This is a genomic window from Shewanella sp. Scap07 (assembly GCF_013394145.1).
Classification (GTDB): Bacteria; Pseudomonadota; Gammaproteobacteria; order Enterobacterales; family Shewanellaceae; genus Shewanella; species Shewanella waksmanii.
In genome coordinates this window covers 5,051,371-5,109,041 of record NZ_CP041329.1, presented here as the reverse complement: position 1 = coordinate 5,109,041, position 57,671 = coordinate 5,051,371, and the positions used below count along the sequence as shown (strand labels likewise).

The 57,671-nt window shown below is 42.5% G+C and carries 45 protein-coding genes and 1 pseudogene (2 of these 46 only partly in view); 40 read left to right on the top strand and 6 right to left on the bottom strand.

The window, feature by feature from the left end:
- From mnmG to FLM48_RS22375, 34 genes and pseudogenes are all read left to right on the top strand, one after another.
- A protein-coding gene (gene mnmG, locus FLM48_RS22540) for a tRNA uridine-5-carboxymethylaminomethyl(34) synthesis enzyme MnmG (RefSeq protein ID WP_179026218.1) crosses the window boundary here: on the top strand, positions 1-1,319 show its 3' portion. The gene continues 571 nt to the left of window position 1, outside the view; 1,319 of the gene's 1,890 nt are visible here — the last part of the coding sequence; its start codon lies beyond the left edge, outside the window; its stop codon occupies positions 1,317-1,319.
- A gap of 104 nt (positions 1,320-1,423) precedes the next feature.
- The gene (rsmG, locus tag FLM48_RS22535; protein WP_179026217.1) at positions 1,424-2,047 is read left to right on the top strand and encodes a 16S rRNA (guanine(527)-N(7))-methyltransferase RsmG; all 624 of its coding nucleotides are present in this window, start codon (positions 1,424-1,426) and stop codon (positions 2,045-2,047) included.
- A gap of 97 nt (positions 2,048-2,144) precedes the next feature.
- Complete coding sequence (locus FLM48_RS22530) at positions 2,145-2,933, top strand: ParA family protein (protein WP_179026216.1); 789 nt, start codon at positions 2,145-2,147, stop codon at positions 2,931-2,933.
- Positions 2,934-2,947: 14 nt separating this feature from the next.
- Positions 2,948-3,835, top strand: coding sequence for a ParB/RepB/Spo0J family partition protein (locus tag FLM48_RS22525; protein WP_028773419.1), 888 nt, complete (start codon positions 2,948-2,950; stop codon positions 3,833-3,835).
- A 224-nt stretch (positions 3,836-4,059) separates the two neighbouring features.
- Positions 4,060-4,443, top strand: a complete 384-nt coding sequence (locus tag FLM48_RS22520) for an ATP synthase subunit I (protein ID WP_028773420.1) — start codon at positions 4,060-4,062, stop codon at positions 4,441-4,443.
- A 12-nt stretch (positions 4,444-4,455) separates the two neighbouring features.
- Positions 4,456-5,250: a F0F1 ATP synthase subunit A gene (atpB, locus tag FLM48_RS22515; RefSeq protein WP_028773421.1), complete on the top strand. Its 795-nt coding sequence runs from the start codon at positions 4,456-4,458 to the stop codon at positions 5,248-5,250.
- Positions 5,251-5,319: 69 nt separating this feature from the next.
- Positions 5,320-5,571 carry a F0F1 ATP synthase subunit C gene (gene atpE / locus FLM48_RS22510; protein WP_028773422.1) on the top strand — a complete coding sequence of 84 codons (252 nt, stop codon included), beginning with the start codon at positions 5,320-5,322 and terminating at the stop codon, positions 5,569-5,571.
- Between the two features lie 37 nt (positions 5,572-5,608).
- On the top strand, positions 5,609-6,079 hold the full coding sequence (gene atpF, locus FLM48_RS22505; protein ID WP_028773423.1) for a F0F1 ATP synthase subunit B: 471 nt from the start codon (positions 5,609-5,611) through the stop codon (positions 6,077-6,079).
- A 15-nt stretch (positions 6,080-6,094) separates the two neighbouring features.
- A complete protein-coding gene (gene atpH / locus FLM48_RS22500; RefSeq protein ID WP_028773424.1) occupies positions 6,095-6,628 on the top strand; it encodes a F0F1 ATP synthase subunit delta in 534 nt (177 codons plus the stop codon).
- A 14-nt stretch (positions 6,629-6,642) separates the two neighbouring features.
- Positions 6,643-8,184, top strand: a complete 1,542-nt coding sequence (gene atpA / locus FLM48_RS22495; protein ID WP_179026215.1) for a F0F1 ATP synthase subunit alpha — start codon at positions 6,643-6,645, stop codon at positions 8,182-8,184.
- A 49-nt stretch (positions 8,185-8,233) separates the two neighbouring features.
- Complete coding sequence (atpG, locus tag FLM48_RS22490) at positions 8,234-9,094, top strand: F0F1 ATP synthase subunit gamma (protein ID WP_028773426.1); 861 nt, start codon at positions 8,234-8,236, stop codon at positions 9,092-9,094.
- 35 nt (positions 9,095-9,129) lie between these two features.
- Positions 9,130-10,506: a F0F1 ATP synthase subunit beta gene (gene atpD / locus FLM48_RS22485; protein ID WP_028773427.1), complete on the top strand. Its 1,377-nt coding sequence runs from the start codon at positions 9,130-9,132 to the stop codon at positions 10,504-10,506.
- A 33-nt stretch (positions 10,507-10,539) separates the two neighbouring features.
- A complete protein-coding gene (locus FLM48_RS22480) occupies positions 10,540-10,968 on the top strand; it encodes a F0F1 ATP synthase subunit epsilon (protein WP_028773428.1) in 429 nt (142 codons plus the stop codon).
- A 327-nt stretch (positions 10,969-11,295) separates the two neighbouring features.
- On the top strand, positions 11,296-12,660 hold the full coding sequence (gene glmU, locus FLM48_RS22475) for a bifunctional UDP-N-acetylglucosamine diphosphorylase/glucosamine-1-phosphate N-acetyltransferase GlmU (RefSeq protein WP_179026214.1): 1,365 nt from the start codon (positions 11,296-11,298) through the stop codon (positions 12,658-12,660).
- 242 nt (positions 12,661-12,902) lie between these two features.
- Positions 12,903-15,011 carry a TonB-dependent siderophore receptor gene (locus FLM48_RS22470; RefSeq protein ID WP_179026213.1) on the top strand — a complete coding sequence of 703 codons (2,109 nt, stop codon included), beginning with the start codon at positions 12,903-12,905 and terminating at the stop codon, positions 15,009-15,011.
- 144 nt (positions 15,012-15,155) lie between these two features.
- Positions 15,156-15,926: a DeoR/GlpR family DNA-binding transcription regulator gene (locus FLM48_RS22465; RefSeq protein ID WP_179026212.1), complete on the top strand. Its 771-nt coding sequence runs from the start codon at positions 15,156-15,158 to the stop codon at positions 15,924-15,926.
- A gap of 27 nt (positions 15,927-15,953) precedes the next feature.
- Positions 15,954-17,783 carry a glutamine--fructose-6-phosphate transaminase (isomerizing) gene (gene glmS / locus FLM48_RS22460; RefSeq protein WP_179026211.1) on the top strand — a complete coding sequence of 610 codons (1,830 nt, stop codon included), beginning with the start codon at positions 15,954-15,956 and terminating at the stop codon, positions 17,781-17,783.
- A 139-nt stretch (positions 17,784-17,922) separates the two neighbouring features.
- Complete coding sequence (locus FLM48_RS22455) at positions 17,923-18,753, top strand: TnsA endonuclease N-terminal domain-containing protein (protein WP_179026210.1); 831 nt, start codon at positions 17,923-17,925, stop codon at positions 18,751-18,753.
- Positions 18,740-20,824 carry a DDE-type integrase/transposase/recombinase gene (locus tag FLM48_RS22450; RefSeq protein WP_218645320.1) on the top strand — a complete coding sequence of 695 codons (2,085 nt, stop codon included), beginning with the start codon at positions 18,740-18,742 and terminating at the stop codon, positions 20,822-20,824. The genes FLM48_RS22455 and FLM48_RS22450 overlap by 14 nt, the downstream gene beginning before the upstream one ends.
- On the top strand, positions 20,824-22,482 hold the full coding sequence (locus FLM48_RS22445) for an AAA family ATPase (protein ID WP_179026208.1): 1,659 nt from the start codon (positions 20,824-20,826) through the stop codon (positions 22,480-22,482). The genes FLM48_RS22450 and FLM48_RS22445 overlap by 1 nt, the downstream gene beginning before the upstream one ends.
- 2 nt (positions 22,483-22,484) lie before the next feature.
- Positions 22,485-24,011 (top strand): TnsD family Tn7-like transposition protein, encoded by a 1,527-nt coding sequence (locus FLM48_RS22440; RefSeq protein ID WP_179026207.1) that lies wholly within the window; start codon positions 22,485-22,487, stop codon positions 24,009-24,011.
- A 9-nt stretch (positions 24,012-24,020) separates the two neighbouring features.
- The gene (locus FLM48_RS22435) at positions 24,021-25,649 is read left to right on the top strand and encodes a Tn7-like element transposition protein TnsE (RefSeq protein ID WP_179026206.1); all 1,629 of its coding nucleotides are present in this window, start codon (positions 24,021-24,023) and stop codon (positions 25,647-25,649) included.
- 117 nt (positions 25,650-25,766) lie between these two features.
- The gene (locus tag FLM48_RS22430) at positions 25,767-26,006 is read left to right on the top strand and encodes a transcription factor (protein WP_179026205.1); all 240 of its coding nucleotides are present in this window, start codon (positions 25,767-25,769) and stop codon (positions 26,004-26,006) included.
- Between the two features lie 80 nt (positions 26,007-26,086).
- Positions 26,087-28,576, top strand: a pseudogene (locus tag FLM48_RS22425) (N-6 DNA methylase).
- 2 nt (positions 28,577-28,578) lie between these two features.
- Positions 28,579-29,889 (top strand): restriction endonuclease subunit S, encoded by a 1,311-nt coding sequence (locus FLM48_RS22420; RefSeq protein WP_218645319.1) that lies wholly within the window; start codon positions 28,579-28,581, stop codon positions 29,887-29,889.
- Positions 29,890-30,054: 165 nt separating this feature from the next.
- A complete protein-coding gene (locus tag FLM48_RS22415; RefSeq protein WP_179026204.1) occupies positions 30,055-31,857 on the top strand; it encodes a DUF262 domain-containing protein in 1,803 nt (600 codons plus the stop codon).
- On the top strand, positions 31,854-33,962 hold the full coding sequence (locus FLM48_RS22410; RefSeq protein ID WP_179026203.1) for a DUF262 domain-containing protein: 2,109 nt from the start codon (positions 31,854-31,856) through the stop codon (positions 33,960-33,962). The genes FLM48_RS22415 and FLM48_RS22410 overlap by 4 nt, the downstream gene beginning before the upstream one ends.
- Positions 33,962-36,997: a type I restriction endonuclease subunit R gene (locus FLM48_RS22405; RefSeq protein WP_179026202.1), complete on the top strand. Its 3,036-nt coding sequence runs from the start codon at positions 33,962-33,964 to the stop codon at positions 36,995-36,997. The genes FLM48_RS22410 and FLM48_RS22405 overlap by 1 nt, the downstream gene beginning before the upstream one ends.
- A 141-nt stretch (positions 36,998-37,138) precedes the next feature.
- On the top strand, positions 37,139-37,423 hold the full coding sequence (locus FLM48_RS22400) for a type II toxin-antitoxin system HigB family toxin (RefSeq protein WP_179026201.1): 285 nt from the start codon (positions 37,139-37,141) through the stop codon (positions 37,421-37,423).
- 10 nt (positions 37,424-37,433) lie between these two features.
- Positions 37,434-38,630 (top strand): ImmA/IrrE family metallo-endopeptidase, encoded by a 1,197-nt coding sequence (locus FLM48_RS22395; RefSeq protein WP_179026200.1) that lies wholly within the window; start codon positions 37,434-37,436, stop codon positions 38,628-38,630.
- 102 nt (positions 38,631-38,732) lie between these two features.
- The gene (locus tag FLM48_RS22390; protein ID WP_179026199.1) at positions 38,733-39,110 is read left to right on the top strand and encodes a hypothetical protein; all 378 of its coding nucleotides are present in this window, start codon (positions 38,733-38,735) and stop codon (positions 39,108-39,110) included.
- A 769-nt stretch (positions 39,111-39,879) separates the two neighbouring features.
- Complete coding sequence (locus FLM48_RS22385) at positions 39,880-42,591, top strand: Ig-like domain-containing protein (RefSeq protein ID WP_179026198.1); 2,712 nt, start codon at positions 39,880-39,882, stop codon at positions 42,589-42,591.
- A 311-nt stretch (positions 42,592-42,902) separates the two neighbouring features.
- Positions 42,903-44,405 carry a DUF1254 domain-containing protein gene (locus FLM48_RS22380; protein WP_051484659.1) on the top strand — a complete coding sequence of 501 codons (1,503 nt, stop codon included), beginning with the start codon at positions 42,903-42,905 and terminating at the stop codon, positions 44,403-44,405.
- Positions 44,406-44,497: 92 nt separating this feature from the next.
- Positions 44,498-45,322, top strand: coding sequence for an alpha/beta hydrolase (locus FLM48_RS22375; RefSeq protein WP_179026197.1), 825 nt, complete (start codon positions 44,498-44,500; stop codon positions 45,320-45,322).
- Positions 45,323-45,367: 45 nt separating this feature from the next.
- Here the strand turns inward: FLM48_RS22375 and FLM48_RS22370 are convergent, their stop codons facing one another.
- The 3 genes from FLM48_RS22370 to FLM48_RS22360 are packed head-to-tail and all read right to left on the bottom strand — an operon-like array spanning position 45,368 to position 47,577.
- Positions 45,368-46,078, bottom strand: coding sequence for a pirin-like bicupin family protein (locus FLM48_RS22370; RefSeq protein ID WP_179026469.1), 711 nt, complete (start codon positions 46,076-46,078; stop codon positions 45,368-45,370).
- 29 nt (positions 46,079-46,107) lie between these two features.
- Positions 46,108-47,073, bottom strand: coding sequence for a glutathione S-transferase family protein (locus FLM48_RS22365; RefSeq protein ID WP_179026196.1), 966 nt, complete (start codon positions 47,071-47,073; stop codon positions 46,108-46,110).
- A gap of 57 nt (positions 47,074-47,130) precedes the next feature.
- A complete protein-coding gene (locus FLM48_RS22360) occupies positions 47,131-47,577 on the bottom strand; it encodes a DoxX family protein (RefSeq protein ID WP_179026195.1) in 447 nt (148 codons plus the stop codon).
- Between the two features lie 140 nt (positions 47,578-47,717).
- Here FLM48_RS22360 and FLM48_RS22355 point away from each other — a divergent pair, with 140 nt between their 5' ends.
- Complete coding sequence (locus tag FLM48_RS22355; RefSeq protein WP_179026194.1) at positions 47,718-48,614, top strand: LysR substrate-binding domain-containing protein; 897 nt, start codon at positions 47,718-47,720, stop codon at positions 48,612-48,614.
- Positions 48,615-48,669: 55 nt separating this feature from the next.
- Here the strand turns inward: FLM48_RS22355 and FLM48_RS22350 are convergent, their stop codons facing one another.
- Positions 48,670-49,650 carry a helix-turn-helix domain-containing protein gene (locus FLM48_RS22350; protein ID WP_179026193.1) on the bottom strand — a complete coding sequence of 327 codons (981 nt, stop codon included), beginning with the start codon at positions 49,648-49,650 and terminating at the stop codon, positions 48,670-48,672.
- A gap of 267 nt (positions 49,651-49,917) precedes the next feature.
- Here FLM48_RS22350 and FLM48_RS22345 point away from each other — a divergent pair, with 267 nt between their 5' ends.
- Both FLM48_RS22345 and FLM48_RS22340 read left to right on the top strand, forming a co-directional pair.
- The gene (locus FLM48_RS22345) at positions 49,918-50,616 is read left to right on the top strand and encodes a helix-turn-helix domain-containing protein (protein WP_179026192.1); all 699 of its coding nucleotides are present in this window, start codon (positions 49,918-49,920) and stop codon (positions 50,614-50,616) included.
- A 69-nt stretch (positions 50,617-50,685) separates the two neighbouring features.
- Entirely contained in the window at positions 50,686-51,222 is a 537-nt protein-coding gene (locus FLM48_RS22340) for a GNAT family N-acetyltransferase (protein WP_179026191.1), read from the top strand.
- Between the two features lie 52 nt (positions 51,223-51,274).
- On the opposite strand, the gene FLM48_RS22335 is transcribed toward FLM48_RS22340, so the two are convergent.
- Positions 51,275-52,345: a linear amide C-N hydrolase gene (locus FLM48_RS22335; RefSeq protein ID WP_179026190.1), complete on the bottom strand. Its 1,071-nt coding sequence runs from the start codon at positions 52,343-52,345 to the stop codon at positions 51,275-51,277.
- Between the two features lie 157 nt (positions 52,346-52,502).
- Here FLM48_RS22335 and FLM48_RS22330 point away from each other — a divergent pair, with 157 nt between their 5' ends.
- Complete coding sequence (locus FLM48_RS22330; RefSeq protein ID WP_179026189.1) at positions 52,503-53,390, top strand: LysR family transcriptional regulator; 888 nt, start codon at positions 52,503-52,505, stop codon at positions 53,388-53,390.
- Between the two features lie 15 nt (positions 53,391-53,405).
- Here the strand turns inward: FLM48_RS22330 and FLM48_RS22325 are convergent, their stop codons facing one another.
- Complete coding sequence (locus FLM48_RS22325; RefSeq protein WP_179026188.1) at positions 53,406-54,035, bottom strand: response regulator transcription factor; 630 nt, start codon at positions 54,033-54,035, stop codon at positions 53,406-53,408.
- Between the two features lie 149 nt (positions 54,036-54,184).
- On the opposite strand from FLM48_RS22325, the gene FLM48_RS22320 reads away from it, so the two are divergent.
- A complete protein-coding gene (locus FLM48_RS22320) occupies positions 54,185-55,972 on the top strand; it encodes a sensor histidine kinase (protein ID WP_179026187.1) in 1,788 nt (595 codons plus the stop codon).
- 296 nt (positions 55,973-56,268) lie between these two features.
- A protein-coding gene (gene phsA / locus FLM48_RS22315) for a thiosulfate reductase PhsA (protein WP_179026186.1) crosses the window boundary here: on the top strand, positions 56,269-57,671 show its 5' portion. Its footprint extends 874 nt past the window's final position; the window shows 1,403 of its 2,277 coding nt (coding positions 1-1,403); its start codon is at positions 56,269-56,271; its stop codon lies off the right edge, out of view.

Below are 57,671 nucleotides of genomic sequence, written 5' to 3'. Positions count from 1 at the left end.
CTATTCGAGTGGGTCGATTAAAAACCGGTACTCCACCACGTATTGACGCTAACAGTATCGACTTTGATCAAATGGTCGAGCAAAAAGGCGATGATCCATTACCTGTAATGTCGTTTATTGGCGATGTGAGTGAGCATCCGCGCCAGATTTCTTGTTTTGTTACCCACACCAACGAGCGTACTCACGATATTATTCGTGGTGGTTTAGATCGCAGCCCTATGTATTCAGGCGTGATTGAAGGAATTGGGCCACGTTATTGCCCTTCTATCGAAGATAAGATCAATCGCTTTGCTGACAAAACATCTCACCAAATTTTTATTGAGCCTGAAGGGTTAAATACTAACGAAATTTACCCTAATGGTATTTCGACTAGCTTGCCCTTTGATGTGCAGTTAGATTTAGTACGTTCGATTCAAGGTATGGAAAATGCGCAGATCATTCGCCCTGGTTATGCCATTGAATATGATTATTTCGATCCTAGAGATCTGAAAAACTCTTTAGAAACAAAGTCAATTAACGGACTTTTCTTTGCTGGGCAAATCAACGGTACAACAGGCTATGAAGAAGCGGGAGCTCAAGGGTTACTCGCAGGTATGAATGCTTCATTGCAAGTGCAAGGCAAAGATACTTGGTGCCCACGCCGAGATGAAGCTTATTTAGGCGTACTGGTTGATGACTTATCGACTTTGGGCACTAAAGAACCTTATCGCATGTTTACCAGCCGAGCGGAATATCGTTTACTGTTGCGTGAAGACAATGCGGATCTTCGTTTAACTGAAAAAGGCCGTGAGTTAGGCTTAGTGGATGATGATCGCTGGGCTAAATTTAATCAAAAACGCGAATCAATAGAGTTAGAATTACAGCGACTTCGAAGCCAATGGGTACACCCAAATTCGCCTTTACTGGGTGTCTTAAACCCTGAGCTTAACACGCCAATTTCACGCGAGGCTTCGTTTGAAGAGCTGTTAAGACGGCCTGAAATGGATTATCCAAAGTTGATGGCATTAGAGGGCTTTGGTCCAGGGCTTGAAGATCAACGTGCTGCAGAGCAGGTACAGATCCAGGTGAAATATTCGGGTTATATTCAACGCCAACAAGACGAGATCGAAAAAGCGATTCGCCATGAGAAAACCTTGTTACCATTAACGCTTGATTATCAAGAAGTTCCAGGTTTATCAAATGAAGTGATTGCCAAGCTGAACGAGCATAAGCCTGAAACCATAGGTCAGGCGTCACGTATTTCCGGTGTGACACCAGCGGCTATTTCTATTTTGTTGGTCCATCTTAAAAAACGTGGTTTGTTGCGTAAAAGCGCGTAACTGATCGAAATAAACGTTGTATTCATGCTGATGTGCGAGCTTACGGCTTTCCATCAGCATGGCTCCACTTCATAATATCTAGCTGTTTTATCGAGGATGACGCTGTGCTTGCTGCTCAACTTGACCAATATTTAACTGACATCAACTTAGATGCAACACCCCAACAAAAACAACAACTTTTGGACTTTGTTGGTATGTTGAATAAGTGGAACAAAGCTTACAACCTCACCTCAGTGCGCGATCCTGAGCAGATGTTGATCCGTCATATTATGGATAGTTTAACGGTAAGCCCCTATTTGCAAGGACAACGTTTTATCGATGTCGGTACTGGCCCAGGCTTACCAGGAATTCCGCTAGCTATTATGAATCCTGATAAAACTTTTGTGTTACTCGATAGTTTAGGCAAAAGAATTCGTTTTCAAAAACAAGTTCAATTTGAACTGGGTATTGGTAATATTACCTCGGTTGAAAGTCGTGTAGAGGCATATCAACCTGAAGAACTGTTCGATGGCGTATTAAGCCGTGCTTTTGCTTCAATTGAGGATATGCTGCACTGGTGTCAGCATTTACCAAAATCAGACGGCTGTTTTTATGCGCTTAAAGGTCAATTAAGTGATGAAGAAATGGCAAAATTACCGGCTAATTTTTCGGTATCTGAAGTCATTGAGCTAAATGTACCTAAGTTGGATGAGCAACGTCATCTTCTCAAAGTCGTTAAAACCTCGTAATTGATATGGTTTAACGGTTGCAATCTTTTAGTGATTCAAGCAATTTGGTTGATAGATCTTTCTCGTACTCAAGTGAACCAAATAACAGGATATTATTGTGGGTAAAGTGATCGCCGTAGCCAACCAGAAAGGTGGTGTCGGGAAAACAACAACATGCGTCAATTTAGCCGCCTCTTTGGCAGCCACAAAGCGTAAAGTCTTGCTAATCGATCTCGATCCTCAAGGTAATGCGACCATGGGCAGTGGTGTTGACAAATATAGCGTTGAAAACACCGCCTATGAGTTACTTGTCGATGAAAAGAATTTCGATGATGTCGTTTATCGTGAGACCAGCGGCAAGTATGATCTGATTGCTGGTAACGGTGATGTGACTGCAGCAGAAATTAAACTGATGGAGTTTTTTGCCCGCGAGATTCGTTTGCGCAATGCCCTGGCACCGATTAAAGACGATTATGATTTTATTTTTATCGACTGCCCACCTTCGCTCAACATGCTTACTGTTAATGCTATGTCTGCCGCCGACTCTGTTTTGGTGCCAATGCAATGCGAGTATTATGCACTTGAGGGACTGACGGCGTTAATGGATACCATCAGTAAACTGGCGGCAATGGTCAACCCTGGCTTGTCGATCGAAGGGATCTTACGCACAATGTACGATCCACGTAATCGTTTGGCCAATGATGTATCAGATCAGCTTAAACAGCATTTTGGTGAAAAAGTTTATCGCACTGTTATCCCGCGTAATGTGCGCTTAGCTGAGGCGCCAAGTTTTGGCGCACCTGCAATGTATTATGATAAATCCAGTGCGGGCGCAAAAGCTTACCTTGCTTTGGCTGGGGAAATCATTCGACGAGCTGAACAAACGACTCAGCTAGAGCAAGCTTAAAGGAAATTTTTTAGATGACACCGAAGAAACGAGGATTAGGTAAAGGCTTGGATGCGCTGCTAAGTACCAGCCATGCTGCAGCGAAGAAAAGTGAGCCACAGGGAGCAGCTGATCAGACGACTGGCGATACTGATGATTTAATGAACATTGATATCGAGCAGTTGCAACCTGGTAAATACCAACCTCGTAAAGATATGTCACCTGAAGCGCTCGAAGAGCTTGCTGAATCGATTCGTGCGCAAGGAATTATTCAACCGATTGTCGTGCGTAAAGTCGATAATGGTGGCTATGAAATCATTGCTGGTGAGCGTCGCTGGCGTGCATCACAAATAGCCAAACTCTCGCAAGTACCTTGCATCATTAAACAAGTTCCTGATGAATCAGCTGTCGCTATCGCTCTGATTGAAAACATTCAGCGTGAAGACCTAAATGCCATGGAAGAAGCCATTGCATTAGAGCGTTTGATGAAAGAGTTTGAACTGACTCATCAGCAGATTGCTGATGCCGTGGGTAAGTCACGTACTACCGTGTCAAACCTGTTGCGCTTAAACGGTTTAAATGAGCCTGTTAAGCGCATGCTAGAGTATGGCGATATTGATATGGGCCATGCTAGAGCACTGCTTGCCATTGAAGGTGATGAGCAAACTAATGTCGCTAGATTAGTCAGTGCTAAAGAATTAACCGTTCGCGAAACTGAACGATTAGTTAATAAAACCTTAAATCCTCCCCAAATTGCCGATAAGCCGGCAAAAGATCAGGACGTAGCCCGTCTTGAGAGTCAATTAGTCGAACGTCTAGGTGCAAAAGTATCTATTAGCCATAACCGCAAAGGTAAGGGAAAAGTTGTAATTAACTACCAAGATCTAGCTGAATTAGACGGTATTATTGCTAAAATACGCTAAATGTACTGAGTTAATGCAATATTATGTAATTTTGTGACAACTGTTAATTTTGCACTTTTACACTTTTGGCCATAGATCACGTTAAAAGAGTCGATTTTCCTCACCTTAAACTTGCTTTGAAGGCCCGAAAAGGTATACTTTCGCAAGCTTTTTGTAGCTCGGCAAATTTCGGATATTTGTAATCCGGTCACCGAAACAGAAAGTATGAATGCGGAGAAGATGAATTGAGCAAGGTTTTAGCACGTCGTGGCCGGTGGTCTGCCTATAAGTTGGTTATGATGCAGGCGGTGATGGCTGGGGGTGTTTCGATTGTCTTTTTCGCCGTGTGGGGAGCTCAGTATGGACTATCTGCTTTAGCAGGTGGTGCAATTGCTGTACTCCCTAATTTTGTATTCGCAACCCTCGCTTTTTCCTACACAGGAGCAAGTTCAGCAGGAAAAGTTATGAAAACTTTTTACTGGGGGGAAGCGGTAAAGTTGCTGTTAACCATTGTGATGTTTTCGCTGGTGTTTATAAATATGCAGGTGGTATTCATGCCCTTGTTTGTTTGCTATACCCTAGCGCTGATAGTGCACTGGACAGCTCCTTTATACTTCAAGCAAAGTTAAGTGGGATGAATCATGGCTGCAACTGGTGAAGAGTTAACACCGCAGGGCTATATCCAGCATCACCTTACCAACTTAAGTGTTGGTGAAGGCTTCTGGACGTGGCACATTGATTCATTGTTCTTTTCGGTTGGGCTTGGTGTTCTATTCTTGTGGCTATTCCGCAGCGTTGGCAAAAAAGCAACGACAGGTGTTCCCGGCAAGCTTCAGTGCTTTGTCGAGATGATCGTTGAGTTTGTCGATTCAAGCGTTAAGGAAACCTTCCATGGCCGCAATCCTGTTATAGCACCGTTGGCACTTACTATTTTTGTTTGGGTATTCATGATGAACTTCATGGATATGGTTCCAGTTGACTGGATTCCGGAACTAGCAATGGCTGCTGGTATCCCCTACATGAAAGTGGTACCAACAACTGACTTAAACATTACCTTTAGTTTAGCTTTAGGTGTGTTTGTGATGATTATTTATTACAGCATCAAGGTCAAAGGTGTATCAGGTTTTGTTAAAGAATTGACATTACAGCCTTTTAACCATAAGGCAATGATACCAGTCAACCTCCTATTAGAATCAGTTACTTTGATTGCAAAGCCTATTTCACTAGGTTTGCGTCTGTTCGGTAACTTATACGCAGGTGAGTTGATCTTCATCCTTATTGCGTTGATGTACGGTGCTAACATGGCGTTATCTGCCCTAGGTGTAACATTACAACTAGGTTGGTTAATCTTCCATATTATGGTTATCACTTTACAAGCGTTTATCTTCATGATGCTGACGATCGTATATCTCAGCATGGCACATGAAGATCATTAAGGATTGCTGAAGAATTTTTTTTTAAGCTAAATCACTAACTAACTAAGATTTAGAATACTGGAGATAGAGATGGAAACTGTATTAGGCATGACAGCTATTGCTGTTGCTCTACTGATTGGTATGGGTGCTCTAGGTACCGCTATCGGTTTCGGCCTACTAGGTGGCAAGTTCTTGGAAGGCGCTGCGCGTCAACCAGAAATGGCTCCTATGCTACAAGTTAAAATGTTCATTGTTGCAGGTCTATTGGATGCTGTAACCATGATCGGTGTAGGTATTGCACTATACATGCTGTTTACTAACCCACTGGGTGCAATGCTGTAATAAACGCTTCTGTCTTTAATCTAAATAGGAGGCTGTTGTGAATATCAACGCTACCCTAATCGGTCAGACGGTTGCCTTTATTATCTTCGTGTGGTTCTGCATGAAGTATGTTTGGCCCCCTTTGATGAATGCCATCGAAGAGCGCCAAAAAAGGATTGCCGACGGTTTAGCTGATGCTGACCGTGCCGTGAAAGACCTTGAGTTGGCACAGGCGAAAGCCACTGACCAGCTAAAAGAAGCTAAGGCAACTGCTAACGAAATCATTGAGCAAGCTAATAAGCGTAAAGCTCAGATTGTCGATGAGGCCAAAGCCGAAGCAGACGCTGAGCGCGCTAAAATTATCGCTCAGGGTAAAGCAGAAATTGAAGCTGAACGTAATCGCGTGAAAGAAGACTTGCGTAAGCAAGTTGCTACTCTAGCCATCGCTGGCGCAGAGAAGATCCTTGAGCGTTCGATTGATGAAGCCGCCCACAGTGACATAGTTAATAAACTAGTTGCTGAAATTTGATAAGGGAGTTGAGTTATGGCTGAAATAACCACCATCGCTCGTCCTTACGCAAAGGCAGCGTTTGACTTTGCTATAGAAAACAAAGCAGTAGAAAGTTGGGCAGAAATGCTTAGCTTTGCAGCTCAAGTCAGTGAAAACGAGACGATGAAGCCGCTACTGTCTGGCTCTTTAGCCAGTAACCAGCTCGCAGAACTTTTTATTAATGTTTGTGGTGAGCAGGTCAATGAGCAAGGTCAAAATCTGTTAAAGGTAATGGCTGAAAACGGTCGTTTGGAAGTACTACCTGCTGTTTATGAACTGTTTCATGAGTTCAGCAATGAGTGGGCTAAAGAGGTTGAAGCAACTGTTGTTTCTGCCACTGAGCTTAGCGCAGAGCAACAGCAACAAATTAGTGCTTCTCTAGAGAAACGTCTCACACGCAAAGTTAAGCTGAATTGCAGCGTAGATGCCAGCCTTGTAGCTGGTGTAATTATCACGGCAGGCGACCTAGTCATTGATGGCTCGGTCAGCGGTAAACTAAACCGTCTGTCTGATACGCTGCAGTCGTAATTGGGAGTTTGAGCATGCAACTGAATTCCACTGAAATCAGCGATCTGATTAAACAGCGGATCGAGCAGTTCGAAGTCGTTAGTGAAGCTCGCAACGAAGGTACTATCGTTGCAGTAAGTGACGGCATCATTCGCGTACACGGCCTAGCCGATGTTATGCAAGGTGAGATGATCGAACTGCCTGGTAACCGTTATGCAATCGCGTTGAACTTAGAACGTGATTCTGTAGGTGCCGTAGTTATGGGCCCTTATGCCGACTTGGCAGAAGGTCAAAAAGTAAAAACAACTGGTCGTATTTTGGAAGTTCCAGTTGGCCGTGGTCTATTAGGCCGCGTAGTCAACACTCTGGGTCAACCAATCGACGGAAAAGGACCTATCGACAACGATGGTTTCTCTCCTGTTGAAGTTATCGCACCAGGCGTTATTGAACGTAAGTCAGTAGATGAGCCAGTGCAAACTGGTTATAAAGCCGTTGACTCTATGATCCCAATCGGTCGTGGACAACGTGAATTGGTAATTGGTGACCGCCAGACTGGTAAAACAGCACTAGCGATCGATGCCATTATCAATCAAAAAGACTCTGGCATTAAGTGTGTATACGTAGCGGTAGGCCAAAAAGCTTCTACCATTGCTAACGTAGTACGCAAACTTGAAGAACACGGCGCACTAGCAAACACCGTTGTTGTTGTTGCTACAGCTTCTGAAGCTGCTGCACTACAATACTTGGCACCATACTCTGGTTGTTCAATGGGTGAATACTTCCGTGACCGCGGTGAAGACTCACTGATCGTATATGATGATCTTTCTAAGCAAGCAGTTGCTTACCGTCAGATCTCATTGCTACTTAAGCGTCCACCAGGACGTGAAGCATACCCAGGTGATGTTTTCTATCTTCACTCTCGTCTACTAGAACGTGCTTCACGCGTAAATGCTGAGTACGTTGAGAAGTTCACTAACGGCGAAGTTAAAGGCCAAACTGGTTCTTTGACTGCACTACCGATTATTGAAACTCAAGCGGGTGACGTATCTGCATTCGTACCGACTAACGTAATTTCGATTACCGATGGTCAGATCTTCCTTGAAACTGACCTATTTAACTCAGGCCTACGTCCTGCTGTTAACCCAGGTATCTCGGTTTCTCGTGTTGGTGGTGCGGCTCAGACTAAGATCATCAAGAAACTGTCAGGCGGTATCCGTACTGCACTTGCACAGTATCGAGAGCTTGCAGCGTTCTCACAGTTTGCATCTGACTTAGATGATGCAACACGTGCTCAGCTTGAGCATGGTGAGCGTGTTACCGAACTAATGAAGCAAAAGCAATATGCGCCAATGAGCGTAGCTGATCAGTCTGTGTCTATTTTCGCAGCTGAAAAAGGTTACCTAAAGAGCGTTGAGCTAAACAAGATCGGTGATTTCGAAGCATCTTTGCTCTCTTACATGAACAGCGAGCACGCTGACCTTATGAAGACTATCAACGATAGCGGCGATTATAATGCTGATATCCAAGACGGTCTGAAGGCTGGCCTCGACAAGTTCGTAGAAACCCAAACCTGGTAAAGACACAGAGGTGTCTTAAGGCACCTCAGGTCCAGATTGGAGAGTAAAGATGGCCGGCGCTAAAGAGATTAAAACCAAGATCGCGAGTGTTCAGAACACTCAGAAGATCACATCTGCAATGGAGATGGTTGCCGCGAGTAAAATGCGTAAAGCACAAGATCGCATGGCAGCTAGTCGTCCGTATGCAGAAAATATGCGTAAGGTGATCGGTCACGTAGCGCAAGGTTCTCTCGAATATAAGCATCCTTATTTGGAAGTGCGAGAGGCTAAGCGAGTTGGTTACATTGTAGTGTCAACCGACCGTGGTCTTTGTGGTGGTCTTAACGTCAACCTATTTAAAAAGGTTGTCGCGGACGTGAAGAAGCAACGTGAAGCTGGTGCAGAAGTCGAATTCTGCCCGATTGGCGCACGAAGCGTACAATTCTTCAATAGCTTTGGCGGTAACGTATCTGCTCATGCTTCAGGTCTAGGTGATGCTCCGGCATTATCAGATTTGATCGGAACAGTGCGTGTCATGCTAGAAGCATACAACGAAGGCAAGCTAGACCGTCTGTACGTAGTATTCAACAAGTTTGTGAATACTATGAGCCAGACGCCTGTGATCGAACAGCTGCTACCTTTGCCTAAGTCAGAAGAAGATGAGATTGCTCATCACTGGGATTACCTATACGAGCCAGATCCAAAAGAACTTTTGGACACATTGTTGGTACGTTATGTGGAATCTCAAGTTTACCAAGGTGTTGTTGAAAACATCGCATCTGAGCAAGCAGCCCGTATGGTTGCTATGAAAGCTGCGACAGACAATGCTGGCGAACTTATCGATGACTTGCAGTTGGTCTACAACAAAGCCCGTCAGGCTGCGATTACGCAAGAACTGTCGGAAATTGTTTCAGGGGCCGCAGCAGTTTAGGCTAGGTAACGAATACAAGTTTTAGAGGATTAATCATGAGCACAGGTACTGTTGTCCAAGTAATTGGCGCGGTTGTGGACGTTGAGTTTCCACATGATGCCGTACCTCAGGTTTATGACGCTCTAGAGATCAAAAGTGAAGGCTTGGTGCTGGAAGTTCAGCAGCAACTTGGTGGTGGTGTAGTTCGTACCATCGCTATGGGTTCTTCAGATGGTCTGCGTCGTGGTCTTGAGGTAGAAAACACAGGTTCACCTATTACTGTTCCGGTTGGGGATAAAACCCTTGGCCGTATCATGAACGTACTAGGTCAACCGATTGATGAAGCGGGTGAAATTGGTGAAGAAGATCGTTATGAGATTCACCGTGAAGCGCCTTCATATGAAGATCAATCAAACACAACTGAACTTCTAGAAACTGGTATCAAGGTAATCGACCTTGTATGTCCGTTCGCTAAGGGTGGTAAAGTTGGTCTGTTTGGTGGTGCGGGTGTTGGTAAGACCGTTAACATGATGGAACTTATTAACAACATCGCAAAAGCACACTCTGGTTTGTCAGTATTCGCCGGTGTAGGTGAGCGTACTCGTGAGGGTAACGACTTCTACTACGAGATGGAAGAATCTGGCGTACTCGACAAAGTGGCCATGGTATATGGTCAGATGAACGAGCCTCCAGGAAACCGTCTTCGCGTGGCACTAACCGGTCTAACTATGGCTGAGAAGTTCCGTGACGAAGGTAAAGACGTACTATTGTTCGTCGATAACATCTATCGTTACACCTTGGCAGGTACCGAAGTATCTGCACTGCTAGGCCGTATGCCATCAGCAGTAGGTTACCAGCCAACATTGGCTGAAGAGATGGGTGTACTTCAGGAGCGTATTACATCGACTAAGACAGGGTCTATTACCTCTGTTCAAGCGGTATACGTACCTGCGGATGACTTGACGGATCCGTCACCAGCAACAACCTTCGCTCACTTAGATGCGACAGTTGTATTGTCACGTAACATTGCTTCGCTAGGTATTTACCCAGCGGTTGACCCATTGGATTCGACTTCACGTCAGCTAGATCCACAGGTTGTTGGCCAAGAGCATTATGACGTAGCAAGTGGTGTGCAGACTGTACTTCAACGCTATAAAGAGCTAAAAGATATCATCGCGATTCTAGGTATGGACGAATTATCTGATGAAGATAAGACTACTGTATCTCGTGCTCGTAAGATTGAAAAATATCTTTCACAGCCTTTCTTCGTAGCAGAAGTATTCACCGGCTCTCCAGGTAAGTACGTTGCACTTAAAGACACGATTCGTGGCTTTAAAGGCCTATTGGAAGGTGAGTTTGACCACATTCCAGAGCAAGCGTTCTACATGGCTGGTTCAATCGACGAAGTTGTTGAACGAGCTAACAAAAAATAAGCAAGCGTCAGCTTGATATTTTAAGGAGAACCGATGGCAGCCATGACAGTACATCTTGATATTGTAAGTGCAGAAAGCAGCATCTATTCAGGTCTTGTAGCACACCTACAAGTAACTGGTTCAGAAGGTGACTTAGGTATTATGCCTGGTCACGCGCCACTGCTAACACATATCAAACCTGGCATGGCGCGCATCGTCAAGCAAGATGGGAAAGAAGAAGTGTTTTACCTTTCAGGTGGTATCCTGGAAGTGCAACCTTCATCTGTATCCGTATTGGCTGACGTAGTAATGCGTGCCGATGATATTGACGAAAAAGCGGCTGAAGAAGCTAAGCGTCGTGCGGAGGCCGCTATGGCTGACGCAGGTGCTGACTTTAACTATGCCGCAGCAGCGATTGAGCTAGCTCAAGCTGTTGCTCAGCTTCGCGTTGTCGAGACCATCAGAAAGAACATTGCCAGATAAGGTTATTGTTTGAGAAAAAAGGCGGTCACTTAGGTGAGCGCCTTTTTTGTATCTGCCACATCTTTATTAAAAGTCATGGGGTCAGTTTTAGTATTTGTATATGTTGAGTGATCAATACATATAACAGCTAACTAATTATAAATTCTAGCAGCTTGTGTATGAGTACTCTCCCTCAAGCAGCGTGTGAATACTAATTCGCTAAGTCGCCTTTGACCGCTATCTGCTTCGCTTTTCCAGACTAATTCCGTTAAAATCAGCCGATAAAATAATCCCTATATTATTGGGGTTCTCGTATATGTTAATTAGCACCAGCTCAAGGATATCTCCATGGCATTGAATGTAGTGATTTTGGCCGCAGGTAAAGGAACCCGCATGCGTTCAGATCTTCCCAAAGTATTGCACCCTATTGCCCACAAGAGCATGGTGCAACATGTTATCGATACTGCGCATCAAGTCGGAAGCGATGCCATTCAATTGGTTTACGGATATGGTGCCGAGCAGTTAAAGGCAAGATTAGGCGAACAGCAACTCAATTGGGTACTACAAGCCGAACAATTAGGTACAGGACATGCTGTTGCGCAAGCTAATGACAATATTCATGACGATGATACAGTATTAATTCTCTACGGTGATGTACCGCTTATTCAAGCTGCTACGCTTGAATCTTTGCTGGCAGCTCGCGAAGCCAATGGCTTGGCAATTCTTACGGTAAACTTACCTAATCCGACAGGTTACGGCCGTATAGTACGTGAGCAAGGTAGTGTAGTGGGTATTATTGAGCAAAAAGATGCCACCACTGAACAGCTCGCGATTAGCGAGATCAATACCGGTATTATGGCGGCGCCGGGTAAGCAACTTAAAAACTGGCTAGGACAACTATCATCTGATAATGCTCAAGGCGAATACTATTTAACAGACATCGTAGCCATGGCTCACAAAGATGGAGTTGCAATTACCACTGCTCAGCCGCAGTCAGCGGTTGAAGTTGAAGGAGCCAATAACCGGGTACAATTGGCACAACTTGAGCGAGCTTATCAAGCACGGGCAGCAGAGCAGCTTATGCTAGATGGCGCTAATCTAAGGGACCCTGCTCGTATTGATATTCGCGGCGATGTCAGTGTCGGTATGGACGTTATGATTGATGTAAACGTGGTTATCGAAGGCACTGTGACTATCGGTAATAACGTAGCTATTGGTGCAGGCGCGATTTTGATTGATTGCGATATTGCAGACAATGCAGTTATTAAGCCCTATTCGATCATCGAAAGCGCAAAAGTGGGCGTTGATGCCAGTGCAGGCCCGTTTGCGCGTTTACGTCCTGGTGCTGAGCTAAAACAAGATGCGCATATTGGTAATTTTGTTGAGATGAAAAAGGCAGTGTTGGGAGAAGGTTCTAAAGCGGGCCATTTAGCTTATATTGGTGATGCCCAAGTGGGTGCCGGTGTGAACATTGGTGCAGGAACCATTACTTGTAACTATGATGGCGCGAATAAACACCTTACGGTCATTGAAGATAATGTATTTGTAGGCAGTGATACTCAACTTGTCGCGCCTGTGACTATTGGTAAAGGCGCGACTTTAGGCGCTGGCTCAACCATCACTAAAGATGTTGGCCAAGATGAATTAGTGATCACCCGCACTAAACAGCGTCATATTAGCGGCTGGCCTCGTCCTGTAAAAAACAAGAAATAAAGTTTATTTTATCGACAAAACTCAACAAAGCGATGTGGTAACACATCGCTTTTTTCGTTTGTTGTGTATCCGTTGCAAACTGTTAGTTCGATGCGGTTTTATTCATACAATATAGTTTTTATTTAGTAAATTAGTAGTAGATCACACCAGTTTGTAAATTTCCGTAAAGAAACTTAAATAAAAACAATTCTCATTTATATTGCTGCCAACTTAGATTGTTTCAGGTCATTTTGGGGTTGTATATGTCATTTAAATATTCGGCAATTGGTCTTGCCGTTGTTTCTGCAATTGCAAGTTTTTCAGCTGTCGCAGAAGATCAACAAAGTTCTATTAAAGAAACCAATATTGAGCGTATTACCGTTACTGGACGTACCTTTAACGATTATAAAGTGGGTAGTTCATCGGGCGCGATGCGTGGCGATATTGATTTAATGGATACACCTCAATCTGTCGCAGTCATTCCAGATTTTGTTACCGACGAGCAGTTAGCCACTAACCTTTCTGAAGTACTAGTTAATGACTCTAGTGTGACCAGTGGTAGTGAAAAGTGGAACCGTCAAGTATTTAACATTCGTGGTTTTGAGCTTTCATCTGGTTCAGGCTATTTAATTAATGGTCAGCAGCAGTGGTCTCACTATGTACAGCCGATTGAAACTCTACAGCAAGTAGAAGTGCTAAAAGGCCCATCAAGTATGCTTTATGGTCAATCAGGTCCAGGTGGCTTGATCAACATGGTGACCAAAAAGCCAACTTACGAAAATATGTTTGAGTTAGGCTTTGATACAGATGAATACGGCTCAACACGTTTCCAACTTGATGCGGGTGGCGCATTAAATGAATCGGAAACGATTCGTTATCGTACCGTATTAGTTAAACAAGATGATCAATATTGGCGTGAATATCAAGATGGTAGCAACCAAGAGCGTGACCGTTGGTTAGGCTATTTAAATCTTGAGTTTGATATTACTGATGATTTGATGTTGTCACTTAAGTATGACCACACCCAAGATAAAACCGGTATCGACCGCGGTGGATGGTTAGACAGCGATGGTGAGCTTATTGGTGGTAAAGATATCATTTGGGATCAGCCATGGGCCTTCACTGATAACACTATTTCTAATTTGGGCGCAGAGCTAACTTATCACTTATCGGATGATTGGAAAGTAAAAGCGGGCTATAACGATCAGCAGTTTAATCGTCAGCGTCTAGATTCATCGCCATCTTACACTGAAGATGCAATGGAGAACGGGTATACCATCAACCCATTTGACCGTTACGATGATTGGCAACATAAAACCGGCTATGTCGATTTCACCGGTACTGTTAGTACAGGCAATATTGAGCATCAATTGTTAATTGGTGCCAATATGCTTGACTATTACTATGGCCAGTTAAGAGACATGGGTGATTCTGTCACTGTTATGCCAGGTCAGCCAGTGCCAAGACCTGATGTTGATTACCGCAATGACGACACTAAATCTGAAAGTGATTACAAACATTACGGTTTCTACGTTCAAGATTTAATTACCATTAATGATAACTGGCAGGTACTTGCTGGTGTGCGTTATGACGAGCAAAAGAAAGACGGTGCGGGCAATAATAGCTATGCAGTGTCGCCAAAATTTGGTGTGATCTATTCTCCAGCATCAAACGGTAGCATTTACGTCAACTATTCAAAGAGTTTTACCCCGCAGGGTACGGTCAATGATGAGCAAGACGTGAATGATGGTTTGAACTTAGACCCAGAATATGGCGAACAGTATGAAATAGGTACCAAGTGGGAACTGCTCGATGGTAGCTTATTATTAACTGGTGCAGTGTTTGATATCACGGTTTCAAACGTCACTGTTACTGAGCAGCTGGAAACACCTATCGGTGATAAAGATTCTATTACCACACAATCTGGTGAACAGCGTCATAAAGGTTTCGAAATGGGCGCTCAAGGTCAGTTAAGTGAAAAGTGGTTCATGACTGGTTCGATGATGTTCCTTGATGCTGAATATGTGCGTCCAGAACAAGACAGTTTAAATGGTAAAACACCTGTCGATGCGCCTGAGTGGTCAGCTAATATCTGGACACGTTATGAAATGACCGACAATCTCGCATTCAACTTTGGTGCGGTTTATGTTGGAGAGCGCTTTGCAAATACTAGCAATACTATCGTAAAAGACGATTATGTACGTTTCGACTTAGGTGCGGCATATACCATGGATATCATGGGTAGCGATGTCAGTGTTCGTATGAACGTCAAAAACCTGTTTGATACCGATTATTTAGCTGGCGGTACTAACAATGATGTTACTGTTGGTGAAGGTCGTCACGTTAGCTTAGCACTACAAGCTAAATTCTAAACTAACGAAATAATTTACTAAAAAGCGTCTATCTTTTGATAGGCGCTTTTTTTGTTTGAAACTTAAAATTATAGCTGTTTTATTTGCTATTAAGTTTCGAGTGAATATAATTATCTTTCGAAACGAAACTTAAGTAAGTAACTTATGGCAAAACGTAACACTCAGCAACGTCGACATACTATTGTCAGCTTAGTTAACGAGCACGGTGAAGTGCATGTTGATGAGCTAGCCAGTCGCTTTGATACTTCAGAGGTTACCATTCGTAAAGACCTTGCCGCGTTAGAAGCCAATGGCCTACTACTGCGACGTTATGGCGGCGCGGTGCTAGTGCCGCAAGAGATGACTCAGCATAGTAGCGATAATCTCAATAGTAACAAGTTAGCGATAGCCAACAGCGCGGCCGAACTTATTCGCGACCACAATCGCATTATCATTGATAGTGGCAGCACGACTTCTGGGCTTATTCAATTATTAAATAATAAGCGTGGGTTGGTAGTGATGACCAATTCCCTACAGCTAGCCAGTGCAGTTCATGAACTTGAGCATGAACCCACATTGCTTATGACCGGCGGCACCTGGGACCCACGCTCAGAGTCGTTCCAAGGCCAAGTGGCTGAGCAAGTATTACGGTCTTACGATTTTGATCAGTTGTTTATTGGGGCGGATGGTATTGACTTAAACCGTGGCACGACGACCTTTAATGAGCTGACCGCATTGAGCCGCGTTATGGCGGAAGTATCACGTGAAGTGATTGTGATGGTTGAGTCCGACAAAATAGGTAAGCGTATTCCTAATCTAGAACTCGATTGGAAACAAATCAATACCTTAGTTACCGATGATCGTATTAGTCAGGCAGTGATTAACCAAATTATATCGCAAGGGGTGCACGTCATTACCGCACCCTATGCTAGTTAAGCTTTTATTTTATATAGGTAGATAGATATGTGTGGAATAGTAGGCGCTGTTGCGCAGCGTGATGTCGCTGAGATATTAATTGAAGGTTTGCGCCGTTTAGAATATCGCGGTTATGATTCTGCCGGGGTGGCCGTGATTAACGGAGGCGAGCTACTGCGAACTCGACGTGTTGGTAAAGTGCAAGAGTTGTCTGCAGCAATTGAGAGTGAGCCTTTAGCTGGCGGTACCGGTATCGCTCATACCCGCTGGGCAACCCACGGTGAGCCTAATCAGTCAAATGCACACCCACATATCTCAGCTGATACGATCGCCGTTGTTCATAATGGTATTATTGAAAACCATGTGAAATTACGGGAAATGCTCAAAGGGTTAGGTTATTGCTTTAGCTCAGATACCGATACTGAAGTGATTTGCCATTTAGTGCATCACGAGCTTAAAAGTCATAGCAGTTTACTTGCTGCGGTGCAGGCCACAGTTAAGCAGCTTGAAGGCGCTTACGGCACCGTCGTTATCGATAAGACTGACAATGAGCGAATGATCGTAGCGCGTAGTGGTAGTCCGTTAGTTATTGGCTATGGTCTTGGTGAACACTTTGTTGCTTCTGATCAGTTAGCTTTGCTGCCTGTTACTCGCTCATTTGCCTTTTTAGAAGAAGGAGATGTGGCGGAAGTCACCCGTCGTGAGGTCAATATTTTTGATGTCGATGGTAATGCGGTCACTCGTGAAATTAAAGAATCAGAAGTGACTCATGATGCTGGTGATAAAGGTGAATATCGTCACTACATGCTAAAAGAAATTTACGAGCAACCACGTGCATTAGCCAATACTTTAGAGGGAAGAATTGCTGCTGGCCAAGTATTGGATAGCGCCTTTGGTGACAATGCTGAGAAGTTGCTTAAAGATATCAAACATGTGCAAATTATTGCCTGTGGTACCAGCTATCATGCTGGCATGGCAGCACGTTATTGGTTAGAAGACTGGGCAGGTGTGTCTTGTAATGTCGAGATTGCGTCAGAATTTCGCTATCGTAAATCACACCTGTTTCCAAACAGCTTGCTGGTGACTATCTCTCAGTCAGGCGAGACCGCTGACACGTTAGCAGCCCTGCGCCTTGCCAAAGAGATGGGCTATAAAGCTACCATGACGATTTGTAATGCACCTGGTTCATCCTTAGTGCGTGAGTCAGATATGGCTTACATGATGAAGGCAGGGGCTGAAATTGGTGTTGCTTCAACTAAAGCCTTTACTGTACAGCTAGCGGGTCTGTTAATGCTTACCGCAGTTGTTGGACGTAACAATGGTATGGATGAAGGACTGCAAGCTCAGATCACTCAAAGTTTACAGTCTATGCCAGCAAAAGTTGAGCAAGCCTTGGGTTTAGATGATGCTATTGCTGAACTTGCAGAAGATTTTGCTGATAAACATCATGCGCTATTCTTAGGCCGCGGGGATCAATACCCGATTGCAATGGAAGGTGCATTAAAGCTAAAAGAAATTTCATACATCCATGCCGAAGCTTATGCTTCTGGTGAGCTTAAACATGGTCCGTTAGCCCTGATTGATGCTGATATGCCAGTGATCGTGGTTGCGCCAAACAATGAGTTGCTTGAGAAGCTTAAATCGAACGTCGAAGAAGTACGTGCTCGTGGTGGTTTGATGTATGTATTTGCTGATCGAGATGCCCAATTTGAATCCGATGACACCATGAAGGTTATTCCGGTGCCCCATTGTGATGAGTTTATGGCGGCCTTGATTTACACCATCCCCATGCAGCTATTGTCTTATCACGTGGCTTTGATAAAAGGCACGGATGTGGATCAGCCGCGTAATTTAGCTAAGTCGGTGACGGTTGAATAATAGATAAATACTAAAATAACAAATATTGTCGTCGGACAATAAAGATTGAAACTAAACAATAAAGTTTGAAACTGAGACATTAAAGTTGAAAACTTTTAAGGCCCGGTTAAACTGATTAAAAGTTAACCGGGTTTTTGTTATGGCAAAATCAAAGTACGTTTTAACTGAAAAGCAAATCATCAAGCGGGTTAAAGAAGGTCGAGGTGCAGGAAGGCTCTCTAGTTATAAACCGTGGTTGTATGTTCATGAGGTACCTTCGGAAGGTCGATCTCAGCGAGTCTACTCTCATCTAACTAGCCGGATTCATCATGTACTATCGGATCTTGAGTTCGCAGTATTTCTCCTTCTAGACCATAACCCTGCCGTAACAGATATTCGTGAGCAGTTTCCACTAAACAGAGATGACACCCTTAATATTTCCAAGGAAGGTCAGCTTTGGCACCCTTCGCAAGGAAGGGTAAACCTTGTCATGTCCTCAGATTTTTTGGTTAACACTACTTCTAAAACTCAGCCTAAATTTGCTATTCAAGCAAAGTACTCCAAAGATTTAAATGACCCAAGAACCATTGAAAAGCTTGAAATAGAACGCCGTTATTGGCAGCTAAAAAAAATTCCCTGGTTCCTCGTAACAGATAAAGAGATAGACAAAATAGTCGTATCGAATATTGAGTGGCTATACGGGGTTAAGGGGTACTTTGATGAATTAATTACCGATGAGCTTTTGCTGACCTTTAAACACATGAAAGCGTATTTTTCTCAGACTCCTGACCGGAAAGTAGTTGAAATTGCGAAAGAATATGAGTTGACCTTTGGACAAAAGCTAGGCGACTCTATGTTCGATCTTCGATTGATGTGTGCTGCTAGGCTTATCACGTTTGATATTCGTTATCCTTTTCATAGCTTGCGAGCAGGAGACCTTGTATTTAGAGGTGTAGCTTTTGATGAGGGGCACAGCTATGTGGCGAATTAATGAAACCCTATCATTTGATGGCAAGCCTTATCGCATTCTTTTTACTGAGACAAGCTACTTCTATTGGATTGCTATTGATGAGAATAAAGGTTTACCTGAAAGAGTCTATTTCGATGAATGCTGTAACTGGACTGATGAGGGGCGTTTAGAAAAGATCCCTGACCCCTATTCATACCTCCAAGGTGAATCTTGGGACCAAACATCTAGTAATTACTTGGAAAGCCAACGCAACTATGAACTGATAAAGCCTATCGTTGAAGGCGAAGGGGCATTTGACAAGCGAGTTCGAGCGAGCAGGCTTAATCAGGTTATTGCTAAATCGGGTAAAGGCAAACCTACGCTCTATAGACTCTTGAGGCGCTATTGGCAAAGAGGACAGATGAAGAATGCTCTTTTGCCTGATTACAAAAATTCTGGCGCAGGTGGAAAAAGAAGAAACTTCACGACTAGCAAAGCTGGTAGACCGAGGATATATGGTATTGGTCGCGGAGAGCCAGTAACCGACAGTGTCAGAAAGCAATTTCGAATCATTTGTGATAAGTATTTGATGAACGATAAAGGCTTTTCAGTTCGATACTCTTATATCAAGTTTACTAAGGCTTACAAGCTCAAACATCCTGATGCTGAAGAGTATGAAATTCCGACGCTTCGCCAGTTTCAATACTTTTACAAAACCGAATATACAAAGGCCACTCAGCTCACGGTTCAGACGCCTCAAGGAAATTACAAAAAAGATGTTAGGCCACTTCATGGTACTGCTACCGAACAAGCGTTAGGCCCAGGCAGTCGATATGAAATTGATGCCACCATCGCCGATATTTATCTAGTAGATGGCGATGACCCAGATAAGGTTATCGGTCGACCGACTATTTATATGGTAATTGATGTTTTTAGCCGCATGGTTGCTGGCTTTTATATCGGTTTTGATAACCCTTCTTTTCCCGTTGCAATGAAGGCTCTGATATGCAGCTTTGATAGCAAAGTAAAAGCCTGCGCAGAATATGGAATAGATATTTCTGAAGAGCAGTGGCCATGTGTAGGTATTCCCGATGTTCTGCTAGCCGATCGCGGTGAATTGATGAGCCATCAAGCAAATTATTTGGTTGATGCTATAGGAGTCCGTCTTGAAAGTGCTCCCCCTCGACGGGGTGATGCTAAAGGCATTGTCGAGAGATCATTTGGGACGCTACAGGCTAAGTTTAAGCCCTATATGCCAGGTGTCGTAACTGGTAACAAGGTTAAGAAGCACGGTGAAAAAGATTATAGGGTTGAGGCTGCTGTGGCGAGATCTGACTTTGTTGAGATATTGCTCTATTCAATACTTGCTCACAACTTAAATAAACCTATAGAAAAGTATGATCGTTCTCCTGATATGCCAGAAAGCCTTCCCTCTATTCCAATTGAGCTTTGGAAGTGGGGGCTTCAGCATCGTACTGGTCGTTTACGATCCATTGATACGGATATTGCAAAAATACTGTTGTTACCTCGTCAAAAAGTCACTGTATCTGAATTGGGCATAAAGTTATGGGGGTTAACCTACACAGGAAAAGAAATAATTCAGACAGGTTGGATGCACCGCTCTTCGGAAGTCACTAGACCTAAAAAACTATTTGCAGCTTATGAGCTTGGGTCTGCCAATCACATATATCTGTTTGCTGAAGAAGGAAAAAACACATTTTGGGTTTGTGATCTTTCTAGTCGAAGTAGAGAGTTCCGAGATCTAACTTGGTATCAAGTATGGGAACGTCAAGCGGCTCAAAAACAGACTTTGGCTGAAGCTAACTATCAATTTGTACCAGTAGAACGGGATTTTGATGACCTTCTTGAAAAGAAACTGAAAAAGGCTAAAAAGAATCGTAAAACTAGTACATTGAGCAACGTGCAAAAGATAAATGAGATTAAAGACAATAAACGGAATGCGCGAGAGCAAGAGAGAAAGGAATTAGCAATACAGCCCGCGAGGGCAAAACAAGAAGAAGTCGCGCCGATTATACCTATACATGGAGAGGAGGAAAGCTATCAACTGCCTGACTTCATACCGGAGCTTTTTGATGATGGGGATGATAACTGATGAAGAAAAAACAAGATCATCATGTAGTTGCCGTCTATCAAAGTGCAACACTCTCAGCTTATCGAGATAACCCGCTGATAGAAGCATTACCACCGATAAATAGCTTCTTGGACGACTCGAGTGCTCTAAAGGGTTCGTTAAAGTGTACAGTGGAAGATATTCATCGAAATAGTATTGAGAGAGCGCATAGTATCTGTTGTGTTATCGATGATTTTTTCCAGCCCCTCAGTCAGCACATTCAGTTGCATGAACGATTGTCATTGATGATACGGCGTGGCTATGTTGGAAGAAACCCCGAAACAGGTGACTGGGCAAGACATATACAAAATGGTTACGAGCGTGTTTTATCTGGTGATTTGAAAGCGATAAAGTTCACGGAAGTTAGTTCTACAGCCCAAAGCATGACATTGATTGGATGTAGCGGAAATGGCAAAACAACAGCGATCAAGCAGCTTTTGTCGTTATACCCTCAAGTTATTTACCACCCTGACAGAAATCTTGAGCAAGTCGTTTATCTAAAAATTGACTGTTCCCATGATGGATCTCTTAAAGAGCTATGTTTGAACTTTTTTCGCGCGATGGATCGGGCATTGGGAACATCTAACTACGAAAGACAATACTCGATGAGCAAAAGGCCCAGTATTGAAACACTTTTGGCTGCAATGGCCCAAGTTGCAAATGCTCACGCCGTAGGTGTTCTTATTATTGATGAAATACAGCACCTTAGCCGTTCTCGTTCTGGTGGCTCTGAGAAAATGCTCAATTTCTTTGTGACATTAGTTAATACCATTGGCCTTCCGGTTATTTTGGTTGGAACACCACGAGCCCGCAAGATATTTGAGGCTGATATGAGATCCGCAAGGCGAGGTTCTGGCCTTGGTGCTATTTTTTGGGATCCAATGGAAGAAGGAAGAGAGTGGAAAGCACTCACGGATAAGTTATGGACCCTTCAATGGCTACAAAAACGTGATGAGGTGTTGTCGGATGACATTCGCTCTTTATGGTTTGACCTTAGTCAAGGTGTTCTAGATATCGTGGTTAAGCTATATGTATTGTGTCAGTTGAGAGCAATAGCAACAAAGGTAGAAAGGATAACGCCCAAATTAATGAAACAGGTCTATGAGGATGAATTAAAACCTGTTCATCCAATGCTCGCAGCTTTGCGATCTGATGATGTTCAAAAAATGATTAATTTTTCAGATCTTAAACTTAGCGATACAGATAAGAGACTACTCGAATTGCAAAAGCAGGTTGCAGAAACTGTACAACAAACACCCGAAGAGTTTGCATATCAGCAGCTCAGAACCGAGGAAGAGCGGCGCGTATATATGGCCTTAAAAGACGAGTTTAATTCAACGCTTTTAGCTCCTGTAATACGACAGCTGTTTGACCTAAATCCAGACTTGACATGGATTAGCTTACTGCCACTGGTACATGATCAACTCACTAACCCTGAACAGTTACAAACTAAAAAAGAGGCTAAACCAAGTAAAGGTAAAAGAGCATCAGCAATTAAACAGACTCTGTGGCATACCCTTGATAGTGAGGACCTGAGATTTATTTACTCTCAATCTGACTCTGATAGTGAAGTATATACTGCAATGTCGAGGTCTGCTTTGATTCTAGACATTCAGTCATTGCTAGAAAAGGCGGTTTAATATTGCACTGCTTCCCTGTCCCATACCCAGATGAATTAATCTATAGCTTGGTGGCTAGAGCTGGAGTTCGCAGTGCTATAACAAGTTCAAAACAGCTATTAAATGAAGTGTTTGGTGACAGAAAAGTGATTGCATCAATTGACCTACCTAGTCATTTGGCGTCGATATCAGAGCAGTTAGTCAACACGGGACGATTTGATGTCCAACAGCTTATTTATGAGCATACCATGTTTCCGATTTACGCTCCTTTTGTTGATGAAAGTATCAGGGTTAGAGCTATGGAACGAATGGAATATTCCTCTAAAGGCGCTGTTCATTTAATGCTAGGGGCCCCTGCTTCTATTGTAAAAACATCGGATAATTTTCGTGTTTGCCTTACTTGTGTTGCAGAGCAAAAGCAAAGATATGGGGAAAGTTATTGGTCTCGATTGTGGTTCTTGCCATCTTTGCCTTACTGCCTTGAGCACGGCCTTCTGAATAAATCGAAAACCTCTTACCATGATAGTCGGCACATGTACCATGCATGTGACCGAATACAATGTCAGCCTTTCTTATGTAACGATAACAATAAAACAGTGCAGCAGTTTGCTTACTTAGCAAGTAAAGCTCAAGAGGTAATGCGCTTACCTGCTCAAAGGTCCCCTAGTCAGCATCAATGGAGTCTTTTCTACAATCATCTAGCATACGATTTTGGATGCGGAATAGGTTCTAAACAGGTTGCTCACGATAAGGTTGCAGACTTAGTTGTCAGCAAGATCGTTACCCCAGAGCTAACCATTAATTCTGATAGAGGGACAAATTGGCTTCGCACGATATTTCGCCGTCATCGTAAAGCTTTTAGCTACCTTCAGCACTTGACGGTTTGGTCTGCTTTTATTCCTGAAATGTCGGTTGGTGAAATCATCAAAGACGTAAAATCGAAAGAGAGAGTGACGGTATCTCTCCCGAAGGACAATGCTTATCTTGTGCCAAATCCAAGTGAAGAAAAACGTAAGCTATGGCGTAACTTAATAGGTAAGGCCCCTATTAAGAAAGCACGCAAACTTCCAGGTGGTGGTGGACTGTATGCTTGGTTGTACCGAAATGATAGAGACTGGTTATTGGCTTTCAATCGAGTTCATCAATCCCAATCGCATGCAAGGCAGAAAAAAGTAGATTGGAGCGCAAGAGACCGATTACTAACCAAGCAGCTACTAAGGGTTGTTGAACGATTAGATACTGTTATAACCGGCCCACGAAGAAGCAAAAATTTCTTACTCAAACAGTTAGATGACGATTACAGCTATGGTTCGGTGAGCAAAAAACTGAACTTATTACCCTTGCTATCTTTTGCTTTGAACCGGTATCAAGAAAGTGTCGTTGAGTTTCAAGCTCGGCGCCTGGCAATGGTTGTAATTGCAAAGTCGCAAACAGGATCAAAAATGAGTCGCTGGCAGTTGATGCGTTCAGCAAGTCTTCCCAAAGAGAGAATACTACCAGTTATCGCCGATTTACTTGGTTGGGTAACTACAGGATCAGATTGCAAATAAGGAAATTATATGGGAGCAAGATTTTACAAGTGTGACGATGATGTGCGCATAGTCCATACAGGTAAAATATTAGTACGAACAAGTGATTCATCTTATCGGCCTTCAATTGAGGTTTGGTGCTACCCCCCTCAGCAGAAAAATAATTTTCATGCGACTGCATTTTCTAACGTCCCTGCTTTGTATCGAGGAAAAATAATTAATCAACGAGGATTATCAGAAGGTTACGATAAACGAGGGCGTCATAAATTTAGAAGTAATGAGTTGTTTCGACACAGTAGCTTGAGTGAGTTCCCCGACTCAGAGTCAGCAGAGTCTTTAAGAAAGAAAGAGTCAGAGCAACATGCATTTGTTTTAGACCGAGGCGCTGCCCCTAAACTGATTATTCCTCAGCTAGAATTGGCAAGGGTCCTATTTTATGCCAGCTCTTACTTATCGCGAGCGTCATTAATGTCTTCTCGTTTGCTTACAGACTTTAAGGTCGAAGTTAACACTAAGGAGGACTATGCCAATATCGAAGTGTTGCAAACATCAAACTTTCCCCCTTCGGCATTCAATGATTCAGCAACAAGAGCAATGTTGAGCTGGTTACTTATTGATAGTAATGCAAAGCGTTCATTTGAGTCGATTTTTAGATATTTCAACGTCGAAAAGGATCGAGATGTCTCAGCGGGGTATAAGCGTTGGCTATTTCACTTTGACCCGCCACAAATGTCTGGGTGGTCTTTCTCATATGACGGCAGGCTTGACGCAAGTGGCCGTTACTTTTTGGTTGAAAAGATAACGGATATTGAAATTAATGCTCAAATGCCCTCTAGGGTCCATTTCCATAACTCGTCATTTACGCACCCAGATGAAGGCCAAGAGCCAACGAGTGGTGGTGAAGGCCCTGAACAGTATGAGCGCCCGGAAGATCATATTATCGATGATGATCGCGAGGCGTCTAATGCTAACCAAGCATTTTTGCTAGGTGAAAATACTTGCTCAGTAAGGTTTAAAAATTGTTTTTCAACATCGAAAACAACTGCGCCCAAAAGGAGTCATCGGCCAGATAGTTGTCAAGAAAAACACAAGAAAGCAAGTGATACGGTAAGTACCAATGAGCCTGGTAGTATTGGCGAGATACCTTCTGCAGATATAGGCGGAGGGACGCAAGATTGCACTGATAAATCAGAGGAATACGCCTCACGTTTTACGGCTTTTAACATGATGGTGCAAATGCTTGAGGAAAAATACGCCTGCACAATCATTGATTCCTACACTCATGAATTAGATCAGGTTGGGCGCAGTAAATGCCACTTGATTGACTCTGGCGCAAAAAGAACTATTCGTTGCGTTGTAGTTGAACGGAACGGTCATGTGAATTACTTGCTTGAGGTTGATGTTACAGGGTTAAGTAAATGGCTTTCTACTAAATGCATTCGGCAGATTGATACTAGCAATTGGAAAGAGCAGTTCGCGCTAATCAAGAGAGGTGTGGTGACGAAGTCTCTGGGGTGGCCAACACTAGAGATGGACGGCATGTTTGGCTTCAAAAAGCATATTGGCATTTCTCATCCTAAGTCAATTGAAGGACATCCTACAGGTATTCCGATGGAATCAATTCTTGATTGGGCCGGTAGAGTAGCAAGCAAGCTTTGAAGCTAATCAGTTAGCCATGTATATGGAATATAAACATTGTACTCAAGTGTGCTTTTAGCTAATTTATATAAATTAGCTAAAAGCATCTGTTTATATGTATATCTAAGGCACCATCACATGACCGAACAAGCCATTTTTAACAGCATCAAAAAAGCCTTAAATGATGCGCCGCGTAATCAATACACCGCAGAGTTACACCTGCAAATGATCAAATACGCAGATGAGCTGAAATCCATTACAGCCAAAGAGTTCTGTGAAGGTGTAGGTCTTAAAAGCAGCTTTGGCACAGAGTTTAGCAAAATGCGTAATCTCACCCAGCGACTACGCGCAGCCGGCCTCGACACTCAATTACTTTAATACATTTTCTTAGCTGCTTGACCTTATAAACAGTCGAGTCGTCTATCTATAGTCAAATAATTTTCAGGAGTGAACCTTTCATGGATCACAGCGTACACAACAAACTTATCTCATTTATCTGGTCTATTGCAGACGACTGCCTGCGTGACGTTTATGTTCGTGGTAAATACCGTGATGTTATCTTGCCAATGGTGGTATTGCGCCGTTTAGATACCTTGCTAGAGCCAACAAAAGAGGCGGTACTAGCAGAAGTTAAGTTTCAAACCGAAGAGATGGAAGCCACGGAGCTTGATGATGCGCCACTAATGGCGGAGTCTGGTTACGTGTTTTACAACACGTCAAAATGGACCTTAAAAAGCTTACATAGCACCGCAACTAACAACTAACAGATATTGTTAGCCAATGTTGAAGAATACTTACTTGGCTTTAGTGACAACGTTAAAGAGATCATTGCTTGCTTCGATCTACAAGCAAAAATTCGTCACATGGCGAGCAAAGATGTACTACTAGATGTGCTAGAAAAGTTCGTTTCACCAAACATCAACCTGACTCCTAATGAACAGATTGATCCAGATGGCTATAAGCTACCGCCTGTCAGTAACTTAGGCATGGGTTATGTGTTTGAAGAGCTTATCCGTAAGTTCAACGAAGACAATAATGAAGAAGCGGGTGAGCACTTTACTCCACGTGAAGTCATTGAGCTAATGGTTCACTTAGTCTTCGATCCGATTAAATGCGGCTTGCCAGACCCTCTGACTATTTATGACCCAGCATGTGGTAGCGGCGGCATGTTAACCGAAGCGCAAAACTTCATTGAAGAGAAGTATCCAGTTACATCAGATAACGGGGCCTCTAAGCGTGACATCCGTCTTTACGGCAAAGAGATCAACGATGAGACTTATGCAATCTGTAAGTCAGACATGATGATCAAGGGCAATAACCCTGAGAATATTAAGATTGGTTCGACCTTATCTACCGATGAATTTGCGGCCAATCGCTTTGACTTTTGTTTATCTAACCCTCCCTACGGAAAAAGTTGGGCAAGTGAGCAGAAATTTATTAAAGACGGCGCTGATGTTATCGACTCTCGTTTCCGTGTTCCGTTAAACGATTACTGGGGTGAACCCGCTAAGGATGGCTTTGTTGATGCCACGCCGCGCTCTAGCGATGGCCAATTACTATTCCTTATGGAAATGGTTAGCAAAATGAAATCAACGGCTCACAGTCCGTTGGGCGCTCGCATTGCATCTGTACACAATGGCTCTAGCTTGTTTACTGGTGACGCTGGTTCTGGCGAGAGCAATATTCGTCGCTACATCATTGAAAACGATATGCTCGACGCTATCGTGCAAATGCCAAATAACCTGTTCTACAACACAGGTATAACGACCTACATATGGCTATTAAGCAATAACAAACCAGAAGGCAGAACAGGCAAAGTACAATTAATTGATGCTAGTCTGCTGTTTAAAAAGCTACGCAAAAACTTGGGCGACAAGAACTGCGAATTCCTTCCAGAGCATATAGCTCAAATAACTCAGGCTTACCTATGTGGCAAGTCGATTGAGCGAACAAAAGACGACAATGATGAACCTATTGGACTAGCCTCGAAAGTGTTCAATAACAAAGATTTTGGCTATTACAAAGTCAATATTGAACGACCAGATCGCCGAAGCGCTCAATTCAAGCAAGAACTAATAGAACCACTGCGTTTTGATAAAGCACTACGTGAGCCAATGGAGTACCTGTATGCACAGTATGGTGAAAGTGTTTATCAAAAAGGCTTCTTAAAAACCGTTGAAAACACCACTCTTGCTTGGTGTGAAGAAAACGACATTACTTTAAATACCAAAGCCAAGAAGAAGCTGTTGGATATCGAAAATTGGTTGAAGCTAAGAAATATCTATCAAATGGCAGCGGAGCTTCTCACTGAATTTGGCGATAAGCAATATGATAATTTCAATGACTTCAAGGAAGACGTTGAACTTAAAATAAAGAGCCAAGCAGAGCTAAAGAAAGCGCTGAAACAAGAGGTTATCAAAGTAACCCCTGCTGAGAAGAAGACCATTTTAGACGCGGTGAGTTGGTATGATGAAAATGCCGAAAAAGTGATTAAAAAGGTGGTTAAATTTAAGCAAGATAAACTTGATGAGCTGTTACAGCATTTAGGTTGTAAACAAGCTGATTTGAGTGACTTTGGCTACTATGCCACGAGTAACAAAAACGAATTTACTACCTACGAGAGTAACTCAGATCTTCGTGACGCTGAATCTGTTCCGCTTAATTATGCCTCAGCCAACCAAGAAGCTAACGCTAATAACAGTGAAATTCATCAATACTTCCTTGATGAAGTGCAGCCGCATGTTGATGAAGCATGGATAAACCTTGATAGCGCAAAAATTGGCTATGAGATCAGCTTTAACAAGCATTTCTATCAACACAAGTCACTGCGCACTATGAGTGAAGTTGCTGCTGATATCATAAAGCTAGAGACAAAAGCCGAAGGTTTGATTGCTGACATTTTAGGACTAAAAAATCTAGATATTGATGTAGTTGATCAGGAAGCGTAACGATGACTGATTTACTAAAAATGCAAAAATATCAAAATTATAAGAATACTGGAATTACTTCAATAGGAAGCATACCTAGTCACTGGGTTATTTCACCTCTTTGCAGCAAAGTAGTTCTTAAATCAATTACAGATAAAGTAAATGAGGAATTACTATCAGTTTATTTGGATAAAGGGGTTATTCGGTTTAAGGATGTTGAAGCCAAACGTACAAATGTTACTAGCCTAGACTTAAGTAAATATCAATTAGTTGAACCTAATGATTTAGTTTTAAATAATCAACAAGCTTGGCGAGGTTCAGTCGGAGTTTCTAAATATCAAGGGATTGTAAGTCCTGCTTATTTGATTCTTAAACTATCAAAAGAGATTAACCCTCAATTTGGGAACTACTTCTTTCGTGATGGCAACATGGTCTCTCAATACCTAATCTGCTCCAAAGGTGTAGGAACAATCCAGAGAAACCTTTATTGGCCACAGTTAAAAAGGGTTGTGATATCTCTACCTCCGTTAGATGAGCAAGTATCAATAGCTAATTTCCTTGATAAAAAAACAGCTCAAATTGATGAAGCTGTAGCTATAAAACAGCAGCAGATCGAGCTGTTAAAAGAGCGTAAACAAATCATCATCCAACAAGCTGTGACTCAAGGTTTAGCTCCAAATGTACCTATGAAAGACTCTGGTATTGATTGGATTGGTAAAATTCCAGAGCATTGGAAAGTCAGACGAGCAAAGTACTTATTCGATGAAATTGATAAACGCTCAGTCAATGGCGATGAAGAGTTATTGTCGGTATCACACATAACGGGTGTTACTCCGCGCTCCGAAAAAAATGTAACAATGATCGCAGAAGATTATAGCGGTTCAAAGACATGCCAACAAAATGACTTAGTTATGAATATTATGTGGGCATGGATGGGTGCTTTAGGAGTGTCAGACCGCCCAGGTATTGTAAGCTCTGCTTATAGTATTTACCGCCAGAAGCCATTGAATATATTTAATCCTGTTTACCTTGAATGGTTGCTTAAAACTGTCGGTTATATAGAGCATTACAATAAAGTCTCTACAGGGTTGCACTCTTCAAGACTCAGGTTTTATTCCAGAATGTTCTTTGATATGGAAATAGGCTTTCCTTGTCGTAATGAACAAGACCAGATAGTTGCACACGTAGAAGTACAATCGAATAAAATCGACCAAGCCGTAAAAATACAGCTTCAACAAATTGAAAAGCTCAAAGAGTACAAAACCACGCTGATCAACAGTGCAGTTACTGGAAAAATAAAAGTACCACAAAACCAAGAAAGCGTACTCAGCTAACAGGGAAGTAAAATGTCAGTATCCGTTGCCAGTACAACGCTCGCGTAAAGTTATGCAGGTGCGGTCTTTACTTAGGTAGCGTGATACTGCATCAATCTCAAGACCCTTGCTAATAAGTGGTACATGAGTATTCATAAAGCGCCACAGGGATAGAAGTGAAATAGTATGAAAGAGCTTGTTTTCAGCGTTGCAGATATTTTTAACAGTGATACGCCTGATGGATGCTTAGCACAGTATGGGGCTTCATCATTCCATATTCCAGCTTACCAGCGTGGCTATAAATGGGAGTCGGGGCCCAATGGGGCTGTTAGTGTTTTATTAGATGATTTGTGGAGTGCGTTTGAAAATCAAGAGGTTGAATACTACCTACAATATATAACCGTTAAACCACTGTGCGAGTCATCTAACCAGTATTTAGAAGTGATTGATGGTCAACAAAGGCTAACAACTCTTTCTATTATATTGTCAGTCATAAGCCAAATACTTGCTGATGATGACAGCCCTAGCAATATCGCACTGAACAAACTTGATTATGCAATTCGAGAGAACTTTTTTAACCAGTACATATACAACCAAGAAGCATTAGCCCTGCTATGTAAGTTAAATTGGGATGAGTTCATTGCTCAAGATCCAGAAAAACTTGACCGACAGGATGTTTTTTACCTCCATAGTGCCGTTAGAGCAAGTTCGACTTTCTTCGAGAAAAAACAAACAGACTTGGCCGATTTTCAGCAGTATCTAAAGAGATCTGTGAAGTTGATTGTTAACTCTGTTGAGCCACACATCACTAGCGAAACAGTCTTTAAGAACCTTAATAGTCACAAGGTTCCGCTTTCTGAAACCGAGTTGATTAAAGCACTATTTATCACAAAAGTTGGGCGCAGCAACGTACGACAATCAGATAGCCATTTTCGCGAAGTGATGGAGGTTAGGCTTGGCTTAAGTCGTACATGGGAAGATATTCAACAGTGGAGTCAGCGCAGTGAAATTGCAAGCTTTTACTTCAACAGCAGTCGTTCGCCATTATTAGAGTTACTTAAATTAACCGCCTTGAGTATAGGGGCTAAGCAAATCGAACTTGGGGGATCTCAAAAAAGTGCGGAGCATTCACTGTTTAATTTTTTTTCAAAGCAGCCAAGCAACAAAGATAGCTTTGAGCGTTTGATAGCGATCTATAAGCAATTAAACGATTGGTTTGAGACTGATGAAACTTATCATCTAATTGGCTTTTGCCGATTTACTAAACATAGCGAACATAAGCGACTTAGCTTTCTATACGACTGCTTGGGTAAATCGACAAAAACAGCATTAAAACAGTTTTTGACTGAGAAAAAATTAGAATTACTGCTGGGAAGCTGTACAGAAAAAGATGACCAACAGGCATTTCTTCAAAACTTAAAGTATGGAGAAAATGACAAACAAATTCATGCCGTTTTGCTAGCCCTTAGCGTGTTTCCCAAAAATGTTTCGCGACGCTTTGATTTTGATGAGTTCATACAGCAAGACTGGTCATTGGAGCATGTTTTCCCACAAACTCCTGAAGGTAAAGGCCACAAGTTAAGTGATATAGAAAAGCGCAACATCCGACAGATATTAAATGCAACAGCAGCTACAGACTCTGAGATAGAGGATATATTACAACTAGAGAGTCGAACGCATGACGAACAAATGATTTATGTTGATGCAATGAGGTCAACGGGGATAATCGATAATATTGGGAACATGTGCTTACTTACCGGCGGCAGTAACAGTGCACTAGGCTGTCTATTTTTCGAGGGAAAGAGAGGCAAAATTTTAGAACTTATTCAGGCTGGACATTTTGTACCAAAACATACTTTTGATGTTTTTTCGAAGATGATTAAAGGGCTTGAACCCGGTTTGGAACAGTGGTCTAAACACGACATTGAATCACATGCGAAGTATGTTGCAATGACTGTTCTTGAGGACATTAAGGATGATGTGAAATGAGAGCTGGAAAGTATAGTTTTCAAGAGCTGTTTGTAAATCGATATGTTGATCAAATCGTTATTCCGGAAATTCAGCGCGACTACGTTTGGGATAAACCGCAAATTGAGGGGCTTCTCAGCTCGATTTCAGCTAACTTCCATCGATTCAACAACGCTAATGTTCCTGTTATTGCTTCAGAAAAAGATGCCTTTGAACTGAAACAGCTAAATCGTGACTTTGCTGATTTTTACAGACAGCGAAATTATGCATCAAACATTGGATTTATTTACGCGTATAGTGACCAGCAATATGAAGGGCGCTACTTTCTCATTGATGGGCAACAGCGTGTTACAACTCTATACCTAGTGCTCCTATTACTAGCTTCACGCTCGGGGCAGCAATCCGACTTCAGCAAAAACTATTGCTCAAACAAGGGCCCTAAATTGGATTATCGCGTACGAGAATCTGCTTGTAGCTTTATCAGAGAACTAGTGCCTTATGTCCTAAGTGAATCGTGTATCGATATAAAGGAGCAAAGTTGGTACTTAAATAGCTTTGCACATGATATTACCGTTAAAAATATACTTAAAAACCTATCTGTTGTAGAGCAATGGCTTGAAAAACAGAGTATCAACGAACTAGATTTTTATCAGTATCTTAATGCTTACACTGAGTTTTGGTACTTCGATACCAATATCAGCGCACAAGGTGAGAACTTATATATTTACCTCAACTCTCGGGGGGAACAAGTACAAGGTAATGAAAACCTGAAAGCAGAGCTATTAAGTCGTTTACCTTCGATAGAGCTAAAAAATGAATTTGGTAAACAATGGGAAAATTGGCAGGACCTTTTTTGGCGAAAGCGCAAATGTGGGCTAAGCAAAACTCAAGCACAAGTAAAAGGGCTTAATGCTGACAAAGGTTTTAATGAGTTTTTAAGCTGTATCTCCGGCTTACAAATATACCTCTCAGATACTAACAATGCTTTGTTAGGCAACGAAAAATCTATTCAGCCCTCATCGAATATTCTATCACAAGTCCTTAGTTTTGAACTGGTTGAAAAGTACATTAGTACAATCGAGTTTATTGAGGCAGGAAAAGAGAGCATGCGTCAGGCATATCCATATTCTGAATGGATAGAGCATTGCCTTCATGAGTTTTGGGGATTGATGAATACTTCACAAACGGCGTGGATCATTGACTACAGCAATGATCGATTATCAACAGAGCGTCGCAGAATGGTATTTGTTTGGGGGGTACTCCATTGGGTTGAACAAGCGAAAAATTCTGACAAAGAAATAAGTACTCATGAGGTTTTTAGAGGAATTCGTCAGTTTTACTTACGCTATAAAAATAATATGCGCTCAGTAACGGGGATTAGTGGTATCAAAGAGTCGGTAAGTAATCTTCTAAATACAGGGCATATATCAAACAGTGATGGTGAAGAGTTTAAAAAAGAGCGCTGGATATCTGAGATTCAAAATCAGCGAGACAGTAATAAGCTGGAGTCCTTGCTGTGGGAAATTGAAGATCATCCTTTCAACATTGATGGTGCTGATGTAGGCCTAACCAACAGCTCTCACTTAGTAAACTTTGATGACAAAGTAACCGTCGATAGTTTAGCGAGAATAAAAGATACGTTCTTTATGTGTTTTCCTTCTTCAACATCACGTGATAATTGTAAGCTCCCCCTCATTCAAAGCCTGCTTCTATATTATGGGAAGTTTTGGCGGCGAACCTCTCCCCACTACTACGAAAACTACCAGTTTAACGATTGGAGAAATATCATTCGTTCTCGGGGGGGAAACGATAATTTCGCTCAATTATTTATGGAACTAGTAGAATCCGGATTATCTGTAGAAGATTTCTTACACAGCAAAAGAGGTAGCTTCCAATTTGAGAAAGTTGACTCTCTGTTAGAGCAATTTCGATGGTATAACTACCACTTAGGCGAAAAAATGTGGGATGAAGGTAGTTATATAGCATTGTGTGACTTTTACACTGAAAACAAAGAAGATTTTATTTTTAATGAAAGGAGACCTTTTTTGAACACCAAAGGTGATTTTAAAGGGGGCGCAGCTAAAGAGTTATCTTTATTACTACCGGAAGATAGAGGGACTTATTAATGGTCAGTCAAACCAACGAACAAGCATTAGAGTCTGCAATTGAAAAAAACCTTACAGGTGTTTGCTTAGAAGAAATGGCCGTTAGCCTGGGAGAGCCACCTTCTGACTATGACAATAAGCTATATAAGCTTGGGTATGCGACTGACTTTGATATGCAATATGCTCTAGATTTGCGCTTTTTTTGGCAGTTTTTAAGCAATACACAAAAAGATGAGTTAGAAAAGCTCAAACGAAATAGCCCTAATGATTGGGAGCGGAAAATACTTGAACGGTTTGATCGACTCATTAAAAAAAATGGTGTTTTACACTTGCTGAAAAAAGGCTTGAGCGTTGATGATGCTCACTTCACTTTGCTGTATCCAGCTCCTCTAGCGAGTAGTAGCGAAAAGGTTAAGGAAAACTTTAATGCGAATATTTTCAGTTCGACTCGTCAAATTAGATACTCGATAACTAATCCACTCCAAGAGATTGATATGGTGCTATTTATCAATGGAATTCCATTGGTAACTCTCGAACTTAAAAACCCATGGACAGGCCAAACAGCCCGGTATCATGGGCAAAAACAATACCGTAATGATCGAGATGCTACTCAGCCACTATTGCAATTTGGCCGCTGTCTAGTTCATATGGCTGTTGACACTGATGAAGTCTATATGACGACTAAGTTAGCAGGTAAAAACACCTTCTTCCTTCCATTCAATAAGGGCCACAATCACGGTCAAGGTAACCCTCCGAATACCTCATTGAAGGGTGGCCATAAAACCGCGTATTTATGGGAAGAAGTATTCACTAGAAAGAGTCTGGCTAACATCATTCAACATTTTGTGCGCTTAGATGGCAGTATCAAAGATGATTTGAGAAAGCGCACTCTATTCTTTCCTCGCTACCACCAGCTACAAGTAGTGCGTAAGTTAGTCGAGCATGCTGCAACAAATGGAGTCGGCCAAACTTACTTGATTCAACACTCTGCAGGCTCTGGTAAATCAAACTCCATTACTTGGGCTGCTTATCAACTGATAGAAACTTACCCAGTAAAAGCAGAACTTCCCGGCAGTCAAGGCGTTGAGCAGCCTTTATTTGATTCTGTCATTGTCGTGACAGACAGGCGCCTGCTAGACAAGCAGTTACGGGATAACATCAAGGAGTTCTCTGAAGTTAAAAATATTGTAGCTCCTGCATTTAAATCATCAGAACTAAAATCAGCCTTAGAGAATGGCAAAAAAATTATCATTACGACCATTCAAAAATTCCCATTTATTATCGATGGAATTGGAGATCTGAGTGATAAACGTTTTGCTGTAATCATTGATGAGGCCCATAGCTCACAATCAGGCTCTGCTCACGATAATATGAATCGTGCTATGGGTAAGGCTGAAGTTGAAGAGGCTGAGGATGCGCAAGATAAAGTGCTACAAGCAATGCGCTCAAGAAAAATGCGCGGAAACGCATCTTACTTTGCCTTTACTGCAACCCCAAAAAATAGCACTTTGGAAAAATTCGGCGACAAACAAGAAGATGGCAGTTTTGAACCTATAGATCTGTATTCAATGAAGCAAGCTATTGAAGAAGGCTTCATTTTAGATGTCATTGCAAACTACACAACCTACAAAAGTTATTACGAAATTGAGAAATCAATTCAAGATAACCCTGAGTTTGATTCTAAAAAGGCTCAAAAGCGTTTACGCGCATATGTAGAAGCTAGCCAACAAACTATCAATACCAAAGCTGAAATTATGTTGGACCATTTCATACCTAAAGTCGTTAACGCAAAGAAGTTGCGCGGCAAAGGGAAAGGTATGGTGATAACTCAAAGTATCGAAGCGGCTATTCGCTACTACAAAGCTATAACCCGCATACTAGATGAGCAAGGAAACCCGTTTAAAGTTGCTATTGCGTTCTCAGGAACAAAAGAAGTTGATGGTATCGAGTACACAGAAGCAGAGATGAACGGCTTTGCCGAAAGTGATACTAAAGATAAATTTGATAGCGATGATTATCGCTTATTAATCGTTGCAAACAAGTATCTTACAGGCTTTGATCAACCTAAGCTCTGTTCGATGTACGTTGATAAGAAGCTCACTGGAGTATTATGTGTGCAAGCCTTATCTCGCTTGAATCGTTCAGCTCCAAAGCTTGGAAAGAAAACGGAAGACCTGTTTGTTTTAGACTTCTTCAATAGTGTAGAAGACATTAAGACATCTTTTGACCCTTTCTATACCTCGACCACTTTATCGGAAGCGACTGACGTCAATGTATTGCATGAACTTAAGGATGCAATGGATGAAGTGGGTGTATATGAATGGACTGAAGTTGAGAGCTTTATTGAGCTCTACTTTAACAACGAAGATGCACAAACTCTAAGCCCTATTATTGATACAGCTGCAAACCGTTTCAACGTCGAACTAGAGCTAGAAGATGAAAACAAGGTCGACTTCAAAATCAAGGCTAAACAGTTTGTAAAAATATACGGCCAGATGGCATCCATCATGCCGTATGAAGTTATAGCGTGGGAAAAACTATTTTGGTTTCTGAAGTTTTTAATACCAAAGCTCATAGTGAAGGATCCAGAGTCTGAAGCTTTAGATGCTCTGCTCAACTCCATTGATTTAAGCTCATATGGATTACAACGCGTTAAACTCAATCATGCTATTGAGTTAGATGAAGCGGGAGCAGAGCTTGAGCCACAGAACCCCAACCCTCGTGGTGCTCATGGTAATGGCGATGAACGCGATCCTCTTGATGAAATTATTCGAAACTTCAATGAGCGCTGGTTCCAAGGCTGGAGTGCGACGCCTGAAGAGCAAAGAGTAAAGTTCATCAATATTGCAGAAAGTGTTAAAAGCCACCCAGATTTCAAAGCAAAGTATCAAAATAACCCAGACCCTCACAACAGAGAGCTGGCCTTTGAGAAGATGCTCAAAGAAGTCATGCTAGCAAGACGTAAGGACGAACTTGAGCTATACAAATTATTTGCTGGTGACCCTGCATTTAAAGCGTCATGGACGCAAAGCATGCAGCATACGGTAGGAAATTAGTACTTGATGGGGAGGAGCTGTTATTGCTCATAAGCCTTTAGATATAAGATATCTTGTAGAGTGTCAATTTATTTTGCTATAATCAAGTTCCCTTTTTGGTAACTTAAATTGTAAATCCCTTTTTGGGAACCTAGTGGTGAAATGAAGGTCTTAGGAAGAGACAAACTAGTCAAATTTTACAAAAAGCATGCAAATGTAAAGTCAGCCTTAGAATCTTGGTTTTCTGAGGCTGAGACTGCTGCTTGGAAAACACCACAAGATATTAAAAATAAGTATGGAACTGCAGACTTTCTAGCTGATAACCGAGTAATTTTTAATATTAAAGGTAATCATTATAGGTTGGTCGTAAAAGTAAGGTATCAAAACGGTATTGTTGTTGTTGAGTGGGTAGGAACCCATGCGCAGTACGACAAGCAAGACTTTTGAGGAGTTAGGAATGAATCACATTAAGCTGATTAAATCAGAACAAGACCATGAACAAGCGATTAGTCGTTTGATGGCGCTTATGGAGATGGATCCTGAACCAAATAGCATCGAGTCAGATGAAATTGATGTTTTAGCCGTATTAATTGAGAAGTATGAAGAAGTAGCTTTCCCGATAGAGTTTCCAGATCCTATTGAAGCAATAAAATTTAGGATGGAGCAGCAAGGCCTAAGTAACAAAGATATTGTTCCTTATATCGGTTCTGCTCCAAAGGTTTCAGAAGTTCTGAGTGGAAAGCGTAACTTGAGTTTGAATATGATCCGTAAGCTTAGTGAGGGGTTAGGTATTTCTGCGGAGATATTAATTCGAGCACCAGCTCAGCAAAGTGCAGTTACTAAGGATATCGATTGGAATGCATTCCCTTTATCTGAAATGCGTAAGAGAGACTATTTCGAAGGTTTTAATGGCTCGCTTACAGATCTTAAGGAATATGCAGCAGAGAGAATAACAGCTTTCTTATCTTCCGTTAACTCAGGCTTTAATCTTCAGCCAGCACTATTGAGATCTTCAGCTCATTTGCGTTCAAATGACAAGGAAGTTGATACTTATGCCATGTGGGCATGGCAGGTAAGAGTCCTCCAAAAAGCGAGTGAAGAAAAGCTAAAGGAAAAGTATAAAGAGGGTACTGTTGAACTAGAATGGATGAATAAGGTTGCTCAATTTTCTTGGTCATCACAGGGCCCAGCATTAGCAAAAGAATACCTGAATAAGCATGGTATTCACTTAATTATTGAACCCCATCTACCAAAAACTTACCTTGATGGGGCTGTGTGTATTAGTCCTGATGGGAACCCCGTTATTGCGTTGACACTAAGGTATGACCGTTTAGATAGCTTTTGGTTTTCATTGATGCATGAGCTGGCTCATATTGCTTTACATTTTGATGGTAATGAAACTTGGTTTCTTGATGATTTAGATGCTTATGGGAGTACAGAAATAGAAGAGGAAGCTGATGCTTTGGCTGGTGAAGCACTGATACCTATAGAGCTTTGGAGGCAGCAGATCGGGTTTAATGCGGATAGTGTGAGGCTATTATCTGAGCAGTTAGAAATATCCCCTTGTATTATCGCTGGCAGAGTTCGTCATGAATCAAAGAACCATTCACTGTTTGGTTCACTGTTTAGGGACAAAGTTAGACAGTGCTTTTAGGTTCAAGATGCGTGCGAGTATGAAGTATATGGCAGTTAAAGGTTTGTTTGTTTTTGTTGTACCTAGATGAGTGTTTGTGCCATTCATTATTTAGGAGTTCATATGCAAGAGATCGATTGTAACGAGCCTGGTGTTGTAAGAGTTGGGTTGAGAACTGTTTTGAATATCATGAAAAAGTGGAATTGTAATGAACAGCAAATCCGAGGCTTGCTGAAGTTACCGGCAAACTATGACGCCCTTGATTTTGAGCAAATGAGTTTTAGCCGAGATCAAATAGAAAGAGTTAGCTATATTCTAAATATTCATGCAGGCTTACGCTCAACATTTTCAAACCCTGAGAACGTCTACGGCTTTATGAGCATGGTCAATCATAGTTCACCATTCAATGGTATAAGTCCAATAGACTTCGTTTGTAATGGTGAGGTTGAACAGTTCAAACTTCTTCTAGAGTATCTCGATAGATTGTTTGAAGGCAGATGAATTTCAGTACCTTAGAAGCTTCTCTGTATGCTTGATAGAGGTTCATTGAACCCCTTTTTCTGAAAGAGCTATTTTGTTTTAGTTTGAATTGTATGGCTGTAATGGATTTTTAATTTTCCAGAAGTGTTTGTGCGTTGGGCTAGTGGTATGTTGAAAAATCTATTTGGGTTCTAGGCAAAAGTTTCATTCTTTAATGTCATTTCTAGACTGTTTTAACTATCGAAAAGTAAAAAGTTTCAACCTTTATTGTAAGGCGGTACTTACGGTAAGGCGAATACCATAGACTTATGAGGGTCTTAAGTTTCAATCTTTATTGTCCTCCGACAAATATATAGCCCTACCCAACGCATTTAAACATTATAATAAAATGGCAGCGCTCTTACTGTCTCGTTGCCATTTTAAAATCGAAATGTCCGATCTAAAATCAGGTGGCTTACTACTAAAATTAGCCACTATCACTATCACCATAATTAATGCGAATAATGACTAGCTAGATGATAAAGGTGTCATACAACAATTATGTATACACTACTGTATCGTAGAATTTATTTCTGAGATTATCCAAGTCAGAACAGGTTGGTTTCCAGCTCATATTGTGGATTAAAACATTAAATACAAGTGTTTACCTTATTCTGTTATGGTGATACTGTAGGGTAACTAGCAAGGGATTGCCGTAAACTAATGCCACCTATTTAGATAGTATTCATTCCTTGCCTTTGTCTTACCTGTACTAGAGCTATTTAGAAATACATAAGGAAATGTTAATTCTATGAATAAAATTATTTTTGTATTGCTATGCGCAGTAATGCTTACTCCTATTGTTAGTTTTTCTTCATCGTCCCCCCTAAATAATTCCACACCTGAAATTAAAAAAGTATGGCAGTCTCATGAAAATTGGGGTCGTCGTGTTGGTAAGGAAGAGATTTACAGCGGAGACTTTAATGGGGACGGCTCGAACGAACTGCTTTTCTCTAAAATAGATGACAATAGTTTTATTATTTTGGATGCGGTTAATGGATATTATGAAAATATTAAGGAAGTTGCTGTTGGCAGTAATTATATTGCAATGCAAGGGGTCTTTGATAGTTTTTTAGAAAACCACCTACTGTTTATTGCTTTAGATTCAGGGGAGATTAAATTATATAATTTATCAACAGAAAGCTGGTTGGAATGTGATTTATATGGTTTTGATGTTAATCATTTTCAAGTTTTTGAGTCTTATGGTTCAGTAAAGGTTTCAGTTTTTGGTGATGACGAAACTAAAATAATTGATGTGGCTTCAAAAAAAATAACTGATACTTATAAACATGGTGCAAGTTTTGGTGTTGTTGGTTATTTTACTAATAATAGTATTCCATCGGTTATCTATTCAGATGGACGTTTATATAATATTACTCCAGATGGGTTGGTTTTTGTTAAGGAAGATGATTATTTCATTGGTGAGCACTACTCCGTAGTCGATATTAATAGTGATGGTATTGAAGAACTAGTTATAACAGAGGATGGAACATTAACCCTGTATAGTGTCTTAGATTCATCCGTAATATGGGAGAATGACCTCGGGCTAGGAAATGTTGAGGTTCTAGTTACAAAAGATATAAATTATTCTGGTGTAAATGAAATATTAGTTAGTCAAGGTAGTATGCAAGGCATTTCCATATTTGACTCTGCTTCCGGGGTGTTGATAAAAAATATAACTAACGGTATTTATAATAACGCTCTCCATGTAGTTGATAGTGATAATGACCTTAAATTAGAGTTGATATCTGTCGAAATTGACTTGATTAGTATATTTGATGTAAGTACTGGCGTTAGAGAGTGGTCAAAAGTCACTGTTCCATTAAGTTTTAATTCTATTGCCTATTTTTTTGGTGACGCTGATAGTGATGGGAATAAAGATATTGTAACTGCAAGTAATGTAGGGGGATATTATGATGAAGATGGTTTTATTGAGGTTTATGACTCGGAAAGTTATCGGTTAAAATGGTCAACAGAAAATAACTCGCCATTTTCTCAAGATATTCATACTTACATAACAGACGTGCAAGTGGCAGACGTAGATGATGATGGAGAAAAAGATGTTGTTGTTATTGCTGATGAGTTTAGTTTTGGTTATCCACTTTATATATTAGATGGTAAAAATGGCAGTTTACAACACCGTATCGAAGATGAAGTTTTTAAAGGGTTGAGATCAATTTTTGTTGCTGATTTTGACGGTAATGGTAAACCAGATCTTTTGGGAGCTAAACCTGACGGGATTTATGTTATAGATCCTTTGAATGCCCAGGTTAAACACCAGTCAGAGCCTCTTAGTTTTAATGAAAATCCTAGTTTTAGTGATATTAACCTTATTGATATAAATAATAATGGTGAAAAAGAAGCTGCAATTATTTCTGATAACATTCTTCATATCTATAGTTTATCTGAAAACTCTATGACTTCGATTAATTACCCGCTTTTTGTTGGGATTACAACCGGGCTTGCGTTTGGCCGAGAGTCTCTTTTGGTTGTTAGCTCTTCAGGAGGGCTTTTTAGTGTAGATAATGACTTAACCTTGTCTGAAGTAGGCCAAGTCTGTGAAGCTGGAGCAGTTTCCATATTTCACAAAAGTATTAGCCAGCTCGGTGTTGTTTGTCATGACGAATTACGTATTTATGACCTTTTAAAATTAGAGATAATCTCGAGAGTTGATGTTACAGGGCATTCTCAATATTCCAGGTTTTCTAGTTTTTCTAGTATGGCAAGAAATGGTGTTGACCATTACTTAACCTGTAAAATTGATTGTTCAGCTTATGAAGCTTATGAAAGTACGGTAGCTTATATTCCTTACTCTGCGATAGCTCAAAATATCTCGATTCATGTAAACTCGATTTATAATGGCACTTTTATGACGGAGCAAACAAACTACACGAAATCATTTCATATAAAAACGCCACCGTTACACGGACAGCTTATTATTGTTGATGAAAAAACCGGTGAGTTTAATTATGTTCCCAATGCTGGATTCATAGGTGAAGACAGTTTTGAATTTTTTTCGGCCGGTGATAATGTTGAATCAAGCGCAGCGAGAGTTAAATTAGCTATGACAAACAATGCGCCGGTAGCGGTTGGACAATCTCATTCAGTTGCTTGGAAAGAGGTATTATCTGCAGAATTACAAGCAAGTGATGCAGATGGTGATGGTGTTTCATTTGAAATTGTTAATCCGCCAAGTATGGGAACCTTAAGTTTAGACAACTTATCTGGCATGTTTGAATATACGCCAGAGGGCGAGAGCAGCTATCAGGTGACATTTGAGTTTAGAGCCTATGATGGTGCAAGTTACTCGGACATCCAACTGGTGACAATTAATTTTGCAGGCAATCCTTCGCCAGAGCCAGAGCCAGAGCCAGAAGCAAGCTCTAGTGGGGGGACAACATCAATATGGCAGTTGTTGGTATTAATGATATGGCTAGCATATCGACGTAAGGTTAATCATTAAGTAGGGGGGGCGATGCCCCCTTTATTTATTAATAGCTAATAGAAACAAGCTATTAATAATTGATTGTTGGCTATGTTTTTAGGGGGCTAAACGCATTTTATTTGTTTCGCCAATCAATCTAGTTAGGGGGATACTCATAGCGTTTCCCGAATGGCAATTAACATGTTAACTTGCTTATATCACTAAATTTTAAAATAAAATAACCTTGTAAACAGTGGTGAAATATAGCACTGGTGTCGTCGCTTACAGGCAAAATATCAGCGCTAGGGGAAGCCGTTAACAATGGATATGAGCATTAGGAGAAAGGATTCATGCAAATAAAACGCGCGCACACCTGGTTATCTGCAGGTTTACTATTGGCTAGCAGTAGCGCCTTAGCTGACGTGCCAGAAGAAGTACTCAATTCAATTAAAACACCCGATGAAGTAAAAACCTCGATTGGTACTTTGCGTTTCAATGATGGTGCGCCAACCGCTGATACCGCTCGCCGGGTATATGATTACCTCGACACCACACGGGCAATGGACAGCTTTCTAAAAGGTATGCCGGGCGCCTCAGTTAAAGCATTGATTGATGGTGCTCATTCGCTTGGTGCGGTTGAAGCCCATGAGGTGATGATTTTTGATAAATTAATGGGGCCGGAGTCGCTGTTTCTAACTGGCAATAGCTCAACTGTTTACGCTATTCCCGATCTTGATCTAAAACGAGATGGCCCAACCGTAGTTGAAGTACCTGATGGTTTGCTTGGTGCTGCCAACGACGCGTGGTTCCGCTATATCAATAACTTGCCAACTGCTGGCAAATATTTATATGTACCGCCTGGGTATGATGGACCTATTCCTGATGGCTTTGCGGTGTACCGTCCTAAAACTTATAAAGTGTGGGTATTCTTACGTTCTTCAGTTAAAAATGGCGATGTTGCTGCTGCGGCATCACTGGTGACTGATAACGTAAAAGTTTACCCACTGTCGAAATTTGCCGAACAGCCAGAAATGAAATTTGTTAGCGCAACGGGTAAGGCGTTTAACACCATTCATCCCAATAACAGTGAGTTCTATCATCACCTTGATGAAATCATTCAATATGAACCGTTATCGGTTGTTGATGCTGAAACTCGCGGGCTGTTTGCTTCAATAGGTATAGAAAAAGGCAAGCCGTTTAATCCGGATGCTCGGATGAAGAAAATTCTTGCCGACGGTGTTGCACTGGGTAATGCGGCGTCGCGATCGATTGTTTGGTATCCACGAGATGATAAAAATTTAGCCGGTGTGCGAGTTTATCCTGATACAGATAGTAATTGGATCATGGCGTACACGGATCGTAATGTGCATTTTAATGGTGACAATGGCCAAACCATGAACACCGACGCACGAGTTATGTTCCACTATCCCTATACCGCAGTGACGCCAGCGATGGCGGCACCACGCCTTGGTAAGGGCTCGGACTATGCAATAAGCTATGTCGATGCTAACAAACAGACATTTGATGGCGCTGAGACCTATAAACTTAACATTCCAGCCAACCCGCCTACGGGCAACTTTTGGGCGGTGACGGTTTACGACACTCAAACACGTTCGATGCTGCAAACTCATCAAGCCAGTCCAACAGTTGGTGGTAATACAGACGGTTTAATCAAGAATAAAGACGGTTCTTTTTCGGTATTTTTTGGCCCTAAGGCACCAAAAGGCTTTGAAAATAACTGGATTGAGACCATTCCTGGAAAGAGTTGGTTTGTGATTTTACGTATGTACTCACCACTGCAACCATGGATTGATCAGACTTGGCGACCAGGCGAAGTTGAGCTAGTAAAGTAACTTGGTGAGAGGGCTTGAGTCAGTTACCATGCGACTGATTCAGGCCTTCGATATGTCGTAACTTGTGTGCTTGATTTGGTGGGAGCTGGAAAGTGAAGTATGTCGCTTGGTTGGTGCTGGTGTTTATCTGCCCGTGGGCGTCTGCAAAGCAGGGCTTTGAAATTCCGCGCAGTAAAGTGGTTGAGCTGACAGATCCGCAAAGTGGCAGAGTTTATCCGCTATATATCAAATTACCGCGATCATACTTAGCCAATCAAGATAAACACTATCCTGTGATATATCTAACTGATGCCAATTACAGTTTTCAGTTAGCGTCAGGTGCAACGCGTTTTCCGATGAATACCGGCGCCATGGCAGAAGCTATTATTGTTGGTATTTCTTATTCAAAGGGAGCAAAAGGTCCGTCTAGCCGTGTACGAGACTATACCCCAAGTCTCGCTAGTGATTGGCAGCTACCCACTGGTAACGCCAAAGGGCATGCGCTGTTCATACGTGAAACGGTGTTTACTTATATTGAAACTCACTATCGAGTAAATCAATTACAACGAACGTTTGTCGGTAACTCACTTGGTGGGCTGTTTGGTGCTTATATGTTGTTCACTCAGCCTAATATGTTCAGCAGTTATATTCTGGGAAGCCCTTCGGTTTGGTTTAATAACCACGCCATACTTACTGCTAAAATAGCTAAACCGAGTAAGGCTACCAAAGTCTATTTGTCTGTTGGTCAGCTGGAGCAACCTAAGTTTGGTGAACGCGAAGATATGGTCGCCGGGGCGAAACAACTAGCTGCAAAGATAAGCATGCAGACAGATAACAATATCTTACTCAAATTTTCTGTGATTGATGGTGCTAGCCATTCAACGGCATTTCCCACCACACTTATTCAAGGTTTAGACTGGTTATACGGAGTGAACTAGTTTTCGCGGCATCATACTCAAGCATGCCGCTCACAACATGTCACGCTAAGGCGCATCAATCACAATTATCTCAGCTTCTGCAGTCGCCTCTATTTTTAATCTGCTTTGCGCAGTCACTTCAGCTCCATCGCCTTGGTGTAGATTAATCCCTTGGCCTAGTTCGTCGAAAATCGTAAAACTGCCGCTGGAGGCAAGCACATAAGCCTGATGAATGATAGGCAGAGTGATTTTACTACCTGCAGTCACTTTCCCCCCGTAAATACGCGCATCTTGATGAATAAACAGTGCTTGTTCAGCGTCTTGTTTATAACCTGATACCAGCAAAGGGAAGCTGTCTTTACTTGAGGTGGTGGCGAATTTTTTGCTGTCCCAACGCGGTGTTACACCTTGTTGTTTAGGCTCTATCCAAATTTGGTATAAAGTCAGTGGCTGCGTTGAGCGATTATATTCAGAGTGCATAATGCCTGTCCCCGCACTCATTACTTGTACCTCACCGGCTGGCGTAATCCCCGTATTGCCCATACTGTCTTGATGAGTGATCGCCCCGCTACGCACAAAGCTGATAATTTCCATATTTTGGTGCGGGTGAGACGGGAATCCGGCTCCCGCTTGAACCCAATCATCATTAATCACTCGCAGAGTGCCAAAGCCCATACGCTGAGGATTGTAATAGTGGGCAAAACTAAAATGATGATTGGCCCGCAACCAGCCGTGGTTGGCTTTACCTAATTGTGCAAATGCAATGTGGTTGATCATCATTTATCTCCCCGTTGGTTGATGACGGTTTACTTTGAGATTGCCGCTCTATCATGGGGCAAGCCAAAATCTTGTGTTGGCCCTTTAGGCACTATCAACGTTGGGTTAATGGTCTCATGACTCGCGTAGTAGTGGATTTTGGTGTAATCCAAATCGATGGTTTTAGCTACGCTGCCAAACTGATATAGCTCGCGCACATAATTGCTGATGTGATGGAATTCGCTCAGCTTATTACGGTTACACTTAAAGTGACCATGGTAAACGGCATCAAAGCGGATCAAGGTAGTGAATGAACGCCAGTCTGCTTCTGTTAATGTGTCACCGACTAAATAGCGTTGAGTGCTTAGGTGCTGCTCTAGCCAATCTAAACTAGCAAACAACTCATCATAAGCTTTGTCGTAAGCTGCTTGAGTGGTCGCAAAACCTGCGCGATATACCCCATTATTGATCGTGTGGTAAATACGCTCGTTAACAGCATCTATCTCGTTACGCAGTGCAAGGGGGTAATAGTCTTCATGGTTGCCAGTTAGATCGTTAAAGGCACTGTTAAAGATGCGAATGATCTCACTGGATTCATTATTGACGATGGTTTGGGTCTTTTTATCCCACAATACCGGCACAGTAACTCTGCCTTCATAGTCGCTAGCGGCGCGAAGGTACAGTTGATACATATACTGTTGCTGGTACAAATCATCATTAAAGTCACTGTTATCATCAGCAAACTGCCAGCCGTTTTCACGCATTTCTGGCTGCACGACACTCACAGAGATAATCTCTTCAAGTTGTTTTAGTTGTCTAAATATCAAAGTTCGATGCGCCCATGGGCAAGCCAAAGAGACATAAAGGTGATAACGACCCGCTTCTACCGGGTAAATACTGTCCTTGTCATTTGAAATACTATGGCGAAAACGACTTTCCTGACGTTGAAATTCACCTTTATTGGATTTGGTTTCATACCAGTTATCAACCCACTTACCGTCTACGATTAGTCCCATGATGATGCTCCTTAAAATCTATTGTTTAATGTTGGTTTAGGTGTCGCTTTAGTGTGCTTAAGACAGCTTGCGGCTGAGTGAATTATCGAGCGCAAATCGACCCGCCCCCTGCAATGCTAATGCTAGGCTGATAGCAAACAGTGCTAAACCAAATTCATAGCCGTTGTTTGACATAAATAAGCCATTTTCAAAATGGACACTAAAAATGGCCACCAGCATGGTAACTGCCAGTACGACAGCGGTAGGGCGAGTCAGTAAACCCACAATTAATAACAGTCCACCGAAGAACTCCGCGCTCCCTGCCAGCAATGCCATTAAAAAACCCGGTGCCAGACCAATCGACTCCATCCATTGCCCGGTGCCTTCTAGGCCATAACCACCAAACCAAGCAAACAGTTTCTGGGCACCATGTGCAGCAAAAATAGTACCTGCGATAAGTCGCAGTGGTAGGGCGGATAGGCTTGGGTTTGAGTTAAAAATCATTTTTAATGCTGAGCTGTTCATAACGTATATCCTAAAATTATTTTGGTCATCGACTGCTGTAGTCTTGAATATGAACTCATTGTAAATAAGCGCAGTTATTGGAATAACCGTAATTATTTGCTTAATATGTTCAAAATATTTGAACAATTGAGTAAGCAGATATGCAGCATTCACCCATCACCCTAGAAGCACTGCTTGTTTTAGATGCCATTGAAAGCCGGGGCAGTTTTGCTGCGGCGGCAGAGCAACTCGATAAAGTACCATCTGCGGTGTCATACATAGTGCAAAAACTGGAAGAGCAGCTGTCGGTAACCTTGTTTGTTCGTCAAGGTCGGCGGTCAGTATTGACTCCTGCTGGGCGCTATTTGCTTGAAGAGGGGCGTAAAGTACTGGGCGTTGTTGGTAATATTGCTCAACAAACACAAACCATTTCTCACGGCTGGGAACCTCGGATCCGTATCGCCTTTGATACTATTTTTGATGTGAAACTATTGCTGCCTGTACTGGCCGATTTTTTACATCATCACCCCAATATTGAAATTGATCTGAGTGAAGAGGTGATGCACGGTGGCTGGGAGGCGTTAATTGAAGACAGAATAGACCTTTTAGTCGGGGCGCCAGCCCCCATTCCTAGCCAGCAAGGTATTCGTGCAACTAAGGTGTTTCAATTTGTGCAAAAACTGATAGTGGCCAAATCGCACCCGTTAGCGAATCTAAATTCAGCGATCATCAAAGCAGATATTGCTCAGTATAGGACTGTTGTTGTACATGACTCAGCCGAAAAAGCGGTGCCATGGTCTACTAACGTCATTGAACAATCACAGCGGTTTTACGTTAGCAGTATTGAACATAAAATTGCCGCTATCAGTGCGGGTGTTGGGGTCGGCTTTTTACCGCTTGTTCGGGTACAAAACCAACTTGCTAGTGGTGAGCTGGTGGCAGTTGATGTGATTGATGCTAACGATCAAGCTGAAGATATTTATATGGCTTGGAAAATGGTCAACAAAGGTAGAGGCTTACAGCAACTACGGACACTGATCACGCAATTAGTGCAGTAAGCCAAGCGGGGCTGAAGTGGTCGCCCCGAGATATTCATTGTGAAGCCGTTATTGACTATTCATCCTCTTTACTGAACAGTTCCATTAACCCGACTAAGGCGCCAAACAATACCGCACCAACGGGCCAAACTATCCAAGTGACGCCCCAGTCCATGGTCCACAAACTCCAACCAAGGAATATAGCGGTGACTAACGGCCAATAAAAAGCGGCGAGCTTTTCAGCGCGCTTGGTGCGCTTAGACTTTACCGAACCTAAACCGCTTTCTTCGAGTATATGGGTATAGGCGTCAAACCGCGTTGAGGCAGGAATAATAATAGCGAGCCCTATCGCAATCATAAACAGTAATACAATCAACATCATTAGCGCGCTACCAGGGTAATCAAATAGCATGCTAACAACGACTAGCGGCACAAAACTAAAAATAAATAGGCCCACTGCGACAGACAGGCGAGTATTGTAACTGGGGCGGAAAGTCTGCAAACGTTCGCTAAACACACTATGTACGCCATAAGCTAGCTCAAACTTTTGGTTGTCGATAATGTCAGTGTCTGCTTCATATTGATTGGTTTTGATGAAAAAACTCACTGCGATCGTTACCAGCACTAAAATACAAATGATACCGATTGCAGTGGCAATATCGTCGGTCATATTAAGCCGTTGAGTCTCGGCCAGTGCTAATAAGAAAAACAGCGGTATTGCAGAGCAAACACATAATATCACCCCTTTGGTGGTTAACGCTGCCGCTTGCATTTTACTGTCTACATATTGGCTAGCTTGCTCTAAGCTCACCTGAGTTAAGCCTGAGGGTTTGACCTCATCATGCTCGCTGACGTTTTCATATTCATCTTTAAGCAGAAAATCCGTTGAAACTTCAAAAATGTCAGCCAAGCGAATTATCTTGTTGAGATCGGGAATGCTATTGGCACTTTCCCATTTAGAAACTGACTGCCTCGATACGTCCATTTTTTCCGCGAGTTCTTCTTGAGACCAGCCGATCTGTTTTCTTAATTTAGTAATCTTTTCCGCTAAAATCATAATGTGCATTCCTTCGTATAGTGATGTGAGCCTAGCGTAAAAAATCGGTTGGTTGCAGACTAGCAAGCGCAGTTGTTATTTTGTCAACTGCTGGTTGCTTTTTCGCTATCTTATTAAAAATATCCAGTTTTTTCTTAGTTATCAAGTCATGAGTTATTAGCATTATCATCACTGTCGTAAAACTGTCGACGGGTATTTATTGCCTAATGTTAGCCATTAAACCATGCTAATAGCGTCGAAAATAATTGAAGTTATGAGAATTCATTTATGCAGCTCAGTGTAGAAAAATTAAAGCAGTTACGTCGTAGGCAGGGCTGGTCGCAAGAGTTATTAGCTAAGGCATGTGGTTTATCACTTCGAACCGTGCAACGCATTGAGTCAGAGGGGCGCGCTTCTGCTGAGTCTGTTCTGGCATTGGCATCGGCTTATCAAGTTTCACCTGTCGATCTACAAGGGGCTAACGCTGTCATTGAAGCCGACTGGACGAGGAGCAAGATCATGCGAGCAATAGTCATCATTGCATTAGTTATCGGGTTAATGTTGAGTTTGTTTTCGGTTGTCGCCGAAATCAGCACCTACATAGATTTGCCTATCGCTATTTTAATATTCTGCTTTACTAGCTTATTAACCTGTCTGAGTGTGGGGGTTGAAGGATTACTGATGAGTGTTAGAGGGGTTAAATATCTATTTGCTGAAGATATTCAAGGTGGTGAGCCCATTAGACGCTTGGCAAATGTATATCAGCAACAGATCACTTATGTGTATGCCAGTGCCATACTGGTGTGGTTGGTTGGCCTTGTGGCGGTGGTGATTGAAATCGGTCAGCAGTTTGATTTACACCACTTGCAGCAGGTATTTGCCTATTCTATTCCGGTGTTAATTTTGCCGTTTTTATATGCGGTGATAGGCAGTGAAATGTTACTTCGGCCACTAAAAAGTAAGCTACTGGTTCACCTTGATGATTAATGTCGCTACGCTGGTGCCAATAAATCGATTTGTTGTTGCCTAAGGTGCAGCAATACCGTGGAGTAAGCTATGCAATATTTAATACTAAATGTGGTTGATAACACCGAAGTGGTCTCGCTGTTCCGCACCGTTTTTGCCGATGCAGAAGGGGAAAGTGAAGGCCAGGTTATCGGTCAACTCGTCTCTGAAATGCTCGGGACGACCGCTGCCGATGATATTGTCACTTGTGTTGCAATTCAAGACGATACCATTGTGGCTGCTACCTTATTGACGCGGCTTAAAATGACTAATCAACAGCAGGGCTTTATTTTATCGCCGATGGCAGTTGCGACATCGATGCAAGGACAAGGAGTTGGCCAACAATTGATTCGATTTGCTATTGAGCAACTGAAAACCCAAGGCGCCGATGTATTGTTGACCTATGGCGATCCTAACTTTTATGGCAAAGTCGGTTTTGAGCCGATTAGCGAGCAGGTAATCGCTGCGCCGTTTCCCTTGTCGCATCCACATGGCTGGATTGGCCAATCATTAAACGGTCAAGCTATTGCAGCATTAGCTGAACCGGTGCAATGTGTTGCGGCGTTAAATCAACCCCAATATTGGTAGCTTAAGCGTCACCACCAATAACTTGGTGGTGACTCGCTAGTATGAGAGTTGCTTACTTAGTGCATGCTCCCCATGAGATTTTTCCTGTTTGGTGCGCTTGATTAAAGATATCAGCACACGTTTCAGTTTGCATGGTTTTGATGTCATTGATGTGCAAAGATAACTGGCTAGCATTGCCTTCGTTGTAATAGGTGATACCGCCGGTTTCAAGTGAGTAAACAAAGGTTTCCCAAGTGCGGTAGCCCACACCATTGGTAGGATCAATCATATCTGCTGGCACTTTGTTGCCGTAGTCGAAGATTGACTTTATTTTGCCACGAATGTTCATCCACTCTGTGCCAATACTGTCGTCGTTCCAGTTGGCCGCATGGGTCGCAGCTAAGCCTCGTACGTTGCGATCCGCTGAGCTAATAGAGCTAGGCAAACCAACAGTTTGAGTTGTATCGAACTGTGCTGCGTATGCACGATGGTCTTGTTGTAGAGGAGAGTTTGCCATTACCCGTAGATCGGTACTCACATCGCCGCGATGCACCACCATTTTTCCACCCGCATTTAGCTGAAATAAGGCGATGTCGCCTGACTTATCTTGCACGGATACATGAAAGCCATGCTGATGGCCGCCAATACCTGTTTTGAAAGCGATTTGCCATTGGCCGTCTTCAAATGCTTGTACTGCTTCTTCTACATTGGCGTAGCTTTCTACAATAAACGGTACGATATCGCTTAAGTGTACGGCGGGTTTGCCATCATCTTTGATATCTTTAATAAAATATTTGGAATCGTCCATATAAAGCATAGATGCAGAAAGTCCCTCGGTATTAATCGCCTCACCAGTGGTATTGTGGAAGGTTTCTACCTCTTCAAAAGACACCGTGTTGTATTTCACCTGCCAACTCGCAGCATGCTGGTATTCAGGTACGGGCTTGCTTGTGCGTTCAGTACCGTTAACTTGCACACGAGCGATTGATTTAAGCTCTGTACCGCCCCAGTCATAAGAACGGGCAATGGAAATGCCGTGAGCATCACCGGTGTCCTGAATAATACGTGAACAGGCACTTGCGGTGCCGCTGGCGACTGATGCAATGCTGGCTATCATAGTTAAAGCGATAATAGATTTTTTCATGGTAATACCCTCTCGGTCATCAAATTAGTAACTGGTTATCAATTGCAAAGCTGGATTGCTTGAGACCTATTATCGAAGGTATATTGTCATTGTTGAACAACTCCAAGAGAGGGTTTTACCCTTTCTAAAGATTGATTGATAATATAAGGATAAGCTGATGGCGGTAACTCTTGAGCAATTAAATGCATTTGTTGAAACCGTTAAAACGGGAAGTTTTAAGCAAGCTAGCTACCGACTCGGTAAACATACATCGACCGTCAGTGGGTTGGTGGCGGCATTAGAGTCAGAAGTGGGCATCGAGCTATTTGTCCGCAAGCCACGCTCGTTATTGTTAACGACCAAAGGCGATGAACTATTCCAAGCCGCGCAAGCGGTGGTCCGCGAAAGTGAATTTTTTGACCTTAAGGTTGATAGTCTTTATCAAAATGCACCCAGTAGCGTGACGATAGCCTTTGACAGTATGTTAAGTTCACCGCAGCTGAGTGATATTTTTGCCGCTATTATCGATAAATATCCTAGTGTTTCGTTGAAGCTGTTAAGTGGCGACCCGTTACAAATACGCAGTTGGGTGTTGTCGCATCAGGCTGATATTGCACTTACTGTAAACACCTTTCATCGTCACCAAGAGCTAAAAGCAGTGGAAGGGTTCCGCTATGATGTTGTGGCGGTAGCTTCGCCGCTATTGGGTCTAAAAGAGCAAAAGATTAGCTTAGATGAACTGCGTGGTAAAACTCAGGTTTCCGCTTATTTTATGAAGCAGCTCGGGCAAGAAAATACCCATGACTACAGTAACCGAGTGATATACAGCAATTCATTTCATGAGACATTATCATTGCTAAAATCCGCTCCCGTATGGGCTTGGATGCCACTATTCATGCTGCAAGAGAGTATTGATAGTCAGCAGGTTGATCGTTTTTATGTCTCTGAAGAAAAACACCAGCGAGCCAACACCTGGTCTTCTGAGCTTATTTGGCACAACAATAAACCCAAAGATGCAGTCATGGAGTACTTTATTAATCAAGTTAATGAGTTAAATTACAGTTAGTCGCTGCCGATACGCTCAGGAATTTGACTCTGTTTGATTGGAGTGTAATTGCAGCAAGGGGGCGAGTTTAACTAACTCTGCAAGGTTAGCCACCCCTAATTTGGTCATCATTTTGGCACGATGTACTTCAATGGTGCGAATAGCCACACAGAGCTGGTCTGCCATCTGTTTATTGGTATGGCCGCCAATCACCAATTCAAAAATTTGTTTCTCTCGAGTCGACAATTGGTTGATTAGCTGCTGGTGGGTTAATTTCCAGTGCTGACGATGACTGTATTCAAGGCCTTTTGCGATTGCACTTGATAGTGCTGCGCCTTGTACTGGTTTTTGGAAAAAATCAAAAGCGCCATTTTTAAAGGCATCCACCGCCATTGGCACATCGCCATGGCCAGTTAAGAAAATCACCGCCAACGGACTATTAGCTTGGGTTAAGGCCTGATGCACCTCTGGCCCACTTAAGCCGGGCATGCGTGCATCTAAAATCACGCAACCTGCTTGGGACAAATCGATGTTTGCGAGAAAGTCATGTCCACTCTGAAAGCTTGTTAAGGCATAACCGTAGCCCTCCATCAAAAAAACAATGGCATCAACAATGGCTTCATCATCATCAACTAAGTAGACGGGGCCTGTGGTGCTTATAGACATGGAATATCCTTGCAGTCGTCGTGGTGTTTGACCTATCTCGCATAACATCAGATTAAACCATCTTAGCTTGATAAACCTTGAAACCTGTCACGTTGATATGGCATTACATTAGCGTAAGCTTAGTGAGGAGTGATTTAGGGGTTAAATCAATGATATTACGTTTGCTTGGGCTTATATTTCTCGCCTTGTCGCTACAGGCAAGCGCACAAACTCAGCCGCAACAATTTTACGTAGGGGTATTGGCCAATTGGGGCCACCAGCAGGCCATCGAACGCTGGACGCCGATGATGAGCTATTTAGAGCAAGCTGTGTCCAATACCCAGTTTCATGTCTATCCCGGCAATTTTACCGCACTGAATCAAGCCATGGAGTCTGGCAAAATTCAGTTTATTATCACCAATCCCGGTCAGTACCTGTTTCTTTCTAATCAGTATCCGTTGTCTTGGCTGGCGACCATGCGTTCGCGGCGACACAATGGCGCCACATCGGCGATTGGCTCGGCAATCATAGTGCGTGCTGATAGCGAATACCGCACGGTTTACGATTTAAAAGCTAAGGTCGTTGCTGCCAGTGACCCCCATGCATTGGGTGGGTATCAAGCTACCGTGGGATTAATGCATAAATTGGGGATGGACGCTAAAACCTATTTCGCTGAAACTAAGTTTCTTGGCTTTCCCCTCGATCCGCTGCTGTACCAAGTGCGTGATGGTAACGTCGATGCCGCGATTACGCCTCTGTGTACCTTCGAGGATATGGTTGCGCGAGGCATGATTGATCCCAAAGACTATCGGGTACTTAACCCCAGTCGGCCTGATGGTTTCGAGTGCCAATGTAGTACCAATTTATATCCAAACTGGTCTTTTGCTGCCAGTGAAAGTGTCGCCATTGGTATGAGTAAAAAAATCACTCAAGCACTGATGGATCTTGATGCTGATGCACCGGCTGCAGTGCAAGCGCAGTTGATGGGCTGGACCTCTCCCATTAGCCAGTTAGCGGTAATCCAGCTCTTTAGTGAACTGCATGTGCAGTCGCCAAAAAATAGCCGCTGGGAAGATGTTCAGTTTTGGCTTAAAGAAAATCGCCATTGGGGTATGTTAGCGATCGTTATTTTTATCATCGCCACGGTATATCATCTGTGGATTGAGTATCGCTTTCACCAAAAAAGTGAGTCATTGGTGGAGTCAGAGCGTCAACTAAAGCAACAGGCTGTTGCGCTTGAGCGCTTACAAAGTGCATCGATTGTTGGAGAAATTGGTGCCGGCTTAGCCCATGAAATTAATCAACCTATCGCGGCGATAACCAGTTACAGCGAAGGCGGCATCATGCGTTTACAAAGTGATCCCCGCCAAGCGCAGCAAACCGCTATCGCTTTACTGGAAAAGATTCATAAACAATCCACTCGCGCCGGCGAAGTGGTGCATCGTATTCGTGGCCTGTTGAAACGCCGTGAAGCGGTGATGAGTGATGTGAATATTCTGACCTTAGTGGATGAAACGGTGTCTTTGTTGCGCTTAGAGCTACAGCGCCACGATATTCAAATCGAGCGTTCGATTAAAGGTGAACCTTTCTTTATCACCGCAGACCGAGTCGGCCTATTGCAGGTGCTGGTCAACTTAGTCAAAAACAGCATTGATGCAATCACCGAAGCCCATATTCAGCCAGGGCATATTCATCTCGACTTGGACTTTCTAGATCATCAAGTTGTGCTTAGCGTGATTGATAACGGACCGGGCTTATCTCAAGATAGCGACACCTTAACGGCCACCTTCTTTACCACAAAGTCTCAAGGTCTAGGCTTGGGCTTGGCCATCTGCAAAGAGGTGATTAAAGAGCATCAAGGCGGGCTTCGTCTCACTTCGCGCGATGACAATCAGTGCGGTTGTTTGGCTAAAGTGGTCTTAAAAAAACGTGGCAGTGATAAAGAAATAGTCATTTAGTTATTAATCAGCCACTTAAGGGTGGGTATTGGTTTTTTCGCTAGTGTATTAGCAAATATGTGGTAAACCACAATAGCCAAAATTTACTCCTTATGCTGGATGAATTTTGAACTGTGAATGACATCACAAAGCGTTAACTGTTTATTTCGATATGTGGTTTACCACAATATTCAATCGTCCCTTCCTCTCTCACAATTGAGCAAACCTTACGGCATATAGCGCTATCAAGGGCATCTGGCCAAGCGTCCACTTTCGCTAACCGCCTATAAGGATTTCAGTCAATTGGGAGAGTTACCATGAAACTAGATCGGCGTACCTTTATCAAAGGCGCAGGGGCCGGCACTGCAGGCTGCATGCTAGCAACGTTGCCGGGATCCATCGCGGCATTAGGCAAAACCTCTATTAGCGGTAGTGAACAGTCTATCGCCAGTATTTGTGAAATGTGTTCAACTCGCTGCCCCATCTCTGCGCGGGTTGTTGACGGCAAAAATGTCTCAATTCTTGGCAATAAACAAGCTAAATCATTTGGTGGTGCGGTGTGTGCTCGTGGCGGCGCCGGCCATAGCCAGTTATATGACAAGCAGCGTATTGTAAAACCATTGAAGCGAGTCGGTGAACGTGGTGAAGGCAACTGGCAGGAAATTGAGTGGGATGAAGCCTACGCCACTATTGCAGAAAACCTGAATCGTATAAAGGCGCAACATGGTGCACAGAGCGTGGCTTTCTCGTCCAAGTCAGGTTCGTTATCCGGACATCTATTTCATCTCGCCAAGGCATTTGGTAGCCCAAACACTTTTACTCACGCATCAACGTGCCCGGCAGGTTATGTAGTTGCAGCTAAAGCAATGTTTGGTGGCAAAATAAAGCGTGATTTAGGTAATTCAAAATACATCATTAACTTTGGTCATAACCTCTATGAAGGCATCAATATGTCTGAAACTCGAGGCATGATGAATGCGCAAATGGAAAAAGGTGCCAAGTTAGTGGTGTTTGAGCCACGCTTTTCTATCGTGGCAGATAAAGCCGACGAGTGGTACGCCATTAAGCCGGGTACCGATGTCGCCGTGGCGCTCGCTATCTGCCATGTTCTGATTAACGATGACCTTTATGACCGTGAGTTTGTGGCTCGCTATGTTGAAGGTTTTGCCGAGTTTGCCAAAGAAGTTAAAGCCTATACCCCCGAATGGGCTGAGTCTGTCAGTGATGTACCAGCAGAAGACATTCGTCGTATTAGCCATGAATATGCGGCTGCTGCGCCCCATGCCGTGGTGGATTTTGGCCACCGAGCATCATTCACCACCGAAGAATTTGAAATGCGCCGCGCGCTTTATGCTGCCAATGTGTTGATTGGTAATATCGAGCGAAAAGGCGGACTGTATTTCGGCAAAAAAGCATCAAAGTACAACAAGTTTGCCGGCGAAAAAGTTGCCCCAACACTGGCCAAACCGGGTGTAGATAATATGCCTAAAATTGATGCCAAGCGCATTGATATGGTCGATGAACAGTACTCATTGTTGTGGTCGTCTGGTGGGGTTTACCAGTCGATTCTTGATGCGACCCTCAGTGCACAGCCGTATCAGCTGCACGCATGGGTGATGAGCAGAACCAATCCGATGCAAACCATGACAGATAGAGCCCGCATTGTAGAAACCATGAAAAAGCTCGATTTTGTGGTCGCTTGTGACATCTATATCAGTGA

What these genes read in the sequence shown, in the direction of transcription:
- atpE (WP_028773422.1), top strand. Translation starts at nt 5,320, where the DNA reads ATGGAAACTGTATTAGGCATGACAGCTATTGCTGTTGCTCTACTGATT.
- FLM48_RS22345 (WP_179026192.1), top strand. Translation starts at nt 49,918, where the DNA reads ATGCAGCTCAGTGTAGAAAAATTAAAGCAGTTACGTCGTAGGCAGGGC.
- FLM48_RS22410 (WP_179026203.1), top strand. Translation starts at nt 31,854, where the DNA reads ATGAGAGCTGGAAAGTATAGTTTTCAAGAGCTGTTTGTAAATCGATAT.
- FLM48_RS22335 (WP_179026190.1), bottom strand. Translation starts at nt 52,345, where the DNA reads ATGAAAAAATCTATTATCGCTTTAACTATGATAGCCAGCATTGCATCA.
- atpA (WP_179026215.1), top strand. Translation starts at nt 6,643, where the DNA reads ATGCAACTGAATTCCACTGAAATCAGCGATCTGATTAAACAGCGGATC.
- FLM48_RS22405 (WP_179026202.1), top strand. Translation starts at nt 33,962, where the DNA reads ATGGTCAGTCAAACCAACGAACAAGCATTAGAGTCTGCAATTGAAAAA.
- FLM48_RS22430 (WP_179026205.1), top strand. Translation starts at nt 25,767, where the DNA reads ATGACCGAACAAGCCATTTTTAACAGCATCAAAAAAGCCTTAAATGAT.
- FLM48_RS22365 (WP_179026196.1), bottom strand. Translation starts at nt 47,073, where the DNA reads ATGGGACTAATCGTAGACGGTAAGTGGGTTGATAACTGGTATGAAACC.
- FLM48_RS22360 (WP_179026195.1), bottom strand. Translation starts at nt 47,577, where the DNA reads ATGAACAGCTCAGCATTAAAAATGATTTTTAACTCAAACCCAAGCCTA.
- FLM48_RS22385 (WP_179026198.1), top strand. Translation starts at nt 39,880, where the DNA reads ATGAATAAAATTATTTTTGTATTGCTATGCGCAGTAATGCTTACTCCT.
- atpD (WP_028773427.1), top strand. Translation starts at nt 9,130, where the DNA reads ATGAGCACAGGTACTGTTGTCCAAGTAATTGGCGCGGTTGTGGACGTT.
- FLM48_RS22350 (WP_179026193.1), bottom strand. Translation starts at nt 49,650, where the DNA reads ATGATTTTAGCGGAAAAGATTACTAAATTAAGAAAACAGATCGGCTGG.
- FLM48_RS22435 (WP_179026206.1), top strand. Translation starts at nt 24,021, where the DNA reads ATGGGAGCAAGATTTTACAAGTGTGACGATGATGTGCGCATAGTCCAT.
- FLM48_RS22450 (WP_218645320.1), top strand. Translation starts at nt 18,740, where the DNA reads ATGTGGCGAATTAATGAAACCCTATCATTTGATGGCAAGCCTTATCGC.
- glmU (WP_179026214.1), top strand. Translation starts at nt 11,296, where the DNA reads ATGGCATTGAATGTAGTGATTTTGGCCGCAGGTAAAGGAACCCGCATG.
- atpH (WP_028773424.1), top strand. Translation starts at nt 6,095, where the DNA reads ATGGCTGAAATAACCACCATCGCTCGTCCTTACGCAAAGGCAGCGTTT.
- FLM48_RS22355 (WP_179026194.1), top strand. Translation starts at nt 47,718, where the DNA reads ATGCAGCATTCACCCATCACCCTAGAAGCACTGCTTGTTTTAGATGCC.
- FLM48_RS22400 (WP_179026201.1), top strand. Translation starts at nt 37,139, where the DNA reads ATGAAGGTCTTAGGAAGAGACAAACTAGTCAAATTTTACAAAAAGCAT.
- FLM48_RS22330 (WP_179026189.1), top strand. Translation starts at nt 52,503, where the DNA reads ATGGCGGTAACTCTTGAGCAATTAAATGCATTTGTTGAAACCGTTAAA.
- FLM48_RS22390 (WP_179026199.1), top strand. Translation starts at nt 38,733, where the DNA reads ATGCAAGAGATCGATTGTAACGAGCCTGGTGTTGTAAGAGTTGGGTTG.
- FLM48_RS22370 (WP_179026469.1), bottom strand. Translation starts at nt 46,078, where the DNA reads ATGATCAACCACATTGCATTTGCACAATTAGGTAAAGCCAACCACGGC.
- FLM48_RS22395 (WP_179026200.1), top strand. Translation starts at nt 37,434, where the DNA reads ATGAATCACATTAAGCTGATTAAATCAGAACAAGACCATGAACAAGCG.
- FLM48_RS22340 (WP_179026191.1), top strand. Translation starts at nt 50,686, where the DNA reads ATGCAATATTTAATACTAAATGTGGTTGATAACACCGAAGTGGTCTCG.
- FLM48_RS22325 (WP_179026188.1), bottom strand. Translation starts at nt 54,035, where the DNA reads ATGTCTATAAGCACCACAGGCCCCGTCTACTTAGTTGATGATGATGAA.
- FLM48_RS22420 (WP_218645319.1), top strand. Translation starts at nt 28,579, where the DNA reads ATGACTGATTTACTAAAAATGCAAAAATATCAAAATTATAAGAATACT.
- atpG (WP_028773426.1), top strand. Translation starts at nt 8,234, where the DNA reads ATGGCCGGCGCTAAAGAGATTAAAACCAAGATCGCGAGTGTTCAGAAC.
- FLM48_RS22525 (WP_028773419.1), top strand. Translation starts at nt 2,948, where the DNA reads ATGACACCGAAGAAACGAGGATTAGGTAAAGGCTTGGATGCGCTGCTA.
- FLM48_RS22415 (WP_179026204.1), top strand. Translation starts at nt 30,055, where the DNA reads ATGAAAGAGCTTGTTTTCAGCGTTGCAGATATTTTTAACAGTGATACG.
- glmS (WP_179026211.1), top strand. Translation starts at nt 15,954, where the DNA reads ATGTGTGGAATAGTAGGCGCTGTTGCGCAGCGTGATGTCGCTGAGATA.
- FLM48_RS22470 (WP_179026213.1), top strand. Translation starts at nt 12,903, where the DNA reads ATGTCATTTAAATATTCGGCAATTGGTCTTGCCGTTGTTTCTGCAATT.
- FLM48_RS22445 (WP_179026208.1), top strand. Translation starts at nt 20,824, where the DNA reads ATGAAGAAAAAACAAGATCATCATGTAGTTGCCGTCTATCAAAGTGCA.
- atpB (WP_028773421.1), top strand. Translation starts at nt 4,456, where the DNA reads ATGGCTGCAACTGGTGAAGAGTTAACACCGCAGGGCTATATCCAGCAT.
- FLM48_RS22380 (WP_051484659.1), top strand. Translation starts at nt 42,903, where the DNA reads ATGCAAATAAAACGCGCGCACACCTGGTTATCTGCAGGTTTACTATTG.
- FLM48_RS22320 (WP_179026187.1), top strand. Translation starts at nt 54,185, where the DNA reads ATGATATTACGTTTGCTTGGGCTTATATTTCTCGCCTTGTCGCTACAG.
- FLM48_RS22455 (WP_179026210.1), top strand. Translation starts at nt 17,923, where the DNA reads ATGGCAAAATCAAAGTACGTTTTAACTGAAAAGCAAATCATCAAGCGG.
- FLM48_RS22480 (WP_028773428.1), top strand. Translation starts at nt 10,540, where the DNA reads ATGGCAGCCATGACAGTACATCTTGATATTGTAAGTGCAGAAAGCAGC.
- FLM48_RS22465 (WP_179026212.1), top strand. Translation starts at nt 15,156, where the DNA reads ATGGCAAAACGTAACACTCAGCAACGTCGACATACTATTGTCAGCTTA.